Here is a 57,360-nt window from a genome sequence, read left to right on the forward strand (position 1 = left end):
GGTTTCCATCCGCACGATATAAGCGATCTCCCGCTGCAGCCGCGCATTGAGGTCGACGACGAAGTTGACGGTGTTGGTGGCGCTACGGTCGATGTTTGCGAGGAAAGCAGACAGCAGCGGCCCCGCCGGCTCCGGCGTGCGGTAGATGGCGAGATCGTCCCTGATGTCCTCGGGGTACTCGAACGGGAAGGTCTCGGCCGATGGTTCGACGAAGAAATCGAACGGATTGTAGACCGTCATGTCGGCGACGAGGTCGACCTCGATCTTCAATTCCGTCACCGGTTCCGGGAAGACGAAGCGGGCGAGGAAATTGCCGTAGGGGTCCTGCTGCAGATTGACGAAGTGGTTCGCCGGCCCGACCTTCAGTGAATGGCTGAGCACCTTGGTGCGGGAATGCGGTGCCGGCTGCAGCCTGATGACCTGGGGCCCGAGAACCACCGGCCGGTCATATTTGTAATGGGTCAGGTGGTAGACGGCTGCCAGTATTGCCATGGGGCCCCGGAGATCGGCGTTTCTTCAGCCGAACCCTGACACATCTATTGGCCATTCTCCAAGCAGAGATGTTGCGCTGCACCTAAATTAAGCAGCCGAAGCCGGCTACGCTGTGTCGAGATTCAGGTCAGGCCGAGTCGAAAATGGCTGATACCGAAAACCGGAGCAGAGCGTACTTTTCGTACGCGAGCACCGGAAGCGCAGGCATCGGCCATTTGCAGGCCGGCCTCACCTGAACATCGGCACAGCTTTAGAAAAACGCCTGTATCCCCGTCTGAGCCCTGCCAAGGATCAGCGCATGCACGTCATGCGTACCTTCATAGGTGTTGACCGTCTCCAGGTTCTGCGCGTGGCGCATAACGTGGTAGCCGATCTGGATGCCGTTGCCGCCATGCATGTCGCGGGCCTGGCGGGCGATGTCGAGCGCCTTGCCGCAATTGTTGCGCTTGACGATCGAGATCATCTCCGGTGCCATCTTGCCTTCATCCATCAGCCGCCCGACGCGCAGCGAGCCCTGCAAGCCGAGCGCAATCTCGGTCTGCATGTCGGCGAGCTTTTTCTGGAACAGCTGCGTGCCGGCGAGCGGCTTGCCGAACTGCTTGCGGTCGAGTCCATACTGCCGGGCCCGGTGCCAGCAATCCTCGGCGGCGCCCATCGCGCCCCAGGAAATGCCGTAGCGGGCCCGGTTGAGGCAGCCGAATGGGCCGCCGAGGCCCTTGGCGTTGGGCAGCAGCCCGTCTTCGCCAACCTCGACGCCTTCCATCACCACTTCGCCGGTGATCGACGCGCGAAGGCTGAGCTTGCCGCCGATCTTCGGCGACGACAGCCCCTTCATGCCCTTCTCCAGCACGAAACCGCGGATTTCGTCCTTGCCGTTGTCGCCCTTCAGCTTCGCCCAGACCACGAACACGTCGGCGATCGGCGCGTTGGATATCCACATTTTCGAGCCGGAAATCCTGTAGCCGTTCGCGGTCTTCTCGGCCCGCGTCTTCATACCGCCGGGATCGGAACCCGCATCCGGTTCGGTCAGGCCGAAGCAGCCGATCCATTCGCCCGAGGCCAGCTTAGGCAGAAATTTCTTGCGCTGTTCTTCCGAGCCATAGGCATGGATCGGATACATCACCAGCGACGACTGCACGGACATCATCGACCGGTAGCCGGAATCGACCCGCTCGACCTCGCGCGCCACCAACCCGTAGGTGACGTAATTGGCGCCGAGCCCGCCATATTCCTCGGGAATGGTGATGCCGAGCAGGCCGGCCTCGCCCATCTCGCGAAAGATGCCGGCATCGGTCTTTTCCTCGAGATAGGCCTCCTCGATGCGCGGCGCGAGCTTGTCGGCGGCAAAGGCGGCCGCGCCATCGCGCACCATGCGCTCATCCTCGGAAAGCTGGTTCTCGATCAGGAAGGGGTCTTCCCAAACGAACGCGTTCTTGTCGGCGGCCATGGCTTCGCTCTCTCCCAAAATCTTGAAGTGCTCGGGCTTATCCGCCTTCGCTTCGGAAAAATCAAACAAAATTGCATCACCGATCAATGAGGTTTAGTAATGGATCATGAACGTCCAACGCCGGCTTTTGCCCAGCACCAGCGCCCTTGCCGCCTTCGAGTCCGTGGCCCGCCTTGGCTCCTTCACCGCTGCCGCCCAGGAACTCGATTTGACCCAAGGGGCCGTCAGCCGCCAGATAGCCCTTCTGGAGGAACAGTTCGGCCGCCGGCTGTTCGAGCGCGACAGCCGCAATGTTCGGCTGTCCACGGCGGGCGAAATCTATGCCGAAGCCGTGCGGGCGGCACTCGGGCAATTGCGCGACGCCGCGCTCGGATTGATGAGCAATCGGCATAGCGGCATGCTGAACCTCGCCATACTGCCGACCTTCGGCACGCGCTGGCTGATGCCGCTGATCCCGGATTTCGTCGCAGAAAACCCTGACATCACCATCAACTTTGTCACCCGCATCGGCCGCTTCGACTTCGCCCGCGAGCGGCTCGACGCCGCCATCCATCATGGCCAGCCCGACTGGCCGGACGCCGACTCCACGCTTCTGATGCGCGAGACCGTAATGCCGGTGGTCTCGCCAGACTTCCTTGCCAGCCGCGATATCACCACGGCGGCCGACATCAGCCGCCTGCCGCTGCTGCACATGGCGACGCGTCCCGGGGCCTGGGGCGAATGGTTCGAGGAACAGGGCTTGAGCGCACCGATCGGACCCGGCATGCAGTTCGAGCAATTCGGCACCGTTGCCCAAGCCTGCATGGCGGGGCTTGGCGTCGCGCTCCTGCCGCAAGTTCTTATCGCCGGCGAATTGCAGCGCGGTCAGCTCGTGCAGGCGCCGGGACAGCCGATGCAAAGCCGCAGCGCCTACTACCTCGTCGTCCCGAACGACAAGCGCGGCCACCCGCCCGTCGTCAGCTTTCGCGACTGGCTGCTGGGCCAGGTTGAGAAGGAACCGGCCGTTCTGGCCTGGTAGCTACTTCCGCTTCATCGGCTCGGTTTCCGGCTGGAAGCGCAGCGTTTTTGCGACTTGCGTTCGGCAACTTTCGCATCGAGCTTGCTTTTGATCCGGGCGAAAGCCTGGTCTCCATCGACCGAACTGCCACTCGCCATGCCCCCGTCCCAAAGACGCCCCAACTCTTGGACACTCACTTTCTCGAAACTTGCCATATCGCGCGTATCTCCACACAAGGATGGTAGATAACGCTCTAGCGATTGCAAGGAACCATTCGAGGCTACTTCCGCTTCAAGGCATCGGCCAGCGCCGCACCAAACGCGCCTTGCTGTGCCGGTCCTTCCGGCTGACGCTGCGGCATCGGCGAAGGTTGCGCCGGCTTGCCGCCGCCATTGTCGCGCGGCCCCTTCGGCGTCCCGCCCTCGCCGCCGTCCTTGCGCATGGACAGCGCGATGCGCTTGCGCTTGATGTCGACATCGACGACCCGCACCTTCACCACATCGCCCGCCTTCACCACCTCATGCGCGTCCTTGATGAAACGATCGGCCAGTTGCGAGACATGCACCAGCCCGTCCTGGTACACGCCGATATCGACGAAGGCGCCGAAGGCCGCGACATTGGTGACGGTGCCTTCGAGAAGCATGCCGGGCTTCAGATCCTTGATATCGTCGACGCCGTCGGCAAAGGTCGCCGTCTTGAAGCCGGGGCGCGGGTCGCGGCCGGGCTTTTCCAGCTCCGCAATGATGTCGCGCACCGTCGGCAGGCCGAACCGTTCGTCAACGAAGACGCGCGGATCGAGCGCCTTGAGCGCGGCACTGTCTCCCATCAGCGAGCGCACATCGCGACCGCAGGCAGCGACGATCTTCTTGGCCACGCCATAGGCTTCCGGATGGACGGACGAGGCGTCGAGCGGCTCGCTGCCATTGGCAATGCGGAGGAAGCCTGCGGACTGTTCGAACGCGCGCGGGCCGAGCCGCGCTACCTTGAGCAGTTCCTTGCGGCTGGCGAACGGCCCGGTCGCATCGCGATGCGCGACAATGGCATCGGCAAGCGACGCGCCCAGGCCTGACACGCGGGCCAAGAGCGGCGCCGAGGCGGTGTTGAGATCGACGCCGACAGCATTCACCGCGTCCTCCACCACCGCCTCCAGCGAGCGGCCAAGCCGGTACTGGTCGACATCATGCTGGTACTGGCCAACGCCGATCGATTTCGGCTCGATCTTGACCAGTTCGGCGAGCGGGTCCTGCAGGCGCCTGGCGATCGACACCGCACCGCGCAGCGACACGTCGAGCCCGGGAAACTCAGCCGCCGCTGTCGCGGAGGCCGAATAGACCGAGGCGCCGGCTTCGCTGACGATCACCTTGAGCGGCTTTGGCCCACCATCCGAAGGCATGTCGGACAGCATGTCGGCGACCAGCTTTTCAGTCTCGCGGCTGCCGGTGCCGTTGCCAATCGAGATCAGCTCGACCTTGTGCAGGCGGATGAGCTTGGCGAGCTCCGCCTGTGTGCCGCGCACATCGTTCCGCGGCGGAAATGGATAGACCGTCGTCGTCGCCAGCACCTTGCCGGTGCCATCTACCACCGCGACCTTGACGCCGGTGCGGATGCCGGGATCGAGCCCCATGGTCGGACGCGATCCTGCGGGCGCTGCCAGCAGCAAATCCTTGAGGTTGCGTGCAAAGACATGGATCGCCTCTTCCTCCGCCCGCTCGCGCAGGTCACGCATCAAATCGAGCGTCAGGTGCAGCGAAAGCTTGATCCGCCAGGTCCAGCCGGCGACTTCCATCAGCCAGCGGTCGCCCGGCAGGCTGCCGCCGATGGCGTAGGCATTGGCGATCATCCGCTCGACCGGCTTCACCGGCGAGGCATGGTCGGCATCGACCTCGATGTCGAGCGACAACACCTCTTCGTTGCGGCCGCGCAGCATGGCCAGCGCACGGTGGCTCGGAACATTTGCCCAACGCTCGACATGGTCGAAATAGTCGGAGAATTTCGCCCCGGCCTCCTGCTTACCGTCGACGACACGGGCACGCATGAAAGCGCGCTCCTTCATGTAGGTGCGAAGCTTGCCGACCAGATCGGCATTTTCCGCGAACTGTTCCGACAGGATGTCGCGTGCGCCTTCCAGTGCGGCCTTGGCGTCGGTCACATCCTCGGTCACATAAGCCAGCGCCGTCTCGGCGGGCACCAACGACCGGTTGGCCAAAATAGCCTCCGCCAATGGCCCCAGCCCGCGCTCCCGGGCGATCTCGGCCTTGGTGCGCCGCTTGGGCTTGTAGGGCAGGTAGATGTCTTCCAGTTCAGCCTTGGTGGCGGCAGCCACAATTTTGGCCTCAAGTTCGTCGGTCAGCTTGCCCTGCTCGCGAATCGAACCAAGGATCGTATCGCGCCGCGCATCGAGCTCGCGCAGATAGGCCAATCGCTCGGCAAGGTCGCGCAATTGGGTGTCGTCGAGCCCGCCGGTGACCTCCTTGCGGTAGCGCGCCACAAACGGCACCGTCGCGCCCTCATCGAGCAGCCCTATAGCTGCCGATGCCTGCTCCGACCGCGCCCCGATCTCTGCCGCGATGATGGATGCGATGCGTTTGCTGTCTGCTGCCATGCTGGTCCCTGTCGCAAAGAGCGGCGACCATAGGCGCTGATGTCCGTCCCGCCAACCGCAGTGTTCTCAAGCGTCAAAGAGGTCCACAGGAAAGCGCCTTGCTTTGGCTCGTCCTCAGACCATCCCGCTCAGCGCCTCGAAAAAGGCAACGATCTCGCGTTCGAGCGGATAATCTTCAGGCACCGGCTGCGACCCCATTTTTGCAATCACCACTTCCCTCTTCGGGTTGACGTAGAGCCATTGGCCGTGGATGCCGATGCCGCAGAAGGCGCCGTTTGCCGCCCCCGTCTGGTACCACTTGTTACGGTAACGGCCCTTCGGGAACAGATGCACCATTGTGCCGCGCTGCCAGGCCTCCGCGCTGCCGCCGGCAACGGTCGTATCGCGCACCCAGCCTTCCGGCACGATGCCGCGGCCATTGGCCGTGCCGCCCTGCCGCATCATCTCGCCGATACGCGCCAGGTCGCGCGGCGTCACCGAAATGCCGCCGGCGGTGCGCGCCGTACCTTCCATGTCGACGCCGATCGAAGCCTCGCTGACTGCACCCAGCGGTAGCCACAGTTTCTCGCGCATCAGGTCCGGGAAGCGCTGGCCGGAAGCTCGTTCGAGCAGCAGGCCGAGCAGATCGGAATTGGGCGAACGGTAGCGGAAGGTTTTGCCGTGCGGTTCTTCGAGCCGCTGCAAGGTCAGAATGAATTCGCGCAAGCTTTCAGTGCCGCCGCCCGGATTCCACAGCGTCGCGCGGCGGTAACGGGCAAAAGCGCTTTCGGGATCGAGATAGGCCTCCTCAAAATCGAGGCTGACGCTCATGTCGAGCACATGCCGGCAGCTTGCATCGGCATAGGCCGAGCCGGCGGCTTCCGGAATGTACTGGGTCACCGGCGCTTCCGGGTCGAACACGCCCTCGCCTTCCAGTATTCCGGCGATGATCGCGGTGACCGATTTGCTGATCGAAAAGATGATGTGACGGGCGCCGAAATCCATATTGGGCGCGAACCAGTCGCCGATGACCTTGCCAGCCTTCATCACCGTCAGCGCGTCGCTGCTCGAACGTGTGAGGAATTCGGCCACCGTCTCCGGCGCGCCGGCGACGGAGACGTTTTCGCCGAGCAGGCCGCTCAGGTCCCGCACCGGTGCCTCGACGCTTCCCGGCGTCGCCGCCACGGGGGCGGTAGGCACCAGCTCGCCAAGGTTCTGGAACGACCAGCGGTTGAACGGGCTTTCGCGCCAGTTGGAGAGCAGCACCTCATTGCGGGCGAAGCCGTAGCGGGTCTCGAACGCGGTCTTGCCGGTCATGAACGTTTCCTCAGAGGGTGATTTGTTGTGGGTCAACCAAGCGCCATGGCGATGGTGTGCACCGCCTTCAGCGTTGCCACCGAATAGGCGACATTGCTGAAATCCGGATAGGTCGAAAGCTTGACCACGACCATGCCGGTGTCCCAGTCGATATGGATCATCTGCCCGAACACGCCCCGGCACATCAGCGCGCGTGAGCGCGGGTTTTCGATCCAGAACTGGTTGCGATAGCTGCCTTCGGGCAGGCTCGGATTGAAGTCCGGCCCATGCCTGCCGTTGCGCGTCGCCTCGATCCAGTCGGCCGGCACGATGCCGCGGCCCTTGTCGAGGATCAGCTGGCCGAAGCGGGCGTAATCGCGCAGCGTCGCGTTGAAGCCGCCATCGGCCAGCGCATAGCCGGCGCTGTCGACCGTGAAGCAAGCGCTTTCATCGGCGCCGAGCTTTTGCCACAGCTCCTCGGACACCAGCTGCGCCAGCCGTTTACCGGTGACCCGCTCCATGATGAAGGCAAGCACGTCGGTCTCGATCGAGCGGTACTCGAACGCGGCGCCATGCGGCCGCACCTTGTCCTTCAGCTGCAGGATCAACTCGAACAGATGTGGCGGCCATTGGAAATCCGGATCGCTGTCCGGCGGCACCGGCTTCCAGCCGGTGGCGACATCAACCTGGCCGATGTCGGAATAGCGATCGGTGTATTCCTCGGAAAAGCGTACACCGGTGGTCATATCCAGCACATGCTGCACGCTGGCGCCGGCCCAGCCGGTCGCGTCGAGCTCCGGCAGATAGGCGGTCACCGGTTTGGCCGGGTCGATCAAGCCGCGCCCAACCAGAATACCGAATACGGTGCCTGTTACCGACTTCGCCATCGACTGCGACAGATGCAGCGTGCGCTCGGCCATGCCGTTGAAATAGCGCTCATAGGCGACCTTGCCGTCTTTGAGCACCAGGAAGCCGTCCGTGTAGGTCTCGTCGAGCAGGCCAACGAGCATCGTCGGACGGCCCTTGCTGTCTTCCACCGGCAGCGCGTCGAGATCGGTCTCTGCGCGCTCAAGACGATGGCGATGGCCATTACCGCGCCAGACCTCGATGGTCGGCAGGAATTCGCGGATGTGTTGGAAGGCCCAGCGATTCCATGGCGGCCGGTCCCAGTCGAGCTTCGGCAGCACCATTTGAGGCGGCGAGCCCTGCATGATCGACGGCCGCGGATCGCTGTTGCGATAGGAGTCCATGAAAGCCATTCCGGAAAAGAAAAGACCCGGCGGCGCATGCCGCCGGGTCTGTCAGACTGCGGTTATTTCTGCAGTTCGGTCCAGATCTTGGTGTAGATGTCCTGGATCTCAGGCGCGCACATCTTCTGGAATTCGCCTTGTGCCTTCGCAGCCTCCGGTATGACGACTTCCGGGGCATCCTTCATATCGGCCGGCATGTACTTGTCCGAGCCGGTAATGGCGTTTGCGTAGCGATGGAAGGCCGAGAGGCCGGCCGCGTTTTCCGGATCCATGATGAAGTTCTGGAACAGCTTGGCGTTCTCGACATTTTTGGCTTCCTTGAGAACGACGACGTTATCGCTCCACAGGCCGTAGCCTTCCTTGGGATAATTGTAATGGATGGCCGGATTGGCCAGCCGCTGACGCAGCGCCGAACCGTTCCAGTCGCTGGTCGCCTTGAAGTCGCCGGCGCCCATCTTTTCGATGGTGTTGTATTCCATGGCGATCCAGTTCGGCTTGGCCGCGACAAGCGTGTCGCGCACCTTCTTCAGCACCGTCTTGTCGTCGGTGCACTGCTGGCCGCCGACATATTTGATCGCCGCGAAGATAACGTCATTCATCTCGGGAACGACATTGGTCTTGCCCTTCAGCTCGTCCGGCGTGTTGAAGATGATGCCCCAGCTGTCGGCTGGTCCCTTGTAGGCATCGGTGTTGACGACGACACCGACGGTGCCCAGCGCCCACGGCACGGAATATTTGCGGCCGGGGTCGAAGTCTGGATTGGCCCATTCCGGCGCCACGTTCTTGAAGTTCTCCATCTTGCCCGGATCGGTCTCCTGCACGAGGCCCTCCTTGATCCAGATCGGCACGTAGGTTTGCGACGGAACGGCAATGTCGAAGCCGGTGCCGCCCTGGCGTACCTTGGCGAGCGCCGTATCGTTGGAATCGTAATCGGTGATGGTCACCTTGACGTTGTATTTGGCTTCGAACTTTTTGATCACGTCGGGGCTGGTATAGTTGCCCCAATTGTAGATGTTCAGCTCGCCATCGGCGCTGGCCAGGCTCGTCGTTGCGAGCAGCGCCAACCCCATGGCGGCTGTCGTTGTTTTCCAGTTCATGGTTTTAGCTCCCATTTGTCGGTTCAGTTTCTTTTCCTGCTGACGAAGAAAAACAACGTGACGATCGCGACCGAAAGCAGCAGGAAGGCGGTCGATATCGCGTTGATCTCAGGCGTGATGCCGCGGCGGATCTGGCCGAGCATGTAGGTGGGCAGCGTATCCTGGCCGCCCGATTTGACAAACTCGGTGATGACGACGTCATCGAGCGAGATGACGAATGCCAGCATCAGTCCGGCCAGTATGCCGGGCCACAAAAGCGGCAGCGTGATGCGGCGGAAGGTCTTCCAAGGCGTCGCGTACAGATCGGCGGCCGCGCGCTCCAGCGTCAGGTCCATGTTTTCCAGCCGCGCCCGGATCGGCAGATAGGCGAACGGGATGCAGAAGGCCGTGTGGGCGGCGATCAGATAGCCAATGCCGGAATAGCCGGTGAAGATCTTGATGCGCGAGAAGAAGATCAGCAGCGCCACGCCGGTGACGATCTCGGGCACCATCAGCGGCTGGTTGATCGCCGCATATTTGAAGGTGAGGCCCGGATAGGACGCGGTGCGCGTGGTGGCAAGCGCGGCCATGGTGGCAAAGATTGTCGACAGCACCGCAGCGACGGCGCCGATCTGGAACGAGCGTAGCGTCGCGTCGATAACTTGCACGTTCTGCCAAGCCGACTGGAACCAGCGCATCGAAAAGCCGCCCCATTCGGACGTCGAGTTCGCCGCGTTGAAGGCATAGGCGACCAGCACGATGATCGGCAGATAGAGCACGATAAAACAGGTCGCAGCGATCACCGTGAAGCCGGTCTGGTGCTTGATGGAAAAGTTCTTAGCCATGCCGCGCCCCCGACTTGCCGGCATTGCGCACATAGGCAAGCAGCGCCACCATGACGATGATCATCACCGTGATCGACAGCGCCGAGCCGAGCGGCCAGTTGCGGCCTTGGCCGAACTGCAATTCGATCAGGTTGGACAGCATCATATTCTTGCCGCCGCCAAGCACGCTCGGCGTCACATAGGCGCCAAGGGCTGGAATGAAGACCAGGATGGAGCCGGCAATGACGCCGGGTTTGACCAGCGGGAAAATGATCTTCCGCAATACCTTGAAACGGGTCGCGTAGAGGTCGTAGCCCGCCTCGGCGAGGCGAAAATCAAGCTTCTCCATGCTGGCATAGATCGGCAGCACCATCAGCGGCAGGTAGACATAGGCCATGCCGATCAGGATCGCCGTGTCGGTGAAGAGGATCTGCACCGGCGCTGAGACGATACCAAGCTTGATAAGGATGGTGTTGATGATGCCTTCGTTGCGGATGATCTGCAGCACGGCGAAGGTGCGGATCAGAAGGTTGGTCCAGAACGGAATGGTGATCAGGAACAGCCAGAGATCCCTGGTTTTCTCGCTGCGCGTCGCCATGAAATAGGCGGTTGGAAACCCCAATGCCAAAGTGGCGATCGTCGTTATCACTGCCAGCTTGATCGAGCGCCAGAAGATGGTGACATGCGCTGCCGCAAGCGAAAGCGTATCGTCGAAAATGTCGCGTTCCATGAACACCGACAGCCAGGCATCGGGCGAGAACTGCCACTTCACATCTCCATAGGGGCCAGGCGTCAGGAACGAGTAGATCAGCACGATCAGCAAGGGGCCGGTCGCGGCGAGGAAGATCACCAGCAAGGCTGGCGCTGACAGCAGCCACCGGTCGCGCACATCGCGTCGCTGCGCTGCCTTGGCGACTTGTTCCGCGGTCGCCATGATCAGTCCTTCAGCACTTGCGCGGCGTCGTTGCCGATCATGATGCCGATCTGGCCGCCCTGCACGAAGCCGTCACCGGCGCCGCGGCTGTTCTGACGCCGCACGATGAACGGCTCGCCACCGGCAAGGCGCAGATGGAAGTGCGTGTCGGTGCCGAGATAGACGATGTTTTCGACGGTACCGGACAGCGAAGCGCTCGGGCTGGCCGTGCCCAACTGCGCATGCTCTGGACGCACGACGATGGTGACCTTGCCGCTGGGGCTGAAGCCTTCCGGCAGCGAGGCTGGGATTTCCACACCAGACGGCAGCTTCACCGTCGCCCGGCCACCAGTCGCGCTAACCACATCCGCCTTGAGGAAGTTCGACTCGCCGATGAAGTCGGCGACGAAACGCTCGGCCGGCCGGTCGTAGATGTCGCGCGGCGAGCCGACCTGCAGGATTTTGCCCGACGACATCACCGCGATGCGATCCGACATGGTCAGCGCTTCCTCCTGGTCGTGGGTGACGAAGATGAAGGTGATGCCCGTCTCGTGCTGCAGCCGCTTCAATTCGATCTGCATTTCCTTGCGCAGCTTGTAGTCCAGGGCCGAGAGCGGTTCGTCGAGCAGGAGCACCTTGGGCTGCGGCGCCAGCGCCCGGGCGAGCGCCACGCGCTGCTGCTGGCCGCCGGAGATCTGGCTGGTGCGGCGGCCCGCCAGCGCCTCCATCTTCACCAGTTTCAGCATCTCGGCGACGCGCGCCTTGATCTCGGCCTTCGGCTTGCCCAGCATTTCCAGGCCAAAGCCGATATTGTCGGCGACCGTCATATGCGGGAACAGCGCGTAGGATTGGAAGACGGTGTTGACCGGTCGCTTGAAGGGCGGCAACGGCGCGATGTCCTGGCCGTAGAGGAGGATTTCGCCGGCGGTTGGAAAGTCGAAGCCGGCAATCAGCCGCAGCAACGTGGTCTTGCCGCAGCCGGATGGTCCCAGCAGGGTGAAGAACTCATTCTCCCGGATGGATACCGAGACCGTATCGAGGGCAGCGACCTGCCCCTCACCCGATCCGAAAATTTTACTGACGTTTACGACTTCAATTGCATTCCGATCCGGTTTTTCCGGCACGATACGCCTCACTGTTGACCCCGCTCTTGCTGGCGGAGTTTTTCCCCTGTTCGATGTGACCACACGGCCGGTAGGTTGGCAAGTCCGGCATTGAATCACAGTTCAGTCGGTCATTTCGTCTTGCAAGCGGCAAGCTGTGCAAGCCGCATGCCATTGTCAGGCCTGGTAGGTGACCTTGCCACCGCAGACCGTCGTCACCGGTCGCAGCTTGTGCAGATCGGCCGGCGCCGTCTTCTCGATATCGGCCGACAAAACCACCAGATCCGCCATGTAGCCGGGTTTCAGAACGCCTTTGCGATGCTCGGCGAATTCGGCATAGGCGCCCTCGACCGTGTAGGCGGCAATCGCTTCCTGCAGCGAGAAAATCTGGTCAGGATCGCCTTCTGCCCATGGTTTGCGCTGCACTGCCGCCTGAATGCTCAGGATCGGGTCGATCGCTGCCACCGGCCAGTCCGAGGCGAACACGACATGGGCGCCGGCGCTTTTCAGGGTGCGCCAGGCATAGCTCAGCGGCCAGCGGTCCCGCCCGATGCGTGACACCGTCGGCTCCAGCGGAAAATCCATGGCGCCGGGCGGATGCGACGGCTGCATCGAGGCGATGACGCCGAGTTCGGCAAAACGCGGCACGTCGGCTGCTGTGGTGACCTCGATGTGCTCAACCCTGTGCCGGCTGTCGCGCTTGCCATTGACCTTCTGCGCCGCCTCGTAACCGTCGAGCACTGCGCGCACCGCGCCGTCACCGATCGAGTGCACCGCGATCTGCAGCCCGCGTTTGTCGATAGCCACGGCGAGATCGATAAATTGCTGCGGCGTGAACAGCGGCTCGCCGACCCAGTCGGGACGATCCGCATAGGGTTCGACCATAACAGCGGTCCAGGAATCGAGCACGCCGTCATAGAACACCTTGACCATGCCCGATGACAGCCACTCGCTGTCGTAGCGCTCGGCCATGATGGATGCCTTCTCCAGCATGTCGAGCGTCATGAAGTTCTTGTAGTGGAATGGGATCTTGACGCGGCAGGGCAATCCCTCCTCGGCCTCGATCTCGGAAAGCAGTTCGAGCTGATAGAGATTGCCGTCCATGTTCTGGATCGAGGTGATGCCGTGGCGCGCGCACCAGGCAAGTCCGCGCCGCATGATGTCGCGGTCGGCGGCCCGCTCGACGGCCGACGGCATTGGGTCGGGCTCGCCGCCGGTCGACAGTCCCAGCCGCACCCGGCTTTCGCCGGCAAGGTCGAGCACCGGACCGAAGGCCTCGCCCTCGCGCAATTCGCCCGCGGCCAGGCCGTCGTCACCCATCACGATCTCGTTGCCCGGACCGAGCGTGCGTCCCTTCAGGATGCCGGCCATCTCCAGCGCCTTGGTGTTGGCCCACATCGTATGGTGGTCGGGCGCCGCCATGCAGAAGGGGCGGTCGGGCAGGATGGCGTCGAGATGATGGCGTGTCACCCGCTCGTCGCCGAGCACGGTGTAGTCGACGCCCTGTCCCACAAGCATTTTCGCCTCGGGCCGCGTCGTTGCGTAGTCGCGGATGGCGCTTTGAAGCGCCTCGAAGCCATGGATACCGCCGAGTTGAAGATGCGCGAGCTCAGCCCCTCCCGAGAACAGATGCATGTGGGCTTCGATGAAACCGGGCAGGACCGAACCGCCCTTGGCGTCGATCACCTCTGTGGTCGTTCCCTTGAGTTTTTCGATGGCGGCGTGGTTGCCTATGGCGATGATGGCGCCGTCCTTGACGGCAATCGCCTCGGCGGCGGTATTGTCATCGTCCATGGTCCGCACGCGACCATTGATGACGATCAGATCAGCATTTTGACCCGCACCCGTGACAGACATCGCGACTCCGCGCTTTTGACGACTGGCTGAGACCGACAACCCTCTTGTCCGACAAGCTGCCACTCCGCCGGAGCGGCGTTATCGGACGAAAACTGATGCCAGTGCGCTGTTTCGAAATTCCCCTTGTGATCTCTCAAAACAGCGTGGATAAAAGAATGCGACTAATTATTCGCGTTTGTCAACGTGCCGAATTTCGAATGTATTGTGGACAACACACCACGCCAATGTTGAGACCGGGACCTGTGTTGAAACCGGCAGGGAACGAAGGCATCAATCCGTGAAGTGCAGTCTCAGCCGCGAAACCAGGATGGCGCTCGAACCGCGCAAGCAGCCGCGGCAGGAACGGTCGAGCAAGGTGGTCGACAGGATACTCGACGCTGCGCTGATCCTGACGCGGGAGCAAGGAACCAAGACGCCGACGACGCTCGCCATTGCCCGGCGCGCGGGCCTGTCGGTCGGTTCGGTCTACCAGTACTTTCCCAACAAGGAAGCCATTCTCCTCGACCTCGCCCGGCGCTGGCTGTCGTCGTTTCCCGAGGTGATCGCCAGGCGCATCGAGGTCACCCCACCCACCAACCGCGACGAGTTTCGGCAGGAGGTGCGCAAGCTCTTCATCGATACCTCCAGAATATATCTCGAAAACGCCACCCTGATGCCGGTGATCGAGGCGATATCCGGCAATGCCGACCTCAGGCCGATCCAGGACGAATATGACGAGCAGATCATCGCGCTTTACGCCGCGTGGCTGCAGCATGTGAACCCGGCCCTTGAGGATAAGATCGCCAGCCGGCTCGGCGTGCTGATGATGGATGTCGGGCACGCCTGCCGGCTTGTGGGGTTGAAGCGGGATCGCAAGACATACGACCTCATCGAGGACGATGTGGAAAGAATGTGGCTCGCTTTGGTCACCCCCTATCTCAACCTTGACTGATTTCGCTATTTCGAGAGGAAATTCATGAAGACTGTCTATTCGCCGCTTCATGCCGGCCATGCCGGCCAGATGGAACTGGTCACGTCGGCAATCGTGCCGGGTTTCGAAAAGCCATCGCGGGCCGAGTTCATCAAGGCGCGGGTCGAGAGCGAGAAGCTGGGGCCGATCCTCGGACCGGTCGAGCATGATCTCACCGCCGCAAAGCGCATCCACAAAGCCGACTATATCGACTTCCTGCCCACCGTCTGGCCGGCGTGGAAGGCCGCCGGCTTGGAGGGTACGGCGATGCCATTCACCTGGCCGACGCGCGGCCTGCGCGGCGACGTGCCACCCAAGCGCGTCGACGCCTTGCTCGGCTACTATTCCTTCGACGCCGGCGCCACCTTCGTCGAAGGCACATGGACCGCCATCAAATCGTCCTATGACGTGGCGCTTACGGCGGCCGCCTTGGTCAAGGGTGGCGAACGGTCGGCCTTCGCGCTCTGCCGCCCGCCCGGCCATCACGCCGGTGCCGGGTTCATGGGCGGCTACTGCTATATCAACAATGCCGCGGTCGCCGCGCAATGGTTCCTCGACCGGGGCGCAAAACGCGTCTCGATCCTCGACGTCGACTACCACCACGGCAACGGCACGCAGGAGATATTCTATGAACGCGCCGACGTGCAGGTTCTAAACCTGCATGGCGATCCGATGGTCGAGTACCCGTTCTTCCTCGGCCATGCCGACGAACGCGGCGCCGGCGCCGGCGAAGGCTTCAACGTCAATTATCCCATGCCCTTCGGCACCAACTGGGACGGCTGGAATGCCTCGCTGGAGGATGCCTGCGTCAAGCTCGCCGCCTACGCCCCCGATATCGTCATCGTCTCCCTTGGCGTCGACACCTTCGAGAAGGACCCGATCAGCCAGTTCAAGCTGAAAAGCCCGGACTATCCGAAGATCGGCCATCGCATCGCCAAGCTCGGCCTGCCGACGCTGTTCGTGATGGAAGGCGGCTACGCCGTCGAGGAGATCGGCATCAACGCCGTCGGCGTGCTCACCGGCTTCGAGGACAAATAGGAAAGCAATTCCAGGATAAGTGTGAAGCGGTTTCCGGCCGGATTGCGCCAAAGAGATATGGGGCGGCTCCGGCCGCCCCGACCATCTAGGCGGCCGCAGCCGGGTTAGGCGCAACCACCGGAACGGTTGGCCTTCGCGACCGGCCGATGCGGTAGACAATCACCGCCGCAATCACGCCTGCCGCCAGGATGGCCACCGCCAGCAACGGCCGGTACCAGAACCAGGCAATCGCGATCGTCACCGTGCCGACCAGGATCGCCAGGACGAAGGCGATAATGCCGGTACCCATCCGCGCCATGCTGCCGAGGAAGGGTATGACATCGAGGATCACCCCGATCGGGCTGAGGAACAGCGCAAAGCCGATGGTCAGCAACAGCAAGCCGGCGCCGCGCAGCAGCCAGGTGATCAGCGTGTTGGCGCTGACGGCGTCGGCGAACATCTTTTCGGCCGGCACGTTGCCGGTGTCGACCATCAGCAGCGCATCGCCGGCTTGCGTCTGATAAGGCTCGAAGCGGCTGCCGGCCTGGCGCGCGATGATACTGATCACGCCCAGCGGCGCCAGTTCGTAACCGATGCGATAGTCGCCCAGAGCGGGCGTCGTGTTGTCATTGCCGAGAAAAATCTTGCCATCGACGATGCTGAGCGGTTTCGTTCCGGTATAGGCAGCCTTTATCGCCGCCGACTGGTCGGCTGAGAGCGAATAGTCCTTGTCACCCTCGATACGGTCCAGCACTGGCGTATCGAGATCGAAGGCGACAAGCTTGCCCTCAGGAATCTGGAAGGTCCGGCCGTGGATTTCCATCGGCGGATTCTGGTGGCCGTCCGGCTTCTTGAAGTCCGACGAGTCGATCTGGCTGTCGTCCCACACCTTGGAATAGCTGTAGGTGGTCACCGTCTCTTCGCCACCGCCGAGCTTCTTGGTCGTCTCCGACTTGGACTCTTCCTTCCACTGATACATCTCGACACTGCGCGACAGCCGCAGCCCTTGCGTGGCGATGCCGAAATCCGGATCCGCCAGGCCGCTGTCCGCCGTCACCAGTCCGCTGACATGAACCAGCTTGCCGTCATTGGCGGTTTCGACGCTGTCGGCGCCGACCGAAACCACCGCTCCAGAACCTTCGGAGAGCGAGCGCGCCGTCTGCACGGCGCGGCCTTCGTTCCAGAACAGCCCGATCACCATCAGCACGATCAGCATAAGGCCGAAGATGACCCCGCCGACCGCGCGCTTGATCCGCCCGAACCACGAGACGGATGTGACTTCCCGAAATGAATCGCTCATCGTTTCCCCCGAAACAAAGTTGCCCCAAAATTACAACGCGGCCGGCGGCCGCCTCGTATCGATCAGTCGGCGTGGATCTGCGCGCCGCAGTCCCTATCGCCTGTACAGGAATGCACCGCCCGTGTCGTGCCGCCATCGCCGACCCGCCATGGCGATGCGGAGAGCGGCGCCTGGCGATTGCCCCCGAGAAGATCGAGCGCCCGCATCGCCGTCTCTTCGCCGACCTCGTCACGCTTGACGATCTCGACCTCCTTGAAACCGATAGCGGCAAGCTGCGGCATCACCACATCGGGGTCGCCCGCCACCACGATCAGCGACGGATCGAGCGACGCCAGGGCCAGCGCCTGTTTCTGAACCGCATCGAGCGTCAGCTTTGTGCGCGCCGCCATGCGGGTTTGCTGGTCCTCCAGCGTCGATCCGCTGCCGACCGCGCCAATCAGCGAGGAGAACAGACCAGCCGACGTCTCGGCCGATCCAGCCAGCGCCCGGCGATAGACAGTCACCGTGCGGTCGACCTCGTCCTGCGCCACCGGCAAGGTGGTCAGGCCGGCAAAGCCTTTCAGGATTTCGGTAATCGCCGGCCCGGTGTTGGCGCGCTCGACGGTGGTTGCCACGACCAATCCCGAGCCGGCCTTCATCGGGCTCATCAGATAGCTCGACACGCCATAGGAGTAGCCCTTCTCCTCGCGGATCACCGAATTCAGCCGGCTGGAGAAATCGGCGCCAAGCAGGTTGGAGACCGCGGTCGATTCAGCGCGCTCGCTCTCGTCGGTGCCGGGCGCCGGCCGCGCCACGAACAGCGCCGACTGGCTGGCGCCGGGTTCGGGCACCAGCAGCACTTTCTGTCCCCCGTTGAAATGCGCCGCCGGCGACGGCTCGACGGCATAGCCGGCGGTGTCGCTTGTCCACGCGCCGAATGCTTTTTCAAGGCTGGCGGCGACGGTCGCGACCGGCATCGGGCCGACGCTGTAGAAGGTCACCGCCTTCGGCGTGAACTCCGCCTTGAATGCGTCCCTCGCCTCGTCGAGCGAGATCGAGGCCAGCGCCTTTGCCGACCAGTCCACCGCTGCCTTGCCCGGCACCTGCGGGATCAGCGTCGCCTTTGCCATGCGGCCGGCAACGCCGGGCAGATCCGCCTCGCGGCCGTTTAGCCAGTCGACCGTCTGCGCCATCAGCACCGTCCATTCGGTCTTGTCGAAACGAGGCTTCAGCACCGCGTCGGCGAGCAGGCCAATACCCTGGTCGAGCTTTTCCGGCGGCACGCCAAGCGTCATCATCGTGGTCAGCGTTCCGGCCTGGTGGCCGACGCCGGCGCCGATGTCGCTGGCCGCCTTGGCGAAATCAGCCGAGCCGCGATCGGCGGCCCCGCGTGTCGCCATGCTTGCTGCAAGCTCCAGCAATCCCTCCTTGCCTTCCGGCACGCTGTTCCAGCCGCCGGCGGCACTGGCCGCGACATAGACCATCGGCGCTTCCGGCATTGTGTAGTGGACGAGTTTGATGCCATTCGAGAGCGTCGCCGTTTCCATGGCGGGCAGTGTTGCCGAAGGCGCTTGCCCGGCCGCATGCTTCGGAATGTCGATCGCCGCTCGCTCCGGCGCGGTGAACGGCTGCGGTGTGCCGGACGACCCGATCAGTGCATCGGGATAGCCGCCACGCGGGCCGGGCTTCAGCACCAGTATGCTGGCGTCTTCCGGTTTCAACAGCCGCTTCATCGTTGCCTCGACGCCCGCCACGCTGGCGTCCTTCACCCGCGGGTCGTCCACCAGCGCGCTCTGCGCATCGCCGAGCACGTCGGCATTGTAGGAGACGACGCCGGCGCGATCCTTCAGTGCTTCGCTGCCGAGCCGCGCTGCCTGCAAGATGCCGGTGCGCGCACGCTCGACATCGACCGGATCGAGCGGGGTCTTCAGGAAATCCGCGAACGCCGTTTTCATCGCGCTTTCCAGCGCTTCCGGCGCCACACCTTCGGCGGCACCCGCCTCGAAGGTAAAGCGGCCACCGAGCAGACCGCCGGTCCAGCTCGCGCTGGCATAGGTGGCAATGCCCAACTGCGAAACCAGCCGGTTGCGCAAAAACCCATATTCGCCGTTGCCGAGCAGTTCGGCGGCAATGCTGAGCGCACCATTGTCGGGCGACTGCGCCACCGGGCCACTGAAGCCGACCACGACGATGGGGCTTGGCACACGATCCTCGAGCACCAGCTTGAGCCGGGCCTGCGTCGGTGCCGGCACGGCGGGCCGCGCCACATCGGCGCCGCGCGCCACGCGGCCGAACGTGTCGGCAATCAGCGCCTTGGTGTCGTCGATCTCCAAGTCGCCGACCAGCACCAGCACCGCATTGTTGGGCAGATAGTAGCTGTTGAAGAAACCCCTGACATCGTCGAGCGTCGCCGCATCGAGATCGGCGACCGAGCCGATAACCATGCGGCTATAGGGATGCGGCTTCGGGAACAGCCCGGACCAGAAAGCTTCCCAGCCGGATGCGCCGGCCCTGTCGAGCACGTTCTGGCGCATCTCGTTCTTGACCACCGAGCGCTGCAGATCGAGCTTGGCCTGAGTCACCGAGCGGCCGATATTGGCCATGCGGTCGGCCTCCAGCGACAGGATCATCGGCAATGACGACGACAGCCCGTCGACGTAATAGACCGTGCCGTCTTCGGTGGTCCAGGCATTGATCTCGTTGCCGAGCGCGGCATGCGCACCGAACACGTTCGGCCAGGCCGGCGTGCCGGAAAACATCAGATGTTCGAACAGATGCGCAAAGCCCGAGCGTCCCGCGGGTTCATTCATCGACCCGACGCGGTAGCGCAGGTTCATCACCACCTTCGGCACGCGATGGTCGGGCACCAGCACCACCTGCAGCCCGTTGTCGAGCGCATAGGTAACGGTCGGCTCAGCCTTGGCGGGCGCTGCCATGCCGGCAAGAACCGCAAGCACCACCGTGAACGCCAGGAAAACCTGCTTCATCATGACCCCCGATGCTGATGGCCGCGAGCAAGCGCCGCCAAATCCGCCGTATGACCGAAGGGATGCCCACCCCTGCCGGCTGCCGAGACCCTATCGGAATCGATCGGCCCTCGATACGGCAGTATCGCAACACCCTCTGGCTTTTTCGTGTCAGCGTTTCAGGCCTTTTGCGGCGGAAAAGGCCGCGAAAGCCGCCCCTGAGTCGCTTGAGTCCAATAATATTGATTTTGTCAAATCGCGTTTGATGTCGGATTCATCTGCGGGTAGATTAGACCCGAATCAGCCGGTCCTTGGGGGGCGCGGCGACCACCCAAAGTCTCAAGTTCCGGCCAATGACCGGCACCAGACGCGGACGGCTTCGCGTTCCCTGAATGGATTCGGCGATCAGCGCGACCGCCGCGCCGTGTGAGTGCTTCGTAAACGTGATGCGTCTTCAAGTTCGGCCGCTGCCAACCCCAGCGTCCGGGCTCAAGAAAAGACTCCGGCCATGACATACAACCAAAGCATCCAATGAGCAGTTCCGCCGCGCTTCTCCAATCCGATACGTTAGGCTCGCGCCTTGAATCGCGCGGCGATCTCACCTCCTTTTTCATGCAGCTTGCCGCCGAGATCGGCGCCGACAGCTACATGCTCGTCGCCATCGTCCACGACCAAGATCGCAACGACGCCCGCATCGTCTCATCCAACTGGATCTTCGACGCCATTGAACTGATCGGCAAGCGGCTGATCGCCGGCCTTGCCCAGGGACCGCTGACCGTTGCACCTGGCATCCGCCCGAGGCCACTGGTCGCCGCCGCGGCGCCCGACGCCGGCGGACTGCTCACCGGCGAAGAGGCGCGCCTGCTCGACGTGCTTGGCCATGCCGAAGTCTATTCACTGCGGCTCAATGTCGGTCGCCAGCGGCTGTTTGCGCTTTTCTCGGCGGCCGAGGCCGGCAGTATCGACCAGCCGGCGCTGATGAAGGCTCAGTTGAAGTGCTGCTACGCGCTGTCCGCTATCCCGCAATTGATCGCCGCCGTCGCCATGCAGGACCCGCTGTCCGACCGTGAGCGCGAATGCCTGTTCTGGGTGTCTGAAGGCAAGACCACCGATGAGGTCGCGGTGATCCTCGGGGTCTCGTCCAACACCGTCAACAGCTACATCACCCACGCCATCCAGAAATTCGCGGCCTCGAACCGCGCGATGGCCATCGCCACGGCGATCAGGAGCGGCATCATTTGAAACACGCTGACATCAAGGCGGCGGCCGAAGCCCTTTTCAACGAGCAGCGCAATCCGTTCGGCGCCTTCTCCATCGGTTCCGAGACGCACCATGCCGTTACGATCCCGGACGCGGTGCGCCGCTGCCGCTGGATCGCCGTCGACATCAACGCGTCGGCGTTTGGCCTCTATTTCGTCAGCCCCTCGCCGGAACGGGCGCGCCTGGTGCCGAGCTTCGATTCCGACTATCCAGCCACTGCTGTTGCGACCAAATTCATCGCCGGCGCCAATGGCGAGGAGATGGTACGCCACAGCGGCGCCTCGACAGCGCCGCGCTGGTGGGCCGATGACGGCATCGCCGGCTCGGACGCCGTCTTCAAGAACCTCGCCTGGGCGGAGCGGACGGCGCCGCTGGCGCCGGGCACCAACGGCATTGCCTTTCCCGTCCACGCCGATCGCGGCCATTGCGGGCTGGTGGTGTTCCTCGGCTCGACGATCGCTCTGCCGGAGGACACGCTCTACGAAATCCACGCCCGCTGTTTTTCGCTGTTCGCCGCCGTCGCCCGCATTCGTCCGAACGATGCCGGCCGGATGCGGTCAATCTCCAAGCGTGAACTGGAGTGCCTGAAGCTGACCGCCAACGGCAACACCAGCGAAGAGATCGCCAGGCTGTTGAAGCTGTCGGTCCACACCGCCAACCAGTATCTCACCCAGTCGACGCAGAAGCTCAACGCGGTCAACCGCAACCAGGCGGTGGCCAAGGCGCTGCGGCTGGGGCTGATCGAGTGATCGCGTCTGGCAGTTGGGGTAAGACAAAAGATCAGCGATAGGCGAGCGGCTCGGTCCGGCGAATCCGCGCCTCTTCGATCACCGTCTCCAGCAAGGCGGTGTTGTGCTCGGGGTCCTCGCCCGGCTTTTCGAACGACACATAGTTGACCGCGACCGAAGACCTCTCCTCGCTCAGCGTCAGCTGGAAATAGACGGTGACGCCCGGCGGCCGAAGCTCGAGATCGAGCACGATGCGCGGGCTGCCGCTCCAGTCGACATGTGCCTCTCCGCCATGGCCGAGCCTGAGCGTGCCCGGCAGGAAAAAAAGCTCCACAGCCGAATCCACCAGATCCGACAGGCAAGCGAAATGCTCGAGCCGGATGAAGGCGATGTAGTCGGCGACGTCGATCAGCCGCAACTCGTCGACCACCTGCTCGATGGCCTTGGCGACGATGAGTTCGCGGGATTTTGCGTGCGGTTGGCGGTTCATGAAATTTGTCTCCGCTCAGCCTTTTTGGAGTAGACGATCCGCACCAGTTCGGCGACGGCCTGGTAGAATTGCGACGGGATCACGCTATCAACCGAAACTTGCTTGTACATGGAGCGGGCAAGCGCCACGTCCTCGAAGATCGGGATGTTGTGCTCCTTGGCAATCTCGCGAATCTTGAGCGCCACCAAGTCCTGGCCCTTGGCCAGCACCAGGGGTGCTGAATCCTCGTCGCGGACATATCTGAGCGCGATGGAAAAGTGCGTCGGATTGGCGATGATCAGCGTCGCGCGCGGCACGGCCGTCATCATCCGCTTGCGCGCCCGGTCGCGCGCCAGCGAGCGCAGCCGCGACTTGATGATCGGGTCGCCCTCGGACTGCTTGAACTCGTCCTTGACCTCCTGCTTGGTCATCCGCAGATCCTGCTTCCAGTGGAAGCGCGACCAGACGACGTCGACCGCCGCGATCAGCCCCATGACGAAGACGATCGCCACCAATATGTCGACGGTGATGCTTTTGATGACGAGGCCGAAAGCGACGGGGTTGGTGATCATGCCGGCCAGGAGCTGGCGGTAGTCCTGCGATAGCGTGAAGTAGAGCACGATGCTGGCGAAGCCGAGCTTGCCCAGCGACTTCAGGAACTCGACCCAGCCCTGAATGCCGAACATCCTGGTCCAGCCTTTGGCTATCGAGATGCGCGACAGTTGCGGCCGGATCCGCTCGCCGACGACTTGCGGCATGTTCTGCAGCACCGAGGCGCCGATGCCGGCCACCACCAGCAGCGCCAGCAGGCTGACAACGGCATGGCCGATCTCCATCATCACGGTCTTGTAGAGCGCAATGACGTCGGTCTCGGTGTCCATCGGCCACGCCTCGGGCTTCTCCAGGAACATCGACAGGAACATGCCGAGATTGACGACCGCGTCCTTGGCGTAGAAGACGGTGAACACCAGTATAGCGATGAAGGACGCCAGAAGTGCGGCCTCCCTGGAATGGGGCAGCTTGCCCTGTTCGATGGTGTCGCGGATCTTCTTTTCGGTCGCGTCTTCGGTTTTGGAGTCTTTGTCCGCCGCTTCAGCCATTGTGGGGTCTGTTGCTCAGCGTCAGGCCGCTTCGCTCTGCTGCGATGAAGGGAGTTCAAATGCCCCCTCTCGCGACAGCCGGATTGTAGCCACGGCAACGGTCTTGCGCGCCGTCATGATGTCGGCAAGCTGGATACCTTCCGAGCCTTGGCCGAGCTCGGACTCGATCATGCGCCGCGACCGGGCGCCGATCGCCGACAGCACCGACTCCGTCAATGCGGGCGCCGCACCGCGCAGCGCCAGCGTGATTAGTTCGGTCGACAGCCCGTCGAACAGAAGTACCCTCGCCTTCTGCGTCAAAAGCGGCAGATCGTCGAAGGCAAACAACCTGGAGCGGACACCGCCGAGGTCCGGCGTGCCGGCCTCTTCCAGATCCTGCATGACCTCTTCCAACTGAGGCTTGTCCATCTCGTTGAGCATACTGGCGACGCGCGCCTGTCCCGCCGAGATGTCCTTGGTCGCGGTCTGCGCCAGCACGCTGGCGCGCAGCTGGTTCTCGATGATCCTGGTCGCCGCGTCCGGAATGGTCGCCATCGTCACCATGCGCTTGATGATCTGGCTGCGCATCGGCTTTTCCATGGTCAGCAAAATGTTGGCGGCGGCCTGCGGCGCAAGCTTCGACAGCACCATGGCCGCGGTCTGGGGATGCTCGGCGGCAAGGAACGTGCCCAGACGCGTCGGCTCGAGCTTTTCCAGCTCCGGCCAGATCGGCGGTGGTCCTTCCGGCGCAACCTCGAAGCGCTTGTCGCCCATGATGGCGCTCATCTCTTCGGGCGACAGCGATTCATTGAGGATCGTGTCCATCCGGTCGGCGGAATCGAGCAGGCCCGCGCCTTCGGTGAACTCGGCCTCGAATTCGGCGACGATGCGTTCGAGGTCGCTTTGCGGAATGGTGCGCAGCAGCCGCGCCCCTTCGATCAGTGCCTTCAGTTCTTCTTGCTTGAAGAATTTCAGCAGCCGGCTGGCCGAAGGCTTGCCCATCGCCACCAGGATGGCGGCGGCCTTTTGCGGGCGCGTGAGCGTCACCGGCGTCGTCATGGCATAAGCTCCGATCGCTGCTGAGACCGCATGTCGTCTAATCCTCAGGCGCTCTTGGCGGCAGCGATAATTTCGGTCAGCCTGATGCCGAAGCGCGACGGATCGCTTTCCAGCACGGTGATCTCGCCGCGCGCGATCTTGCGGCCGTTGACCACGACATCGACCGGTTCGCCGATGCGCCGGTTGAGCGCCACCGTCGAGCCCTTCTGCAGCGCCATCAGGTCCGACACCGGCATTTCCGTACTGCCGAGGATGATCTGCACATCGACCGGGATGCTCATGATGATGTTCGAATTGGCGCCGGACGTGGCAGCCCGCAAGGCGGCGTCGGGGCGCTTTTCCTCCTCCTGGAGGACACCGCGCAATTCCTCGATGGCGCGGTCGAGCTGTTCGTCCGGCTGGTCGATATTGGCTTCCACCTTGGTCTTGGCCATCAGTCGTCTCCAAATGCTTGGGCTTGCCCGGCGTCAGCCCGGCATGAGCCCATCGATAAAATCCTGACCGGCATCGTAAGGATGCCTGATCCGGACGGTGTAGTTCTGCCCGAGTTTGCCGAACTCGCAGACAAACAGCGTCTTGTCGCGCGCGCTCAGCTTGGCCTGCGACTGCGCGGTTTCCTCGAACTCGATGACCTGGCCTGGCTCGAAACCGGCGAGATCGCCGAGCGTCAGGCGGGCCAGCGGCATGGTCGCTTCGAGCGTCACCGTCGAGCGCATCACTTCTTCGGAAAAACGTGCCCGCCAGTCGGAGGTCGTGCCTTCGCTGTCGTGGACATCGGCGATACCGCGTGTGGCAAGCAGAATGCGCTGCGGGATCATCACCGTGACCGTTCCGCTGTCGGTCGGCGTCGAGATGCCGAAGACGATGCGCACCGCCGCGCCATCGCGCAGCACGCGACGCTTGGCTTCGCTGCCCGAAAGCGCCCGCGGCACCGGCAGCCGCAGCTCGAGCGAGCGCCGGCCCGATCCGTTCAACGCCTGCGCAACTTCCTGGAAGACCGTGGTCGCGACATCGGTCTCGATCTGCGACAGAGCGCGCTCGATCGGCGAAACCGGCTGATCCGGATCGCCGCCGAACAGCGCGCACACCATCACGGCGATGGCCGGCGCATCAGCCACCAGCGTCATCGCATCCGAAGACGTCGGCGATGCTATGATGGCCATGGCAAAGGCATCGCCGGCATTCGTGCGGGCATCGGGAACACGGCTGATCTCGACCGCGCGCAGGTCGACGGTGACCGGTGCGCCGAGCTCGCCGGCCAGGCTCTTCTGCAGCAGCGGCAGCGCGCGCTCCCCCATCGAGCGCCCGGTGCCGATGACATGAGCGGCCTCACCGCTGTCACCGACCAGACGCTCGATGATCAGCGAGCGGGCTTGCGAGGGGCTGCCAGGACTTGTCATGACGGCGTGCGGTCCTGTCTGTCGTCATGCATGGCTCAAGCCGCTTTCTTCTCGGCGGAAGCTGTGTTCATCGTGCTTTGCTCGACGGCATCGATCGTCGGCCGCTCATAGGACGAGATGGTCTTGCGACCGAACTCGATGGCCACCTGCGGCAGAGCGCCGTTCATGTAGGCAAGCAGCGTCTGCTTGACGATAATATAGAGGCGGTTCTTCTTCTCGCGCACGGTCTTGATCTTGGTGGCGACCGGCCCGACCACCGCATAGGACAGGAAGATGCCGAGGAAGGTTCCGACAAGGGCAGCGCCGATCAGGCCGCCGAGGATTTCGGGCGACTGGTCGAGCGCGCCCATCGCCTTGACCACGCCGAGCACGGCGGCGACGATGCCGAGCGCCGGCAGACCATCGCCCACCGCCACCAGCGCATGGTAGGCCTTCATCTTGTCGGACTTGATGGTCTGGATTTCCTCGTCCATCAGCGCCTCGATCTCATGCGAGCGGGCATTGCCGATGATGATGATGCGGCAGTAGTCGCAGATGAAATTCGTCAGGTCGTGGTTCTTGAGCACGGTCGGGAACGCCTGGAAGATCGCCGACTCCTCCGGATTGTCGATATGCGCCTCGACCTCGCTGCGCGACTTCGAGCGCAGTTCGCGCATCAGGCTGTGCAGCACGCCCAGCGTCTCCAGATAGTCGCGCTCTTTCGGCACCGCCTGCTTGAACGCTTCGAGGATACCCCTGCCGGTGTCCTTGACCGTCTTCATCGGGTTGGCGACGAGAAAGGTGCCAAGCGCGGCGCCACAGATGACCACCGCTTCCCAAGGCTGCATCAGCACATGCAGATGGCCGCCCATGGCCATGAAGCCGCCGAGAACACAGCCGAGCGTCACCACAAGTCCGATCAGAATGCCCACGCCAGATCCTTCCGCATCACGTCAGGCCTAACCGATAGCCCCCGTGCCTTGTGTGAGGCTTGAATCATGCAAGGTGAGGCGATTCAGCCTCGCGCAAGCAAGTCCGCATACTCTTGCTTTTGAAGCTGCGACCGGAGGCATGTCGTGTTGAGCACTTTTACCAGCTACCAGCTCATCGCCAGGGACATCCCCAAGGCGATCGACCGCATCGAGGCGGAGCCGATCACCAAGCGCGACACCGACTACTATCTCGCCAACATCGGCAGCGTGAAATCGATCGACGATTTCGTAAAGAACGACCGGCTGTTCAAATATGCCATGAAGGCCTTCGGTCTCGGCGACATGGCTTACGCCAAGGCCTTCATGGTCAAAGCCCTGAAGGAAGGGGTGTCGGATCCTGACAGCTTCGCCAACAAACTGAGCGACAAGCGTTATGCCGAGTTCGTGTCGGCCTTCAATTTCGCCGCCCTAGGCCCTAATGCCACGAGCTACAATTCGGCGCAGCAGGGCGTGACCAACAATTACGGCCTCCAGGTCTCGGTCGGCCCTTCGCAGAACGGCTTCACCTACTACAAGGGCGAAACCTCGTACTACCTGAGCAACATCTCCAACGTAAAATCGATCGACGACCTGATGGGCAACGATCGCCTGCTCACCTATGCCATGGCCGCGTTCGGCCTCGACGCCGACGCCGAGCCGGCTGCGACTGTGCGGGCCATGCTGGAAGGCGGCGTCACCGACCCGAACAGCCCCGCAAACACGTCGACAAACAAGGGCTATGCGGCTTTCGTCGCGGCTTTCGACTTTGCCCAATATGGCGACCAGGCAACGGCGCGCGACGCCGTCCAGCAGGCGGTCCCAAAAGCTGTGATCGGCGGGACCGGGCTGCTGCTCGTCAAGCCGATCGCGCAATACATCAAGGGCGAGGCCGACTACTACGCAGCCAACATCTCCAAGGTGAAGTCCATCGAAGACCTGCTGAAGGACAAGCGCTTGCTGACCTTCGCCATGGCTGCCTATGGGCTTGATGCATCGACCCAGACGACGAAGCAGATCCGCACCATGCTTACCGGCGGCGTTGCCGATCCGTTGAGTCCCGCCAATTTGTTGACCGACAAAAGCTACGCCAACTTCGTCACGGCCTTCAATTTCGCCCAGTATGGTGATCAGACGACCACGCGCGACGCCGTGCTGAAGACGACGCGCAAGCTCTACACGACCGAGTCCAGCCTTGGGTTGATCAAGCCGAACGCGGACGCTGTCCAGGCCGAGACCAGTTACTACCTCGCCAACATCATCAAGGTGAAATCGGTCGACGATCTGATGGCCGACAGCCGACTCTACAACTATGCTCTGTCCGCAAGCGGGCTCGATCCGGCGACCACCAACAAGGATCTCGTCCGTGATGTCCTTGAGGGCGGTGTCCGCGATCCCGCCAGTGTCGCCAACAAGCTCTCCAACAAGGCCTATGCCAGGCTCGCCACCTCGTTGAATTTCGAGGCCTACGGCGAAGCGGCAACGACCCGCAGCCCGTCGCAGCAGCCGGTGGTCGACAAATACATGCGCCAGACCCTGGAAGAAGACGCCGGCAAGACCAATGAGGGCGTGCGGTTGGCGCTCTATTTCGAGCGCAAGGCCTCGACCATCACCAACTGGTACGACGTGCTGGCCGACACGGCCCTGGCCAGCGTGGTACGCACCGCCATCGGCCTGCCCGATTCCTTCGCTGCCGCAGATATCGACAAGCAGGCGCAGGCCTTCGAGGCAAAGCTCGACCTCACCGATTTCACCGACCCGGCCAAGCTCGAGAAATTCCTCACCCGCTTTACCAGCCTTTGGGAAATCAATCATCCGACCTCGACCGCCCAGACATCGATCGGTGTGCTGTTTGCGCAGCCGACCACCGTCGGCATCTCGACCGATCTGATGATGGCCATGCAGAAACTGAGATTCTGAGAACACCATGCAGGACAGCCTTTACGTCGCCCTTTCCTCGCAGATCGCGCTTGAGCGCCGTCTCGACACCATCGCCGATAATGTCGCCAACGCCTCGACCATCGGCTTTCGCGCCACCGGCGTGAAGTTCGAGGATGTCGTCTCCGGCAGCGGCCCCAAATCGGTGTCCTTCGCCTCCTCCGGCAAGACCTATTTGTCCGGCGCGCATGGCGCGATGACGCAGACCGGCAACCCGTTCGACTTCGCCGTCCAGGGCGATGCCTGGTTCGGCATCGACACCCCGGCCGGCACCGTGATGACGCGCGACGGGCGGTTTTCGATGAACGAGAACGGCGAGTTGATGTCGCTCGAGGGCCATCCGGTGCTGGATGCCGGCGGCGCGCCGATCCAGCTCGACCCGCGCGACGGTCCGCCCAAGGCGGGCGCCGACGGCTCGCTGCGCCAAGGCGACAAGCTTGTCGGCGCCATCGGCCTGTTCAATTTCGACCCCGGTCCGAACTTCGTCCGCTACGGCAATTCTGGAATCGTGCCCGCGCGTGCGCCGGAGCCGGTCACCGACCGTTCCGATCTCGGCGTCGCGCAGGGCTATGTCGAGGAATCCAACGTCAATCCGGTGCTGGAGATGACGCGCCTGATCATGGTCCAGCGCGCCTTCGAGAACACGGCGGCGCTGATGCGCCAGACCGATGCCTCGACCGACGACGCCATCAAGACGCTCGGCTCCAAGTCGTAGCAGCATGTCGAGCAGCAAATCATCGATACGCGCGCTTGAACGGCAACCGGAGACAGCACCGGAAAACCGGCTGGCTGCGCTGGAGCGGATCTGGCGCCGCTTCGACGATACCGAAACGCTGCTGCGGCGTGGTGGCCGTGTTTCGGAGGTTTCGCCGACGCATTACAAGGTGCGCGGCCTGTCCGAAGTCGCCAGGCTTGGCGACCTCGTCGAACAGCGCGGCAATGCCGGCACGCGCCGCGGCGAGATCGTCAGGATCGGTCGCGACGAAGTCGTCATCGCCCCCTTCGAACGCAGCGCCGACGCCGGCATCGGCGACGCCGTGTTTCGCCGCGGCCCGCTGACGGTAGCGCCGCTTGCCTCGTGGCGCGGGCGCGCCATCGACGCGCTGACCCGCGTCATCGATGGCGGCCCGCCGCTGATCAGGATCGGCGAGGCTGCGAGCGGCGACGGCACCACGCCCGGCGCGATGGCGCGGCAGCGCGTCGGCACCGCCTTCACGACCGGGGTCAAGGTCATCGACATCTTCACGCCGCTCTGCCTGGGCCAGCGCCTCGGCATTTTTGCCGGTTCCGGCGTCGGCAAGTCGACGCTGCTTGCCATGCTGGCCGGCGCCGACGCCTTCGACACCGTGGTCGTGGCGCTGATCGGCGAGCGCGGCCGCGAGGTACGCGAATTCCTCGAAGACACGATCGGCGCAGAGAGCATGGCCAAGACGGTCGCCGTCGTCGCCACCAGCGACGAGAGCGCCATGATGCGCCGGCGCGCGCCGGATACCGCCATGCGCGTTGCCGAACATTTTCGCGACCAGGGCCATCGCGTGCTGCTGGTGCTGGATTCGATTACCCGCTTTGCCCATGCGCTGCGCGAGGTGGCGACCGGCACCGGCGAGCCGCCGGTCGCCCGGGGCTATCCCGCTTCGGTTTTCACCGACCTGCCGAAGCTGCTCGAACGCGCCGGACCTGGCGCTGAAGGCCCCGGTATCAAAGGACAGGGATCGATCACTGCCATCATCTCGGTGCTGGTCGACGGCGACGACCACAACGACCCGGTCGCCGATTCGGTACGCGGCATCCTCGACGGCCATGTCGTGCTCGACCGCGCCATTGCCGAACAGGGCCGCTACCCCCCGGTCAATCCGCTGTCGTCGATCTCGCGCCTCGCCGACAAGGCATGGAGCCCCGAGCAACGCATGCTGGTGACCAGGCTGAAATCGATGATCTCGCGCTTCGAGGACACCCGCGACATCCGCCTGCTCGGTGCCTATCAGGGCGGCGCCGACGCCGAGCTCGATATTGCCGTGCGCCAGGTGCCGCTGATCTACGAGGCGCTGACGCAGTCGCCCAGGGATCGCGCCTCGAGCGACGCATTCTCCGACCTCGCCCGTCATCTGAAAGGCAAGCAAAGTGTCGATGCAGGAGACTGAGCTTCAGTACACCGAGCGGCTTTTGCGCGAGATGATCGCGGAGGCCAGTGCCGCGGAAGAAGCCCGGGCCAACGAAGCGAGAGCTGTCAGGGCAAAGGCCGATCTCGACAAGGCCGCCAAGGCTGAGGCCATTCTGGCCAGGGCCGCCAGGCCATTCTTGCCCAGGGTAGCCAGCGCAGTCGAGTCCACTGTGCCTCGCTTGGCCGAGCCTGCCTTGCCCAGCGTCGTCAAGCCTGAATTGCCAAGGACCCCTCGCGCCGGCCCCAAAGAAGCGATCGAGACCAGTCGTGACTCGCTTCTCGACGGGCTGTTCCCGGTCACCGAATGGCCGCAGCCGCCAAGGCCGCAATATCCCAGGCTCGACAAGAAATCCGACCGCCGCAGCGATATCGTCTTTGCCGCGCTCGGCATCACGCTTGGCCTGATCTGCGCGCTGTTTCCCTGGTATATCTTCTTCAATCAGGACCAGTTCGGCGTGCAGGCGATCAAGTTCGGCGGCAGCGGCACCAATGCAGGGCGGGTCAGCGGCGGCTCGCAGATGGAGAACAGCGGTCAGCCGCTGACGGCAAACGATGTTCCCGATGTCGACCTGTTCGCCACCGGCACGCTGCAGGACCCCGAGGACAAGACCCAGCCTCCCGGCGTCGACGAGCAGCCCTTCCCGGCGGACGCCAAATTTCGCATGGTTCATGTCGCCAATGGCCGCGCCATGATCGAGGACGATGCCGGCCTGTGGATTGTCCAGCGCGGCTCGAAGCTGCCCGACTCCAGCGTCGTCTCGTCGATCGAGCAACGCGGCGGCAAGTGGGTCATGGTCACCAGCACCGACCAGGTGATCGAACTCTCCAAATAGCGGCACACCGGCTTACGCCTGGCCCGCGCAAGGTCCGCGCAAGACTGGCAGCCTAGTCTTGTACGTACCAGCCTGGAGATCCCCATGGAGCCCGTCAACCTTTTCGATCTCGCCGCCAAGCAGTCGCAATGGCTGTCGGTGCGCCAGTCCGCAATTGCCGGCAACATCGCCAACGTCAACACGCCCGGCTACACCGCCGGCGATGTCGAGCCGTTCGAGAAGGTGCTCGACCGCACGGCAGTGTCGCTGACCGCCACCCAGGCAGGCCACCTCGGCACTGCCGCCACTAATGCCGGCTTCACGGTCAAGCCAGAAGAGACGACCGGCGCCATCATGCCCTCGAAGAACACGGTGGTGGTCGAGAACGAACTGATGAAGGCCGGCGAGGTCCGCCGCTCCTTCGAGCTCAACACCGCGATCGTCAAGGCCTTCCATTCGATGATGATGATGGCGGTGAAGAGCTGACAATGGACGCCTTGACCTCAGCCCTCAAGATCGCCGCGTCCGGCCTCAGCGCCCAGTCTGACCGTTTGCGCGTCGTTTCGGAAAATCTCGCCAACGCGCAGTCGACCGGCAACACCCCGGGCGCTGACCCCTATCGCCGCAAGACCATCAGTTTCGTCTCGGAACTCGACCGTGCCTCGGGTGGCACGACAGTTGAGGTCAACTCCATCGACCGCGACCCCAGCGACTTTCCCGTCGAATTCCAGCCCGGCAACGAGGCCGCCGACGACAAGGGCTACGTCAAGATGCCCAATGTAAACGTGCTGGTCGAGATGGCCGACATGAGCGAGGCCAACCGCTCCTACGAAGCCAACCTTCAGGTCATCAAGCAGGCGCGTGATCTGATCTCCATGACCATCGACCTGATGAGGAACCAGTAATGATCAGCGGCATTGGCGGTATCGGATCGCTTCCCCTCAAGCCGGAGATCGGTGGCGCCGATACCACGACCGACCTGTTCCAGGGCACCAGGGCGCCGATGGCCGGCAGCGAAATCGGCACCACCTTCGCCGAAGCGCTGAGCCAGGCTGCTTCAAAGACCGTCAACACCTTGCAGAATGCCGAGCAGGTGTCGATCCAGGCGCTGAGGGGCGACGCCGACACCCGCCAGGTCGTCGACGCCGTCATGAGCGCCCAGCAGGCCCTGCAGACCACGATCGCCATTCGCGACAAGGTCGTCTCCGCCTATCTCGAAATCAGCCGTATGGGCATCTGAGGAGAACTTGCCGTGAAAGCACTCGCCATCGCAGCGACCGGCATGAATGCCCAGCAGACAAATCTGGAAGTCATCGCCAACAACATCGCCAACATCAACACCACCGGCTACAAGCGCGCGCGCGCCGAATTCTCCGACCTGCTCTACCAGGTCGACCGCACGCAGGGCGTGCCCAACCGCTCCAATTCATCGCTTGTGCCGGAAGGCGTGTCGATCGGCCTCGGCGTCAAGACGACGGCGGTGCGCAACGTCCATACGCAGGGCGAACTGACCTCGACCGGCAACAGTTTCGACATGGCGCTGACGGGCCGCGGCTGGTTCCAGATCGAGGGCGGCGACGGCGGCACGCTCTACAGCCGCGCCGGCGCCTTCAACACCAACGCCACCGGCCAGCTGGTGACCGTCGACGGCGCCAATGTCATCCCGGCCATCACCGTGCCGACCGATGCCATCGAAGTTGTCGTCAACAAGACCGGCCAGGTCTTTGCCCGCATCGACGGCCAGACCGACCTCCAGCTGCTGGGCCAGCTGCAGCTCGCCAACTTTGCCAATGAAGCCGGCCTGGCGCCGCTCGGCGACAATCTGTTCCAGGAGACGCCGGCCTCCGGCCCGGCCAATGTCGGCGTGCCCGGCGATCCCGGCTTCGCCTCAGTCGAGCAGGGTTATCTCGAGGCCTCCAACGTCGATCCGGTCAAGGAAATCACCGAGCTGATCTCGGCGCAGCGCGCCTATGAGATGAACTCCAAGGTCATCCAGGCCGCCGACGACATGGCCTCGGTCGTGTCCAAGAACATCAGGTAAGGTTTGATGGTCTCTCCGGCCTCCCGCTCCGCGCTTTGCCGCACCGCGCTGATGCTCGCGCTGGTAGCCGGCGGTGTCCCGGCGTTTGCGCAGGAAGCGGCAAATCAGGAGACCACCACCCAGGTCGCAAGCAGTCAGGCAACCGGCGAGATCGTGCTGATCCCCAACCGGGTCATCTATCCCGGCGAGATGATCGACACCGGCGCGCTGAAACCGGTGACGCTGTTCCCCGGCAAGCACAGGCCAGATGCGGTCGCCACGCGGGCGATGGAACTCCAGGGCAAGGTCGCCAAGCGCACGCTGCTGCCCGGCCGCTATATCCCGGTCGCCGCCATCCGCGACGCCTGGCTGGTCGAACAGGGTGCCGCCGTGCAGGTCTATTTCATCGCGGGCGACCTCACCATTTCGGCCACGGCGGTGTCGCTGCAGCCGGGTGCCGCCGGCGATTTGATAAAGGTCCGCAACACAGACAGCGGCAAGATCTTTTCCGGCACGGTGATGGCTGACGGCACCATCCGGGTCAGCGCGTCATGAGACGCGGAGCTGCCCTTCTGCTCGCGGCCGTTGTCGGCCTGCAGCCGGCGCTGGCCGACGGTCTTACGCCGAACCAAAAGCGCGATCTTGCCGGCCAGAATGGCGGCGCCTTTGTCGATCCCGAATACGATCCGGCCACCACCAACCGCATGTTCAGGGTCTCCAACGGCCCAAGCTCTCTGCCACCCGGCCAGGTCGCATCGCGCATCAAGGACATTGCGCAGCTGCAGGCTTCGCGCGACAACCAGCTCGTCGGCTACGGCCTCGTCATCGGCCTCGCCGGATCGGGCGACAGCCTGCGCAATTCGCCCTTCACCGAACAGTCGATCCGCGCCATGCTCGAAAATCTCGGCATCGCCACCGAAGGCGGCAGCGCGCGGGCCAAGAACGTCGCCGCCGTCATCGTCACCGCCAACATGCCGCCTTACGTGCAGTCGGGCGCCCGCATCGACATCGACGTCTCCTCCATGGGCGACGCCACATCGCTTGCCGGTGGCACGCTGATAATGACGCCACTGAAGGCGGCCGATGGCGAAATCTATGCTGTCGGGCAAGGCTCGGTCATTGTTTCCGGCTTCACTGCCCAGGGCGATGCCGAAAAGCTGACGCAAGGCGTGCCGACCGCCGGCCGCGTGCCCAACGGCGCCATCGTCGAGCGCACAGTGCGCGCCGAATTCGAAGACCAGGCGCTGCTCACCTTGCAATTGCGCAATCCCGATTTCTCCACTGCCGTCCGCATCGCCGACGCCATCAACGGCTACACCTCGCAACGCTTCGGCACGCGCGTGGCGGCGGAGCGCGATGCACGCACCGTGCAGATCAGGCGGCCGAAGAATGTTTCGGCGGCGCGTTTCTACGCCGAGATCGAGAATTTGGTGGTCGAGACAGACACGCCGGCACGCGTCGTCATAGACGAACGCACCGGCACCATCGTCATCGGCAACGAGGTCAAGATCTCGCGGGTGGCGATCAGCCACGGCACGCTCACCGTGCGCATCACCGAACAGCCGAAGATCGTCCAGCCGGAACCGTTCTCCAAGGGCGTGACAGCGGAGGAACCCTTCACCACCATCGATGCCACGCGGCCTGACGCCCGCGTCAATGTGCTCGACGGACCGAACCTCGAAACGCTGGTGTCGGGCCTCAACCGTCTCGGCGTCAAGCCGGACGGCATCATTGCCATTTTGCAAGGCATCAAGTCGGCCGGCGCTTTGCAGGCCGATCTGGTTCTCCAATAGGCCATGCCGATGATCGATTTCTTTTCCCAAAAGCAGCACCGCCGAAGCGCAGCCTTGGCAGCTTGCGTCATCGCCGCCACCGTCCTTGCCGGCGGCACTGTCCGCGCGGAAGAAGCGGTGCGGCAGGTTCTGCCTGGCGGGCAACAGCCGGCGGCAATGCAGCAGCTGGTCCGCGAGAAGGTGCCCGATGAAAGCGAAATCCAGCGCTTCTGCTCCAACATCGCCGACGCCGCCCGCGACCGCCGTTACGCGCTGCAGGCCGAAGAGTTGAAGCAGTTGCAGGCTGGCATCGACCAGCGCATGAAGGCGCTGGACGACAAGCGCGCCGAATACGAGCAATGGCTGAAGCGGCGTGAAGTTTTCCTGGCCCGCGCCGAGGATGGCGTCGTCAAGATCTATGCCGGCATGAAACCGGATGCCGCGGCCGAGCGCCTGGCCATGGTCAACACCGATCTCGCCGCCGCCATCCTGATGAAACTCGATTCGCGCAAGGCCGGCGTCATTCTCAACGAAATGGACCAGAAGGCGGCAGCCACGCTCACCGGCATTATGGCCAGCGCGGCGCGAAGGGTAGACCCGTCATGAAGTCGCATATACTCGCCCTGGTCGCCACCGCTTCACTTGCCGGCTGCGCCTCCGACCCCAGGGAGATCGGCAGGGAGCCGGCGCTGTCGCCGGTTGGCACCGGCATTACCGGCAGCGTCAATGCGCCCTACTCCTATCCCGAAACGCCACCCGCGCCAGTGAAGAAATTCTCGCTGTGGGATGATCGCCAGAGCCGGTTGTTCACCGACCCACGCGCGCTGCGCGACGGCGACATCCTCACCGTCAGGATCAAGCTCAACGACAAGGCCAACTTCAAGAACCAGAACGACCGCAGCCGCACCGCCGGGCGCAAGCTCGGCTATGACGTCAACCTCGGATGGGAAGGTGCCACCACCAGCGGCAAGGGCGACGCGGGGCTGAGCTCCACCACCGAAACCAATGCGGACGGCGAAATCAAGCGCTCGGAGAACCTCGAGCTCAACGTCGCCGCCGTCGTCACCGAAGTCCTGCCCAACGGCAATCTGATGATCCGGGGCTCACAGGAGGTGCGCGTCAATTACGAGCTCAGAGTGCTGACCATCGCCGGCATGGTGCGTCCATCCGATATCGGCGCTGAAAACACCATCTCTTATGAACGCATCGCCGAGGCGCGCATCTCCTATGGCGGCCGCGGCCGCGTCAGCGAAATCCAGCAGCCCGCTTACGGTCAGCAGATCCTCGACCAAGTCCTCCCCTTTTAGGACTGGAGAACGGCGCCGTGGCAAATGTCGAACAGGTTCAGCAAAAAAAGGGCCCGTCGCTTGTCATCCAGCTTGCGATGCTGCTGGCGGTGACGGGCGCCGCGATCGGCATGGGCTGGATGTCCGGCGGCTATCTGAAGGGCGTCGGGGGACCGGTGCCTGTGCCCGCCGCACCGGAGAACCAGTCCAATGCCGAGCAACCGAGCAAGGCGGCCGAACATGCTCCCGGCACCGGGCCGACGCTTGTCCAGCTGGCGCCGATCACCACCAATCTGGCTTCGCCTGCTGACACCTGGATAAGGCTGGAAGCGTCGGTGGTCTACGATGCGCCGCAGCCGCCGGAACTTACCGAAAGCATTCACCAGGACCTGCTTGCCATGGTCCGCACCCTGAAGATGCATCAGATCGAAGGCGCCAGCGGCTACCAGCATTTGAAAGCCGACCTCGAGGAGCGCGCCGCAATCCGCAGCGGTGGCCATGCCAAACAGGTTCTGATCAGGACATTGCTGCTCGAATGAGAAAACTCGTCCTCGCCGCCGCGATCGTCGTCGCCGCCACCTCTGTCGCCGCCGCCCAGCAGCTCGATCTCGGCGGCATCGGCAAGGCCGACGGCGCCACCGTCGGCTATATCATCCAGATGTTCGGTCTGATCACCGTGCTGTCGGTGGCGCCGGGCCTGTTGATCATGGTGACGAGCTTCACCCGCTTCGTCATCGCCTTCTCGATCCTGCGCGCCGGCATCGGCCTGCAGTCGACGCCGGCCAATCTGATCCTGATCTCGCTGTCGCTGTTCATGACCTTCTACGTCATGGCGCCGACCTTCGACCAGGCCTGGAACACCGGCGTCAAGCCGCTGATGGACAACCAGATCAGCCAGACCGAGGCGTTCGAAAAGATTTCGGACCCGTTCCGCACCTTCATGCTGCACAATGTCCGCGACAAGGACTTCGACCTGTTCGCCGATCTCGCCCGCGAACGCGGCCAGGTCGTTGCCAGGGACACCGTCGACCTGCGCATCCTGGTGCCGGCCTTCATGATCTCCGAAATCCGCCGCGGCTTCGAGATCGGCTTCCTGATCGTGCTGCCGTTCCTCGTCATCGACCTGATCGTCGCCACCATCACCATGGCCATGGGCATGATGATGCTGCCGCCGACCGTCGTTTCGCTGCCCTTCAAGATCCTGTTCTTCGTCCTCATCGACGGCTGGAACCTGCTTGTCGGCAGCCTGGTGCGCTCCTTCACCTGACCGTCCGCGCGCCGTTGGCGCCTTGCTAAAGTTTTATGCAATATATTTCCGGTTAACCGTCCCGTTTAGCCCTTTGGTAGGGACTTGCCCGCATATTGCTCGCAGATGGCGGGTGATCGGGTCTCACGATCATTGGCATGATGCCGCTCCGTCATACCGGAAAAGCCGGTATGTCAAAAACACCCTGTAAAAATCAAGGTACGAGTAGCCATGTCCAGTATCATGACGAACGCCTCGGCGCTGACCGCGCTGCAGAGCCTGAACAACACCAACAAATCCCTCGAGCAGACGCAGGCCCGCATCTCGACCGGCTACCGCGTTGCCACCGCTTCCGACAACGCCGCTTACTGGTCGATCGCGACCTCGATGAAGTCCGACAACAAGGCCAACTCGGCCGTGCAGGACGCCCTCGGCCTCGGCGCCGGCAAGGTTGACACCGCCTACACCGCCATCAACGACGTCAAGGACCAGGTCGACCTGATCAAGACCAAGCTGGTCACTGCCCGCAGCGCCTCGAAGGAAGACCAGCAGAAGATCGCGACCGAAATCAACGCCATCCAGGCGCAGATCAAGTCCTCGGTCGCCAACGCCAACTTCGCCGGCTCGAACCTGCTGCAGAACGACGCTGCCGCTGCGTCCGACCTGAAGATCGTTGCGGCTTACAACCGTACCGGCGCGACCGTCACCATTGACACCATCGACGTCAAGGCTGCCGATACGCAGGTTCTCGATGTCGCCGGCACGGGCGGCATCGTCGGCGGCCTGCTCGCCGCTGCCTTCTTCGACCCGAGCACCACGGCGGTTACCCCCGCCGCCATCGACACCGCGCTCGGCACTGTTGAAACCGCGCTTGCCAAGCTGTCCACAGGCGCTGCCTCGCTCGGCGCCGCCAAGTCGCGCATCGACACCCAGAAGAGCTTCCTGTCGAACCTGTCGGACTCGATCGACAAGGGCGTCGGCGCTCTGGTCGACGCCGACATGAACAAGGAATCGACCCGTCTGCAGGCCCTCCAGGTCCAGCAGCAGCTCGGCATCCAGGCGCTGTCGATCGCCAACGGCAACTCGCAGTCGATCCTGTCGCTCTTCCGCGGCTGATCTCTCGACATTACGACTGACACCATCCGTCGGGCCGTGCCAACAGCGCGGCCCGATTTCTTTTTGCGGCTGTTGATTGTCTTGGTGAATGGCTGCCGATTTTTGCTCTTGGCCAGCGCCCTGAATGGCTTGGTTTAACAGGCCGTTAACCATATCCCGGTAGTCATGGTTAACCATTCCATGGCGGGCAGACCATACGGTCGATGGGCTTATGCCTACCCCCTTGATGAAGTTGATCCGGCGTGTTCGGGACACGCCAGTGTTTGAAAAGGGGTAAATATCTTGGCTAGCATCATGACGAACGCCTCGGCTCTGACCGCGCTGCAGAGCCTGAACAACACCAACAAGCAGCTTGAAACCACCCAGTCACGCATTTCGACCGGCTACCGCGTCGCCACCGCCAGCGACAACGCCGCCTACTGGTCGATCGCCACCACGATGAAGTCCGACAACAAGGCGCTTTCGGCCGTTCAGGACGCGCTTGGCCTCGGCGCCGGCAAGGTCGATACCGCCTACACCGCCATCACCGACATCAAGGACCAGGTCGACCTGATCAAGGCCAAGCTGGTCACTGCACGCAGCGCCAGCAAGGACGACCAGCAGAAGATCGCCACTGAGATCAAGGCTATCCAGGACCAGATCAAGTCGTCGGTCACCAACGCCTCCTATGCCGGCTCGAACCTGCTGCAGAACGACGCTGCCGCGACCTCCGACCTGAAGATCGTCGCGTCCTATAACCGCACCGGCACGACCGTCGCCATCGACACCATCGACGTCAAGGCGGCCGACACGCAGGTTCTCGATCTTCCCGGCACCGGCGGCATCGTCGGCGCTCTGCTGGCGACGACCTTCTTCGATCCCAGCACCACCCAGGTCCTCCCGGCGGCCATCGACACCGCACTCGGCGCCGTTGAAACGGCGCTTGCCAAGCTGTCCACGGGTGCCGCCTATCTCGGCGCCGCCAAGTCGCGCATCGACACCCAGAAGAGCTTCCTGTCGAACCTGTCGGACTCGATCGACAAGGGCGTCGGCGCGCTGGTCGACGCCGACATGAACAAGGAATCCACGCGGCTGCAGGCCCTCCAGGTCCAGCAGCAGCTCGGCATCCAGTCGCTGTCGATCGCCAACGGCAACTCGCAGTCGATCCTGGCGCTGTTCAAGCAGTAAGCCTGACCCGGCTTTCTCTTCCTTGAATAAGGGCCGCGCCGACAGCGCGGCCCTTTCCTGTATGGGTGTGTTTTGACGCATGTCGTTGACCCGGAACCGCTGCACACTTCCGGGCGACATGCTCTATCATCTTCGCACAAGCTTCGCGGTCTAGTGTTCCCACGGAATATCATGCTGGGAGCGCTTGAATCGTGCCGCAACAGATCCAGAGCATCATCTCGAATCTCAGGGCATTTGGCGTCAGGCGCCTTGCCATGCTGGCCGGCATTGCCGCATTGGTGATGGCCGTCATCGGCATCGGCTCGGTCTATCTCAACCGCCCGGCCTATGAGACGCTCTATGTCGGGCTCGATCGCTCCGACGTGAACCAGATCGGCCTGGTGCTCGGCGAAGCCGGCATCGGCTTCGACGTCGGCTCCGACGGCACCTCCGTGCTGGTGCCGGCCGGCACCACCGCGCAGGCGCGCATGCTGCTCGCCGAAAAGGGCCTGCCGACCAGCGCCAATGCCGGCTACGAACTGTTCGACAATGTCGGTTCTCTTGGCCTGACCTCCTTCATGCAGCAGATCACCCGCGTGCGCGCCCTGGAAGGCGAGATCGCCCGCACCATCCAGTCGATATCCGGCATCAAGGCCGCCCGCGTTCACATCGTCATGTCCGAGCGCGCCAATTTCCGCCGCGACGAACAGCAACCCTCCGCCTCGGTGGTCATCCGCTATTCCGGCATCGACGCCGAAAAGAGCGCCATGTCGATCCGCCATCTCGTCGCCGCCGCCGTGCCGGGCCTGTCGGCCGACAAGGTTACCGTGCTCGATTCCAACGGCAACCTTCTCGCCGCCGGCGACGATCCCTCCAACACAAGTGCTGCCCGCACGCTCGGCGTCGAGCAGACCGTCGAGGCGCAGATCGGCGACAACATCCGCCGCGCGCTGACGCCTTATCTCGGCCCCGACAATTTCCGCGCCAGCGTCAAAGCCGACGTCAATACCGACACCCGCCAGACCGAAGAGACAATCTTCGATCCGGAGTCGCGCGTGGAGCGTTCCGTGCAGTCCGTGCGCGCCAACGAAAACAGCAATCAGAGGCAGGCCTCGACCCCGGCCACCGTCGAGCAGAACCTGCCCGAGACCCAGGCGACCAGCACCGATGGTCCGCAGACGTCATCGGAGAATGATCGCAAGGAGGAGATCACCAATTACGAGATCAACTCCAAGAAGATCGCCACAGTCTCCAACGGCTATTCCGTCACCAAGATGTCGATCGCCGTCGTCGTCAACCAGCAGCGGCTGATGACCATCCTCGGCAAGGACGCCACACCCGAACAGATCGCCAAGCGCGTCGCCGACATCCAGAAAATGGTCGCCTCAGCCACCGGCTTCGACGACAAGCGCGGCGACATCATCGATGTCTCGGCGGTCGAGTTCATCGACGGGCTGGACGGCGAGCCGGTCGAACAGCCGGGCATAATGGCGTCGATCGGAACCCATGCCGGTACGATGATCAACGCCGGCGCGTTCATCGTCGTGGTGTTCCTGGTCGCCTTCTTCGGCCTGAGGCCAATGGCCACCGCGCTGAGCGCGCGGCCGACGCCGGCACTTGCCGGTCCGAGCTTCGACGACGTCCAGCGTTCGCTGCCGACACCCGACGCCGCCGGCGCCTAACCGGCGCCGGCTGCCTTGCCCGGCAGCCGCCCCGGCCCGACTCCACTCGATGATCTTCGCCAGAAGATCAGGCCGGCGCCACAGGAGCGGCTTGCCCGCATGGTCGACATCAATGAGGAGCGCACCGCGCAGATCCTGCGCAAATGGGCGGCCCAGGAAGCAGCGGTATAGACCATGGCCTCGGCAGCGCTTTTCGACCTTTTGCCGGATTTCGGCGCACGCAGCCAGCGTGCCGGCCAGCCCTCGCTCGCGGCCATGGCCGAGCCAAGGCCGGAGACGTCGGCGCCGCAGGCCGACATCGGCGCGCTGATCGCCGAAGCGGTCATCGATGCCGAAGCCGCCCTTGAAGCCCGCCTTGCCATCGCCCACCAGGCAGCGCTCGAGGCGCAGAGACAGGCCAACGCCGATGAAGCAAAGGCCTTTCTGGAAAGTTTCGGCGGCGATCTCGGCGCGGTCGTCACTGCCCGTATCGAGATCATGGAGGCCAAGGTCAGCGACCTCGTCGGCGCCACCATTGCGCGCATCATTGGCGGCCTTGTCAGCGACGATCTGCAGAAGCGTTCGCTGGAAGCCCTTGCCGGCACGATCCGCGAAGCCGTCGGCGACAGCGAGGCGGTGCGCATCGCCGTGCGCGGACCGCTGTCATTGTTCGAGGCACTGAAGGCTTCGCTCGGCCCACGCGCGGCCAATCTCGATTTCATCGAGGCGCCCGGCTTCGACCTTACCGTCGCCATTGACGAGGCGGTGTTCGAAACCCGCATTGCCAAATGGTCGGCCGCCTTGTCGGAGGCCCTATCATGAGCGGGGGCCCTATTATGAACGAGTGGACGTCATGAGCGTTGTCGAGGCCGCAGACGCCAGGCACGAGATCATCATCGTGCGGCGCAATCACGACGACCACGACGACGCCCACCACGGCGGCGTCTGGAAGATTGCCTTTGCCGATTTCATGACCGCCATGATGTGCTTCTTCCTCGTCATGTGGCTGATCAACGCCGCCAACGAGCAGACCAAGGCGGCCGTTGCCAGCTACTTCAATCCGGTCAAGCTGGTCGATCGCAACGCCAGCCGCAAGGGCCTCGAAGACCTCGGCGATGGCCCGAGCAAGGTCGGGCTGACGGCCGACGACCCGCGGGACAAGACCAGCAAGGCCGGACAGGACGGCGTCGGCGGCGCCGGCACTTCCGACAAGAAGCAATCGAAGGAATCGGCGCCGAAGACCGATCTTTCCGACGAGCATCTGTTTGCCGATCCCTATGCGGTGCTGTCGGAAATCGCCACCGACACCGGCGTCATGCAAAACGTCAGCGAGAAGGGCGATGGCGGCGCGCAGGCGTCCGGCCCGGCTACCGGCGCATCCGGCGGCCAATCCTACCGCGACCCGTTCGCGCCGGATTTCTGGTCGCAGCAGGTGGCTGCACCAGGCGCCGAAGCCACCGCCGAACGCACCAAGATCGAAGGCGATCCGCTGAAGCCGGGTGACAAGGCGGCACAGACGCAAGTGGCGGAGGTGAAGGCCGTGCCGGCGGCGCCGCCAGTGGCCGCGGCGCCGCTCGAGCCGCTGGCGAAATCCGTTTCCGATAAGCCGCTGACCAAGGCGGAAGCCAAAGCAGAGGCCAAGGCTGAAGCAGCGAAGGCCCAGATTGCAAAGGCCGAAGCCGCCGAAGCACAACCCGCACCCAAACCCGAAGCCACGGAAAAGGCGCCGACGGCCGCCACTGTTAAGGCCGCGGCGCAGGTCAAGCAGGAACTGGCCGAGGCCTTCAAGCCAGGCGACAAATTGCATAACGGCGTTTCCGTCGACGCCACCGACAAGGGTGTCGTCATCTCGATCACCGACCAGTTCGATTTCGGCATGTTCGAAATCGGATCGGCGGTGCCGAGGCGTGAACTGGTGCTGGCAATGGAAAAGATCGGCCGCATCGTCAACGAGCAGAAAGGCACGATCAGCATCAACGGCCACACCGATGCGCGGCCGTTCCGCAGCGACACTTACGACAATTGGCGGCTGTCCACGGCGCGCGCCCATTCCGCCTACTACATGCTGGTGCGCGGCGGCGTCGACGAGCGCCGCATCACCGAGGTCGCCGGCTTCGCCGATCGCGAGCCGAAAATTGCAGCCGACCCGATGGCGGCCGCCAACCGCCGCATCGAGATTCTGATGGCGACCGACGGATGAGGCGCTCCGCCATCATCGGCCGCGCCGTCGGCCTGCTGCTGCTGAGCGCTGTCCATTCGCCGGCAGCTTTTGCCGAGGACGCATTGCAGCCCTATCTGCTGGTGCGCTCGCTGCAGCTTGTGCAGGACCGCATAGCCGCCGGCGATCACGCCGCGCTGCCGATGCAGGCCAAGCTGCTCGAAATGGCCGACACAAGGCTGCGCGCGGCGGACGCAGATGATTTCAGCGACCCGAAGAATTTTCGCGCTTTGCTGGTCTATGGCATGAGTGGCGGCAACCCCGTCACCGTCGAGGCGGCGGTGTCGCGCGCCAAGACCGACCCGCAAAGCCTGGCCATCGCCAAGGGCATCGTCGATTATCTGAACGGCCGGCCGGCGGCTGCGATCGAGGCGCTGAAGCCGATCGATCCGATGACCCTGCCCGCCGATCTCGGTGCCTTTCTGGCGCTGGTCAAGGGCTCGCTTCTCGCCACTGAACAACCGGTCAGCGCGCTTGCGCTGCTCGACGATGCTCGCCTGCTCAGCCCCGGCACGCTGGTCGAGGAAGCAGCGCTGCGCCGCTCGGTCGGCATCGCCGCCGCGCAAGGCGACGGTGCGCGTTTCGCGCTTGCCTCAACCCAATACGTCGAAGACTACCTCTATTCGCCCTATGCCAGCCAGTTCGCCGACGCCTTCGTCTCCGGCGTCATCGCGCTGCACATGGCAATCAGCCAGGACAAGCTCGCCGACATCACCGCAATGATGGATCCCGAGCGCGAGAAGGTGATCTATCTGCGCATCGCCCGCCGCGCCGCGATCGACGGCTTTGCCGATCTCTCCGCCTTTGCCTCGGCCAGGGCTGAACGGGGCCGCGACGGCATCCACAATCAGGACGATCCGCGCGCCCAGCTCTATTCCAGCCTGTCCACGGTGACGTCCGGCACCATCGGCGAGGTCCGCGCCAAGCTGGACAAGATCGATCGCAACCAGCTTTCGCAAAGCGACCGCGACCTGCTCGATGCCGCGCAGGCCGTGGCGGGTGAAGTCATCGCCCCGCCGGCGCCGCTGCCTGCCGAAAAGCCCGCACCTGCCGCGGCCAGGCAGGAGCCGGTCAAGACCGCGGCAGTGGAAAGACCCGACGAGCCAGAGCTGCCGCCGGTCGAAGGCGCGATGCCGGAACAGCCAGCCGCCACAACGTCGAGTGAACAGCCCGCAACCGACCAACCGAAGGCGGCAAGTGAGCCGGCCGCGCAGGCACCGAGCACGCCAGAGGCAAAGGCGGCGGAAACGCCTGCAGTCGCCTCGGCCAGCGATGCGGCTCCGGTCGTGCCGGCATCGGTGCCGGCCCCCGCCGCAGTAGAGCCTACCGATCCCACCGACGCCGCCATGGCGAGGACGCGTCACCAGCTCGATTTGATCGACCAGATGCTTGGAGCAGCCCCGAAATGACCACCAATGTTGGCCAGGCCCTGCCGGCTCCCGCGCACGCCGGATCGAAGCAGTCGGCCTCAAACGCCAAAGGTGGCGACAAAAGCTTCGGCGACATGGTGCGCGGCGACGACGATGCGCCGACACCGATAGGCCAGGGAGCAATTGAGGCCGCGTCGCACGGGCTGCGTTGGGCCAAACGCAGCCCTGCCGGTCCCGGCAAAAGCGAAATCCCACACACCCAGTCTGGCAAAACGGGGACGAAATCCGCTGCCGGCAAGGCCGCAAAAGAACATGCCGATAGTGGCCCGGACAAACCATCCAAGGACGCTGAGGTGGCCGGACGAGACGCAGATGCAGGATCGCTGCAGGATCATTTGCCACTGGTGCTGGCGCTGCACGATATCAGGCATTTCTCAACGGTCCGGACAAGCGGGAACGGCATCGCGACGAATGGACAGACTGGGCAACCGGCGCCCGCTGGCGAGGCCATTTCTGCACAGACGTCGCCTCTGAAGAGACACCGCGCAGCGTCCGGCATTGACGACAGACTCGACACGACGACGCGATCGGAACGGGCCAAGCCCGGTACCAGCGTTTCCGCACAGGATCAGGGGCAAAAGCTGCCCGCGATCGGGCTCCAGTCCGGCAAACTGCCGCACCAGGATGGTCCGACGCCTCCTCTACCGGCGGACCAGACGGCAAGCGACGTTTCGGCACCCGAGGCAAAACGGTCCGCGCCGTCGGCGAAGTCCGTCGATGGAGCCCATTCCGCGGCATCGTCCACACCGGGGAAACAGGCGCCATCCGCTGCGCGCGTCGACATTGTCGCCGAGCAGAGCTTCCCCGCGCCGGCGCATAGTCCGATAAACCAAACGACTTCGGCGCTTATCGACGCGCTGGCTTCGGACAACGGCCTGCGGCAAGCGGTTTCGACGCCGTCGACGACCGCCCAGACGGTCGGTTCTGTTGCCGTTCCGACACATATATTGAAGATCGAGCTTCACCCGGCAGAGCTCGGCATGGTCACCGCCAGTCTGAGGCTTTCCGGAGAACAACTTTCGATAGAATTGAAGCCCGAAACCCATGAGGCTTACCGCCGTCTCGCCACCGATAGTGACGCCATCGTGAAGTCGTTGCGCGGGCTCGGCTTCGATATCGACAAGGTCACCATCCTGCAACCTTCGATAGCAGTCCACGCAGGGGTTCGCAGCGATGCAGCGAACTCGCAGCCAATGCCGCAAGGCCGCGACCAGTCCGCTTTTCAGCCCGGAAACTCGAGCGGCAACAATACGGGTTCGGGCGGCCACCAGTCGGGAAGAAACCGCAATGACGATGCCCAGGAATTCGGCCGCGCTGGCGCGCCTGCTCGCGAGCGCGCTGGCGACGATATGTTTATCTAGCCTCGCCACCAAGCCGGCCACCGCCGCTACCGACCCTTGCGAGCTCGAGATCTTGCGTGCCGCCGACCGCTATGGCGTGCCCGCCGGCATCCTCTATGCGGTCGGGCTGACCGAGACCGGCAAGAAGGGTAGCTTGCAACCTAACGCATTGAATATAGAGGGAAAACCGGTATTTCCAAGGAGCCGCACTGAGGCCCTGGCCGCCTTCGAAGCAGCCCGACGTGAGGGCAAGACGCTGATCGACCTCGGCTGCATGCAGATCAACCATCACTATCACGCCGCGCATTTCCGCAGCGTCGACGACATGCTCGACCCGCGCCAGAATGTCGACTATGCCGCGCGCTTCCTGGCCAGCCTGCATGCTCGTCATGTCAGCTGGTCGATGGCCGTCGCCCGCTACCACGCCGGCCCCGACAATGACCCCGCGCAGAAATTCTATGTCTGCCGCGTCATCGCCAATATGGTCGCCACCGGCTTCGGCAAATGGACCCCGAACGCCCGCAACTTTTGCAACCCTTAGGTGAATCATCTCTTGCGAACGGCTGCAAATCCACGCCCGGCGGGTGATGTGCCACGTCACCCGTTCGGCAACCAACGATACAACCTCCTGATTGCGGTTATTTCGAAACTCGAAATAACTCCCAAGAAAATAGCTACAAGAAATGATGGTTGTTCAGGATTCCCGGCACCGGTTACGGCTCTTCCCACGGGGCAGATGATCTGATTCGGAGGCGGGGCCGATGATTGTAATCGTTGACGAGCGTGAGCTCGTAACTGAAGGCTATAATTCACTTTTCGATCGTGAGGGCGTCGCCTGTGCAGGCTTCGCGTCCGGTGAATTCGGCGAGTGGGTGACATCGGCCGCCGACACGGATTTGCGATCGGTCCGAGCCTTCCTCATCGGCGACTGCCGCGAAGGCGCCATCTCGCCACGCCAGATCCGCGACCGCACCGGCGCTCCGGTTATCGCGCTCAGCGAACAGCACTCGCTTGAAAATACGCTGCGGCTGTTCGAGAGCGGTGTCGACGACGTCATCCGCAAGCCGGTCCATATCCGGGAGATCCTGGCCCGCATCACCGCCATCCGCCGCCGCGCCCATGAGGACGTCAGCTATACCGAGATCGGCGCCATGCGCATCTTCATGGACGGCCGCGATCCCGAGATCGATGGCCAGCCGTTGCCTCTGCCGCGCCGCGAACGCCGCATCCTCGAATATCTGGCGAGCAACCGCGGACGCCGCGTCACCAAGACCCAGGTCTTCAACGCCATCTACGGCATCTTCGACGAAGAGGTCGAGGAGAACGTGGTCGAGAGCCACATCTCCAAATTGCGCAAGAAGCTGCGCGAAAAGCTTGGTCAGGACCCGATAGACTCCAAGCGCTTCCTCGGCTACCGGCTGGTGTTCTGATGCCGGTCTGCGCCAGCCTCGCGCAAGACAAAAATTATATCCTCGCGACCACAGACATGGGCCCAACGATCTTGGGCATTGAGGAGACGTTTCGATGAGCCTTTACGGAATGATGCGGACCGGCGTTTCCGGCATGAACGCCCAGGCCAACCGCCTGTCGGCGACAGCCGACAACATCGCCAATTCCGACACCACCGGCTACAAGCGATCCTCGGCCGAGTTTTCGACGCTGATCATGCCGCAGGTCGGCGGCGCCTATAATTCCGGCGGCGTCAACACCACCATCCGCTCGGCCATCAGCGCCCAGGGCGTGCTGCAGTACACGACCTCGGTTTCCGACCTTGCGGTCAACGGCAACGGTTTCTTCGTCGTCCAGGACCCCAGCGGAACGCCTTTCCTCACCCGCGCCGGCGCATTCGTTCCCGACGCTCAGGGCAGGCTGGTCAACGCCGCCGGCTACCAGCTGATGGCATACAGCTACGCCAACGGCACGCCGGCAGCCACCGCCAACGGTTTCGAAGGGCTGGTTCCGGTCCAGATCTCCGACCAGGAAATGACGGCGACGCCCAGCACCACAGGCAATTTCAACGCCAATCTGCCGGCTGGCTCCACGCCGCCCGCCGGTCCGCTGCCTTCCACCAACAGCCCGACCGCCGAATACACGTCGAAGTCCTCGATGGTCACCTACGACAATCTCGGCAACAAGAAGCTGCTCGACGTCTATTTCACCAACACCGGCACCGGCGCCTGGTCGGTCTCTGTGTTCGACCAGTCCCAGGCGACGCCGGGCACATCCTTCCCCTATACGGGCGGCGCGCTGGCCACGGCCAACCTGACCTTCGACACCACCACCGGCAAGCTAACCGGCGCGGTCGACAGCATAACGATCCCCGTACCGGGCGGTGCGTCGCTCGACCTCGATTTGTCCAAGCTGACTCAGCTCGGCACCGGCTTCACAGTCTCCGAAGCCAAGGTCAACGGCAACGCGCCCAGCACGATCGAAAAGATCCAGATCGGCGAGGACGGAGTCATTTACGCCCAGTATCAGGACGGCTCGACCAAGCCGCTGTTCAAGATCCCACTGGCGGACGTCCAGAGCGCCGACAACCTCACCGCACTGCCTGGCAATGTCTATGCGCAGTCCACCGACTCCGGCACCGTGCGCATCGGCTTCGCCAACGAAGGCAAGCTCGGCAGCATCATCTCCGGCGCGTTGGAAAATTCCAACGTCGATATCGCCGAGGAATTGACCAACATGATCGCGGCGCAGCGCAGCTACACCGCTAACTCGAAAGTGTTCCAGACCGGTTCCGACCTCATGGATGTCCTTGTCAACCTGAAGAGATAAACGACGGGCGCCAGGGGAATGAACCCAAACCAGAGCAGCGCGGTGCGCGGATTTCGAATTCAAGGCAACACCGGCAAACCGCCCGGGTGGTCTGGAATTGCAGGTTTCCGAACGCCGACGCCGCCGACAGGGCAGAGACGTCATCCCCTCCCCACTGGCCTCGTGAAAGACCCGCATGTCGCTGACTTCCGCATTGACCATAGCCCAACAGTCGCTTCAGACCACGTCGAAGCAGACCAGCGTCCTTTCCCGCAATATTGCCGACGCCAGCAACCCCGATTATGCCCGCCGCACGGCGGTCGTCGTCAGCAGCGCGCCCGGCGCCCGCTCGGTCGAGATCCAGCGCGCCACCAACGCCCTGCTGTTTCGCCAGAACCTTAGCGCGCAATCGGCATGGAGCGGCCAGAGCACGCTTTACAGCGGAATTGACCGCCTCGCCGTTGCCGTCAACGGCGTCGACAACGCCTCCTCTGCCTCGACCGCGATCGGCAAGCTGCAGAACGCGCTGCAGCTTTACGCCGCTACGCCATCCAACCAGAACCTCGGCTCCAGCGTCATCGACGCGGCCCAGCAGGTGGTGCGCGCTCTGAACGACGGCACCAACGCGATCCAGGATTTCCGCACCCAGGCTGATGGCGAGATATCGACGGCGGTCGACGATCTCAACTCGCTGCTTAGTCAGTTCCAGGACGCCAACAAGGCGGTCATCTCCGCAACCCGTTCGGGTACCGACGCATCCGACGCGCTCGACCAGCGCGACGCTTTGCTGAAGAAGATCGCGGACTATGTGCCGGTGTCGACCTTCACCCGGGGCGACAACGACATGGTCATCACCACCAGGGACGGCACGACGCTGTTCGAGACCATTCCGCGCTCGGTGAGTTTCACCCCGTCGGCGGGCTACACGGCCGGCACACCAGGCAACACCATCTACATCGACAATGTGCCGGTCAGCGCCGGGGCTGGCGGCAACACCAGCGCCGACGGCAAGCTCGCCGGGCTCATCACCTTGCGAGACGGCGTCGCGGCGACGATGCAGAGCCAGCTCGACGAAGTGGCGCGCGGCCTCATCACCGCCTTTGCCGAAACAGCACCTTCGCAGCCCGACCGAACCGGCCTGTTCACCTGGTCGGGTGCGCCCGCCATTCCGGCCGCCGGCACGCTGATCGACGGGCTTGCCGGCTCGATCAAGGTCAACGCCGCAATGGACCCGAGCGTCGGCGGCAATCCGGTGCTGCTGCGCGACGGCGGCGCCAATGGTGCGGCCTATATCGCCAACACTGCCGGCAACGCCTCCTATTCGCAGCTCTTGATCGGCTATGGCGACAAGCTCGACAAGCCGATGCCTTTCGACGCTGCGGCCGGCATCACCGTCACGTCCAGCCTGTCCGACTACGCCGCCAATGCCATTGGCTGGTTCGAAGGCCAGCGCCAGCAGGCCTCGAGCAACGCCGACGCCAAGGAAGCGCTGGCGTCGCGCACCGCCGAGGCGCTGTCCAACGACACCGGCGTCAATGTCGACCAGGAGATGTCGCTGCTGCTCGACCTCGAACACACCTATCAGGCCTCGGCGCGCATGATGAAAACGGTCGACGACATGCTGTCGGCCCTGCTCGATGCCGTAGGATAAGCCATGAAAGCCACATCCGTCTCATCAGCCGCCCTCTCCAACGCCGCGCGCTATCAGCAGATGCGCATGCAGGCCGAACTGGTCAAAGCCACCAAGGAATCGACGACCGGCACCGTCGCCGATGTCGGTCTGGCGCTCGGCGCGCGCACCTCGCAGGCGGTCACCTTCTCGCGCGACCTCGACCGGTTGAACGTCATCATCGATTCCAATTCGCTGGTCACCGCTCGGCTGTCCTCGACGCAGGCTGCGCTTGGCCAGCTTTCCGACACTGCGCAGAATTTGCTGACCGCACTGACCGCCGCCGGCAATTCCTCGAGCACCATCACGCAGCAAGCCGGCAAGGCCGCCGTGCAGCAGATGACCTCTATCCTCAACGCCAGCGTCAACGGCGAATATCTGTTTGCCGGCACCAACACCGACGTCAAGCCGATCGATGACTTCACTGCCGCCGGCTCGCCGGCCAAGGCGGCGTTCGACGCTTCCTTCTCGTCGTATTTCGGCTTCACGCAGACCGATCCGCTCGCCGCCAACATCACCGCCGCCCAGATGGACGGCTTCATCACCAGCAATGTCGTGCCGCAGTTCATGGGCGCCGGCTGGCAGGCCAACTGGTCGAACGCCACCGACCAGCAGATCGTCAGCCGCATTTCGCTGGGCGAAACCACCCAGACCTCGGCCAGCGCCAATGAAGACAGCATCCGCAAGCTCGCCATGGCTTCCGCCCTGGTCACCGGCCTGCTCTCCGGCAACATCAGCCAGGCGGCGAAGACCACCGTCGTCGGTCGCGCCCAGGCGATGGTCGGCGAGGCGCTGGGCGGACTCGGCCAGTTGCAGGCCGAGACCGGCCTTGCCGAGAAGCGTGTTTCCGACGCGAGCGACCGCATGAAGACGCAGGTCGACCTGTTCGAGCGCCATATCCTCGATCTGGAGGGCGTCGATCCGGCCGAGGCCGCCACCCGCGTCGCGGATCTGACGCAGCATATCGAGACGTCCTTCGCGCTGACCGCGCGCCTGCAGCAGATGAGCCTGCTGAACTACCTGACCTGACAATCTCAACCGCAACGGTAGAGCCAAACGATGTATCAATTCTCCTACGCCGACATCCAGACAGACTCCGTTGCCGATGCGAAAGATCGCGAGCGGCAGCTTTTGACCCGCTCGATCGAAATGCTGGCGGCGGCGGCGGCGGTCGGCCACACCTCGATGGAGGCGGTCGAAGCGCTGCACTTCACCAACCGGGTCTGGACCACCTTCGTCGAGGATCTCGGTTCCAGCGACAATGTCCTGCCCAAGGAACTGCGCGCCAACCTCATCTCCATCGGCCTGTGGCTGCTGCGCGAGGCCGAGGACATCCGCCAGGGCCGCACCGACAATTTCGAAGGGCTGATCGAAGTGTCCCAGATCATCCGGGACGGCATTCAATGACCAACACGCTGAAGATATCGCTGAAGCCGAACGAGAAGATCTACATCAACGGCGCCGTCATCCGCGTCGACCGCAAGGTCACCGTCGAGCTGATGAACGACGTACAGTTCCTGCTCGAGAACCATGTCATCCAGGCCGACGATGCCTTGACGCCGCTCAAGCAGCTCTATTTCATCCTGCAGGTGATGCTGATGAACCCGGCCGGCGCCATCGAGGCGCGCGCCATGTTCCGCCGCTCGCTGCCCTTGCTTTTGGCAAGCTTCGAGGATGAGCAGATCAGTGGCGCGCTGAAGCAGATCGACCGCATGGTCGGCGAAGACCATATCTATGAAGCGCTGAAGGCTATCCGTGCGCTTTATCCGCTCGAACGCCGCGCACTTGGCGGCAATGACGATGTTCAGGGTGCGAAGCGCCCGCTGGCCGTGGGAGCACAATACTGATGAATGTGGACATGACGACGACGATCCCCACGGGCGCCAACCAGGGCACCCAGCAGACGTCGAAGACAGCGGTCGACTACCAGTCGTTCCTGAAGCTGTTGATCGCCGAGATGAAGAACCAGGATCCGACGAAACCGATGGATTCGACGCAGTATGTCGCCCAGCTCGCCACCTTCTCGCAGGTAGAGCAATCGGTGCAGACCAACACCAAGCTCGACCAGATCATGCAGTCCTCGGCGCTGTCGCAGGCCGATGCCTTGATCGGCCGCTCGATCACCTCGGCCGACGGCAAGACGACCGGCGTCGTGGCCTCGGTCAAGCTTGCAAGCAACGGCGTGATCGCCGTGTTGCAGAACGGCACCGAAGTGCCGGTCGGCGCGGGCGTTTCGATAAAGCCGGCCAGCTAGACAGTTCCATAGAGGCGCGCTCACATGAACGAGGCCGACGCACTCGACATCGTCCAGTACGCGGTATGGACGGTGCTTGTTGCTTCCGCGCCGGTGGTGCTGGTCGCCATGGTGGTCGGCATCGGCATTGCCCTGATCCAGGCCCTGACCCAGATCCAGGAAATCACCCTGACCTTCGTGCCCAAGATCGTCGCCATCATGCTGGTCGTGGCGCTGACCGGTCCGTTCATCGGCAGCCAGATCTCGGCCTTCACCAACGTCATTTTCGAGCGCATTGAAAACGGGTTCTAGGCAGCGCTTGCAGGCGGCTGTGTTCCGGCTAGATTGCAGGCCATGACTCAGGCAGAACTCACCGGCAGGCCATGTGTGGAATAGCCGGCGTCTGGCGCAAACGAAACCCGATCGACGCCAACGACCTGTCGGATGTCGCCAGCATGATGCAGGCGTTGGTACATCGCGGCCCCGACGATCATGACAGCTGGCACAACAATCGGCTGGCGCTCGGTCACCGCCGACTTACCATCATCGATCCCTCGCCCGCCGCCCGTGAGCCGATGCTGACTTCTTCCGGCGATGGCGTTCTCGTCTACAATGGCGAGGTCTACAATTACCGCTCGCTGCGCGAAACGCTGCAGGCGCAAGGCGTCGTCTTTCGAACCATCTGCGATGCCGAAGTGGTTCTCGAAGCCTTGCATCACTGGGGCCCCGAAAAAGCCGTGCCGCTGTTCGACGGGATGTTTTCCTTCGCCTATTTCGACGCTCGCAGCAGTGCGCTGTGGCTTGCGCGTGACCGTCTTGGAATCAAGCCGATGTCGGTGGCCGACACGCCGGAGCGAATCCTGTTCGCCTCGGAGGACAAGGCGATCCTCGCCTGCGACGGTTTTCCGCGCGACATCGACAGCCGCGAGATCACCTTGCGGCTTGCCTGGCAGAGCCGCGATTCCAGCTACAGCCTGTTCGACCGCATCGAGCGCCTGCCGCCCGCCGGCCTGTGGAAGATCACCGATGGCGTTATCGAGAAGCGCCGCTTCTGGCATGTGCTGGACGTGCTGGAGACCGCGCGCATTACCGGCGATGCATCCGCTGATGCTGAACACATGGCGACGCTCGAGGCGTTGCTCAAGGACAGCGTCGGACTTCACTGCATCGCCGATACCAGCGTTGCCACCGCCTGCAGCAGCGGTGTCGATTCCGGCCTGATAACGGCGCTGGCAAAGCGGTTCAGGCCGGAAGTCCACGGTTATGTCGTCGACCCGCAGCTCGGCAACAGCGAGGCCGAAGACGCCGAACGCACCGGCCGCCATGTCGGCGTGCCCTTGCGCCGGGTGCCGGTCGACAGGAACCGGTTTTTCGAACTTTGGCCAAGGGTAATCTGGCATCTTGAAAGCGATGGCTGGCACGCCAGCCATGTCGCACTGCTGGCGCTTGCCGAACGATGCCGGGCCGATGGCGTCAAGGTGCTGCTCACCGGCGAAGGCGCAGACGAATTGTTTGGCGGCTACCCCTTGCAGGCCTTGAGCATGAAGAAGTGGCGTTCCTGGTCGTGGCCCCGGCGCCTGGTCCATTCGAAGCGCTCGCTCGACCGGAGATTCGAGCAACAGCGTCATGCCCCCTACAAGGTCTCGGCTGGAAGCCACTCACAAATGGATCGCAGCATGGTCCTGCGTGCTTTGTCGCCGGAGCTGAATTTTCTGCAAACCGAGATCTTCGACCGCCTGGAGCCGGTTATGCCGCCCGCGGATCGCGCCTTTCTCGGTAGTTGCCTCTACGACCTCTATTCGCATCTGCAGGACATCCTGCACCGGCACGACCGGCTGAGCATGGCGGCGTCCGTGGAACTGCGGGTCCCGTTCCTGGAAAACCGCCTGATCGACTTCGCCATCCATTTGCCGAGGCGGCAGAAATACCGCGACAAAACAGGAAAATGGCTTTTGCGAAAGGTCGCTGAAAAGCATATTCCGCGCCAGAACGTCCAGGCGCGCAAGATCGGCTTCGAGATGTCGTCGCAATTTTCGGCCGGCACGGAGACTTTGCTACGCGGCGGTTTCCTGCGCGATGCCTTGAAATGGCCCGCCGCGAATTTGGAGGACATGGTCCAGTTGGCGCGGCGCGAGCAACCGTCCAGGCTGCGGCTTGTCGGCATGGAGCTTTTCCTGCGCCTTCACGCCGGCGGCGAGACGACAGGCACGCTGACCGAAGCCTTGCATACCGCTGCCCGGGACAGAAGCTGACTTCGCGCGCGGCCGACAGCCCCGCGCAGTGGACCAATGAGAACATCGCTCTGGGTAGCGGACCATTCCCGGCTGACGTATTTTCGCCTTGCTATCCTGTTGTTGGACCATGATCTTTTTCGAAGACGCGTTCGCCCTTTTGGATGTCGTGCTCTATTTCAAACGGATGCCATGATTGTCGTCCCCGCGGACGAAACCAGCACGTTAAGGTGGGACAGGTCTGATGATCGATGACGAGCCGGACAGCGAACGCGTTTCGGCGCTGGCGCCGTTCCGGCACGGCATCTTCCGCGCCGTCTGGTCGGCCAGCCTGGTGTCGAATTTCGGTGGCCTGATCCAGGGCGTCGGCGCCGCCTGGATGATGACCACCATCGCCACGTCGCCCTATCAGGTGGCGCTGGTCCAGGCCTCGGCCACTCTGCCGATCATGCTGTTTGCACTCGTCGCCGGCGCCATCGCCGACAGCTTCAACCGGCGCAAGGTGATGCTGATCGCCCAAATCTTCATGCTGGTCGTCTCTGCACTTCTAACGCTGTTCACCTGGAACGGCTGGATGACGCCGTGGACGCTGCTTGCCTTCACCTTCCTAATCGACAGCGGCACGGCGCTCAACAACCCGTCCTGGCAGGCATCGGTCGGCGACATGGTGCCGCGCAACAAGCTGCCGGCCGCGGTTGCACTCAATTCACTGGGCTTCAACCTGACACGCAGCGTCGGCCCGGCGATCGGCGGCATCATCGTTGCCGCCGCTGGTGCGGCTGCTGCGTTCGCCGCCAATGCGCTGAGCTATATAGGTCTCATCATCGTGCTCTTCCGCTGGAAGCCGGAGCTGCCGGTCTCGACGCTGCCGCGCGAGACGCTGGGCGCCGCCATGGGCGCCGGCCTGCGCTATGTCGCCATGTCGCCCAACATCGGCAAGGTGCTGGTCAGGGGCTCCGCCTTCGGCTTCAGCGCCGGCGCGGTTTTGGCGCTGCTGCCGCTGGTGGCGCGCGACGTCGTCAAGGGCGATGCCTTGACCTACGGCATCATGCTCGGCGCCTTCGGCATCGGCGCCGTCGGCGGCGCGCTGATAAGCGTGCGTCTCAGACAATTGCTGTCCAGCGAGACGATGGTGCGGATGGCCTTCGCCGGCTTTGCCGTCTGCGCCTTCAATGCCGCCATCAGCCTCAATGCCTGGCAGACTGCGGCGGGTTTGCTCATCGGCGGCGCCTGCTGGGTGATCGCGCTGTCGCATTTCAACGTCACGGTGCAGATGTCGACGCCGCGCTGGGTCGTCGGCCGGGTGCTGTCGGTCTACCAGACGGCGACCTTCGG

Annotated in this window: 55 protein-coding genes and 1 pseudogene (2 of these 56 cut by a window edge); 37 read left to right on the forward strand and 19 right to left on the reverse strand. The window is 63.5% G+C overall.

Features of this window, described 5'->3' with window-relative positions; genetic code table 11:
• Together NKI35_RS07290 and NKI35_RS07295 are read right to left on the reverse strand one after the other, a co-directional pair.
• Nucleotides 1–492 carry the start of a transglutaminase family protein gene (locus NKI35_RS07290; protein WP_352739287.1) on the reverse strand. Its footprint begins 2,868 nt before the window's first position, so 492 of the gene's 3,360 nt are visible here — the first part of the coding sequence; its start codon is at nt 490–492; the stop codon falls past the left edge of the window.
• Between the two features lie 250 nt (nt 493–742).
• Nucleotides 743–1,939 carry an acyl-CoA dehydrogenase gene (locus NKI35_RS07295; protein WP_352739289.1) on the reverse strand — a complete coding sequence of 399 codons (1,197 nt, stop codon included), beginning with the start codon at nt 1,937–1,939 and terminating at the stop codon, nt 743–745.
• Nucleotides 1,940–2,045: 106 nt separating this feature from the next.
• On the opposite strand from NKI35_RS07295, the gene NKI35_RS07300 reads away from it, so the two are divergent.
• Nucleotides 2,046–2,957: a LysR family transcriptional regulator gene (locus NKI35_RS07300; RefSeq protein WP_352608705.1), complete on the forward strand. Its 912-nt coding sequence runs from the start codon at nt 2,046–2,048 to the stop codon at nt 2,955–2,957.
• A gap of 11 nt (nt 2,958–2,968) precedes the next feature.
• On the opposite strand, the gene NKI35_RS07305 is transcribed toward NKI35_RS07300, so the two are convergent.
• From NKI35_RS07305 to NKI35_RS07345, 9 genes are all read right to left on the reverse strand, one after another.
• Nucleotides 2,969–3,151: a hypothetical protein gene (locus tag NKI35_RS07305; RefSeq protein WP_023714001.1), complete on the reverse strand. Its 183-nt coding sequence runs from the start codon at nt 3,149–3,151 to the stop codon at nt 2,969–2,971.
• 65 nt (nt 3,152–3,216) lie between these two features.
• The gene (locus NKI35_RS07310; protein WP_352739292.1) at nt 3,217–5,538 is read right to left on the reverse strand and encodes a Tex family protein; all 2,322 of its coding nucleotides are present in this window, start codon (nt 5,536–5,538) and stop codon (nt 3,217–3,219) included.
• Nucleotides 5,539–5,652: 114 nt separating this feature from the next.
• Nucleotides 5,653–6,834 (reverse strand): serine hydrolase domain-containing protein, encoded by a 1,182-nt coding sequence (locus NKI35_RS07315; RefSeq protein ID WP_352739294.1) that lies wholly within the window; start codon nt 6,832–6,834, stop codon nt 5,653–5,655.
• Between the two features lie 32 nt (nt 6,835–6,866).
• The gene (locus tag NKI35_RS07320; protein ID WP_352739296.1) at nt 6,867–8,063 is read right to left on the reverse strand and encodes a serine hydrolase domain-containing protein; all 1,197 of its coding nucleotides are present in this window, start codon (nt 8,061–8,063) and stop codon (nt 6,867–6,869) included.
• 62 nt (nt 8,064–8,125) lie between these two features.
• A complete protein-coding gene (locus NKI35_RS07325; RefSeq protein WP_023683465.1) occupies nt 8,126–9,160 on the reverse strand; it encodes an ABC transporter substrate-binding protein in 1,035 nt (344 codons plus the stop codon).
• Nucleotides 9,161–9,183: 23 nt separating this feature from the next.
• A complete protein-coding gene (locus tag NKI35_RS07330) occupies nt 9,184–9,984 on the reverse strand; it encodes an ABC transporter permease (protein WP_352739298.1) in 801 nt (266 codons plus the stop codon).
• Nucleotides 9,977–10,897 carry an ABC transporter permease gene (locus tag NKI35_RS07335; RefSeq protein WP_352739301.1) on the reverse strand — a complete coding sequence of 307 codons (921 nt, stop codon included), beginning with the start codon at nt 10,895–10,897 and terminating at the stop codon, nt 9,977–9,979. The genes NKI35_RS07330 and NKI35_RS07335 overlap by 8 nt, the downstream gene beginning before the upstream one ends.
• Nucleotides 10,898–10,899: 2 nt before the next feature.
• On the reverse strand, nt 10,900–12,000 hold the full coding sequence (locus tag NKI35_RS07340; RefSeq protein ID WP_023691713.1) for an ABC transporter ATP-binding protein: 1,101 nt from the start codon (nt 11,998–12,000) through the stop codon (nt 10,900–10,902).
• 156 nt (nt 12,001–12,156) lie between these two features.
• Nucleotides 12,157–13,836 carry an amidohydrolase gene (locus NKI35_RS07345; RefSeq protein ID WP_352739303.1) on the reverse strand — a complete coding sequence of 560 codons (1,680 nt, stop codon included), beginning with the start codon at nt 13,834–13,836 and terminating at the stop codon, nt 12,157–12,159.
• Between the two features lie 307 nt (nt 13,837–14,143).
• On the opposite strand from NKI35_RS07345, the gene NKI35_RS07350 reads away from it, so the two are divergent.
• Together NKI35_RS07350 and NKI35_RS07355 are read left to right on the forward strand one after the other, a co-directional pair.
• Nucleotides 14,144–14,767: a TetR/AcrR family transcriptional regulator gene (locus tag NKI35_RS07350; RefSeq protein WP_023671762.1), complete on the forward strand. Its 624-nt coding sequence runs from the start codon at nt 14,144–14,146 to the stop codon at nt 14,765–14,767.
• Between the two features lie 24 nt (nt 14,768–14,791).
• Nucleotides 14,792–15,823 carry a histone deacetylase family protein gene (locus NKI35_RS07355; RefSeq protein ID WP_352739305.1) on the forward strand — a complete coding sequence of 344 codons (1,032 nt, stop codon included), beginning with the start codon at nt 14,792–14,794 and terminating at the stop codon, nt 15,821–15,823.
• Nucleotides 15,824–15,908: 85 nt separating this feature from the next.
• Here the strand turns inward: NKI35_RS07355 and NKI35_RS07360 are convergent, their stop codons facing one another.
• Together NKI35_RS07360 and NKI35_RS07365 are read right to left on the reverse strand one after the other, a co-directional pair.
• Nucleotides 15,909–17,102 (reverse strand): TMEM43 family protein, encoded by a 1,194-nt coding sequence (locus NKI35_RS07360; RefSeq protein WP_352739307.1) that lies wholly within the window; start codon nt 17,100–17,102, stop codon nt 15,909–15,911.
• Nucleotides 17,103–17,164: 62 nt separating this feature from the next.
• Entirely contained in the window at nt 17,165–20,071 is a 2,907-nt protein-coding gene (locus tag NKI35_RS07365) for a M16 family metallopeptidase (protein ID WP_352739309.1), read from the reverse strand.
• Nucleotides 20,072–20,578: 507 nt separating this feature from the next.
• On the opposite strand from NKI35_RS07365, the gene NKI35_RS07370 reads away from it, so the two are divergent.
• Both NKI35_RS07370 and NKI35_RS07375 read left to right on the forward strand, forming a co-directional pair.
• The gene (locus NKI35_RS07370; protein WP_023683473.1) at nt 20,579–21,289 is read left to right on the forward strand and encodes a helix-turn-helix transcriptional regulator; all 711 of its coding nucleotides are present in this window, start codon (nt 20,579–20,581) and stop codon (nt 21,287–21,289) included.
• Nucleotides 21,286–22,056 (forward strand): helix-turn-helix transcriptional regulator, encoded by a 771-nt coding sequence (locus tag NKI35_RS07375; protein WP_023740997.1) that lies wholly within the window; start codon nt 21,286–21,288, stop codon nt 22,054–22,056. Before NKI35_RS07370 ends, NKI35_RS07375 begins: the two co-directional genes overlap by 4 nt.
• A 31-nt stretch (nt 22,057–22,087) precedes the next feature.
• On the opposite strand, the gene NKI35_RS07380 is transcribed toward NKI35_RS07375, so the two are convergent.
• The 6 genes from NKI35_RS07380 to motA are packed head-to-tail and all read right to left on the reverse strand — an operon-like array spanning nt 22,088 to nt 26,953.
• A complete protein-coding gene (locus NKI35_RS07380) occupies nt 22,088–22,525 on the reverse strand; it encodes a BspJ family T4SS effector nucleomodulin (protein ID WP_023671756.1) in 438 nt (145 codons plus the stop codon).
• Complete coding sequence (flhB, locus tag NKI35_RS07385; protein WP_352739312.1) at nt 22,522–23,604, reverse strand: flagellar biosynthesis protein FlhB; 1,083 nt, start codon at nt 23,602–23,604, stop codon at nt 22,522–22,524. Before flhB ends, NKI35_RS07380 begins: the two co-directional genes overlap by 4 nt.
• Before the next feature lie 21 nt (nt 23,605–23,625).
• Complete coding sequence (locus tag NKI35_RS07390; protein WP_023740996.1) at nt 23,626–24,642, reverse strand: flagellar motor switch protein FliG; 1,017 nt, start codon at nt 24,640–24,642, stop codon at nt 23,626–23,628.
• A gap of 44 nt (nt 24,643–24,686) precedes the next feature.
• A complete protein-coding gene (gene fliN, locus NKI35_RS07395; RefSeq protein ID WP_023671753.1) occupies nt 24,687–25,076 on the reverse strand; it encodes a flagellar motor switch protein FliN in 390 nt (129 codons plus the stop codon).
• A 33-nt stretch (nt 25,077–25,109) separates the two neighbouring features.
• On the reverse strand, nt 25,110–26,042 hold the full coding sequence (locus NKI35_RS07400) for a FliM/FliN family flagellar motor switch protein (protein ID WP_023683478.1): 933 nt from the start codon (nt 26,040–26,042) through the stop codon (nt 25,110–25,112).
• Between the two features lie 35 nt (nt 26,043–26,077).
• A complete protein-coding gene (motA, locus tag NKI35_RS07405) occupies nt 26,078–26,953 on the reverse strand; it encodes a flagellar motor stator protein MotA (protein ID WP_023671751.1) in 876 nt (291 codons plus the stop codon).
• A 144-nt stretch (nt 26,954–27,097) separates the two neighbouring features.
• Between motA and NKI35_RS07410 the strand changes: the two genes are divergently transcribed.
• The 32 genes and pseudogenes from NKI35_RS07410 to NKI35_RS07565 all read left to right on the forward strand — a co-directional run.
• Nucleotides 27,098–28,909 (forward strand): DUF1217 domain-containing protein, encoded by a 1,812-nt coding sequence (locus tag NKI35_RS07410; RefSeq protein WP_352739314.1) that lies wholly within the window; start codon nt 27,098–27,100, stop codon nt 28,907–28,909.
• Nucleotides 28,910–28,916: 7 nt separating this feature from the next.
• Nucleotides 28,917–29,642 (forward strand): flagellar basal-body rod protein FlgF, encoded by a 726-nt coding sequence (gene flgF / locus NKI35_RS07415; protein WP_023671749.1) that lies wholly within the window; start codon nt 28,917–28,919, stop codon nt 29,640–29,642.
• Nucleotides 29,643–29,646: 4 nt separating this feature from the next.
• Entirely contained in the window at nt 29,647–31,068 is a 1,422-nt protein-coding gene (gene fliI / locus NKI35_RS07420; protein WP_352739316.1) for a flagellar protein export ATPase FliI, read from the forward strand.
• Entirely contained in the window at nt 31,049–31,921 is an 873-nt protein-coding gene (locus NKI35_RS07425) for a hypothetical protein (protein ID WP_502897127.1), read from the forward strand. Before fliI ends, NKI35_RS07425 begins: the two co-directional genes overlap by 20 nt.
• A gap of 84 nt (nt 31,922–32,005) precedes the next feature.
• The gene (gene flgB, locus NKI35_RS07430; RefSeq protein ID WP_023683310.1) at nt 32,006–32,386 is read left to right on the forward strand and encodes a flagellar basal body rod protein FlgB; all 381 of its coding nucleotides are present in this window, start codon (nt 32,006–32,008) and stop codon (nt 32,384–32,386) included.
• Nucleotides 32,387–32,388: 2 nt separating this feature from the next.
• Entirely contained in the window at nt 32,389–32,805 is a 417-nt protein-coding gene (flgC, locus tag NKI35_RS07435; protein WP_023686341.1) for a flagellar basal body rod protein FlgC, read from the forward strand.
• A complete protein-coding gene (fliE, locus tag NKI35_RS07440) occupies nt 32,805–33,140 on the forward strand; it encodes a flagellar hook-basal body complex protein FliE (protein WP_023673649.1) in 336 nt (111 codons plus the stop codon). Before flgC ends, fliE begins: the two co-directional genes overlap by 1 nt.
• Nucleotides 33,141–33,152: 12 nt before the next feature.
• On the forward strand, nt 33,153–33,941 hold the full coding sequence (gene flgG / locus NKI35_RS07445; protein ID WP_023673650.1) for a flagellar basal-body rod protein FlgG: 789 nt from the start codon (nt 33,153–33,155) through the stop codon (nt 33,939–33,941).
• Nucleotides 33,942–33,947: 6 nt separating this feature from the next.
• Complete coding sequence (gene flgA / locus NKI35_RS07450) at nt 33,948–34,475, forward strand: flagellar basal body P-ring formation chaperone FlgA (RefSeq protein ID WP_352739320.1); 528 nt, start codon at nt 33,948–33,950, stop codon at nt 34,473–34,475.
• Complete coding sequence (locus NKI35_RS07455) at nt 34,472–35,713, forward strand: flagellar basal body P-ring protein FlgI (RefSeq protein WP_023755004.1); 1,242 nt, start codon at nt 34,472–34,474, stop codon at nt 35,711–35,713. The genes flgA and NKI35_RS07455 overlap by 4 nt, the downstream gene beginning before the upstream one ends.
• 3 nt (nt 35,714–35,716) lie before the next feature.
• Entirely contained in the window at nt 35,717–36,298 is a 582-nt protein-coding gene (locus NKI35_RS07460) for a MotE family protein (protein ID WP_031195437.1), read from the forward strand.
• Complete coding sequence (gene flgH, locus NKI35_RS07465) at nt 36,295–36,999, forward strand: flagellar basal body L-ring protein FlgH (protein ID WP_023673654.1); 705 nt, start codon at nt 36,295–36,297, stop codon at nt 36,997–36,999. The genes NKI35_RS07460 and flgH overlap by 4 nt, the downstream gene beginning before the upstream one ends.
• 17 nt (nt 37,000–37,016) lie before the next feature.
• The gene (locus NKI35_RS07470; protein ID WP_023673655.1) at nt 37,017–37,517 is read left to right on the forward strand and encodes a flagellar basal body-associated FliL family protein; all 501 of its coding nucleotides are present in this window, start codon (nt 37,017–37,019) and stop codon (nt 37,515–37,517) included.
• Nucleotides 37,514–38,245 (forward strand): flagellar type III secretion system pore protein FliP, encoded by a 732-nt coding sequence (gene fliP, locus NKI35_RS07475; protein WP_023686348.1) that lies wholly within the window; start codon nt 37,514–37,516, stop codon nt 38,243–38,245. The genes NKI35_RS07470 and fliP overlap by 4 nt, the downstream gene beginning before the upstream one ends.
• Nucleotides 38,246–38,455: 210 nt before the next feature.
• Nucleotides 38,456–39,340, forward strand: a complete 885-nt coding sequence (locus tag NKI35_RS07480) for a flagellin N-terminal helical domain-containing protein (RefSeq protein WP_023683303.1) — start codon at nt 38,456–38,458, stop codon at nt 39,338–39,340.
• Between the two features lie 282 nt (nt 39,341–39,622).
• Nucleotides 39,623–40,507 (forward strand): flagellin N-terminal helical domain-containing protein, encoded by an 885-nt coding sequence (locus NKI35_RS07485; RefSeq protein ID WP_023683302.1) that lies wholly within the window; start codon nt 39,623–39,625, stop codon nt 40,505–40,507.
• A 191-nt stretch (nt 40,508–40,698) separates the two neighbouring features.
• Nucleotides 40,699–42,339, forward strand: a pseudogene (gene fliF, locus NKI35_RS07490) (flagellar basal-body MS-ring/collar protein FliF).
• Between the two features lie 3 nt (nt 42,340–42,342).
• A complete protein-coding gene (locus NKI35_RS07495; RefSeq protein WP_352739323.1) occupies nt 42,343–42,969 on the forward strand; it encodes a hypothetical protein in 627 nt (208 codons plus the stop codon).
• Nucleotides 42,970–43,000: 31 nt separating this feature from the next.
• Nucleotides 43,001–44,347 carry a MotB family protein gene (locus tag NKI35_RS07500; RefSeq protein ID WP_352739325.1) on the forward strand — a complete coding sequence of 449 codons (1,347 nt, stop codon included), beginning with the start codon at nt 43,001–43,003 and terminating at the stop codon, nt 44,345–44,347.
• Nucleotides 44,344–45,774, forward strand: a complete 1,431-nt coding sequence (locus tag NKI35_RS07505) for a MotC family chemotaxis protein (RefSeq protein ID WP_352739327.1) — start codon at nt 44,344–44,346, stop codon at nt 45,772–45,774. The genes NKI35_RS07500 and NKI35_RS07505 overlap by 4 nt, the downstream gene beginning before the upstream one ends.
• 95 nt (nt 45,775–45,869) lie before the next feature.
• Complete coding sequence (gene fliK, locus NKI35_RS07510; RefSeq protein ID WP_352739329.1) at nt 45,870–47,156, forward strand: flagellar hook-length control protein FliK; 1,287 nt, start codon at nt 45,870–45,872, stop codon at nt 47,154–47,156.
• Nucleotides 47,089–47,676 (forward strand): transglycosylase SLT domain-containing protein, encoded by a 588-nt coding sequence (locus NKI35_RS07515; RefSeq protein WP_502897130.1) that lies wholly within the window; start codon nt 47,089–47,091, stop codon nt 47,674–47,676. The genes fliK and NKI35_RS07515 overlap by 68 nt, the downstream gene beginning before the upstream one ends.
• Before the next feature lie 220 nt (nt 47,677–47,896).
• On the forward strand, nt 47,897–48,565 hold the full coding sequence (locus NKI35_RS07520; protein ID WP_023683295.1) for a response regulator transcription factor: 669 nt from the start codon (nt 47,897–47,899) through the stop codon (nt 48,563–48,565).
• 94 nt (nt 48,566–48,659) lie between these two features.
• Nucleotides 48,660–49,913: a flagellar hook protein FlgE gene (locus NKI35_RS07525; RefSeq protein WP_352739333.1), complete on the forward strand. Its 1,254-nt coding sequence runs from the start codon at nt 48,660–48,662 to the stop codon at nt 49,911–49,913.
• A 175-nt stretch (nt 49,914–50,088) separates the two neighbouring features.
• Nucleotides 50,089–51,543: a flagellar hook-associated protein FlgK gene (flgK, locus tag NKI35_RS07530; protein ID WP_352739335.1), complete on the forward strand. Its 1,455-nt coding sequence runs from the start codon at nt 50,089–50,091 to the stop codon at nt 51,541–51,543.
• Nucleotides 51,544–51,546: 3 nt separating this feature from the next.
• Nucleotides 51,547–52,590: a flagellar hook-associated family protein gene (locus tag NKI35_RS07535; RefSeq protein ID WP_352653932.1), complete on the forward strand. Its 1,044-nt coding sequence runs from the start codon at nt 51,547–51,549 to the stop codon at nt 52,588–52,590.
• Between the two features lie 30 nt (nt 52,591–52,620).
• Nucleotides 52,621–52,968: a flagellar biosynthesis regulator FlaF gene (gene flaF / locus NKI35_RS07540; RefSeq protein WP_023671893.1), complete on the forward strand. Its 348-nt coding sequence runs from the start codon at nt 52,621–52,623 to the stop codon at nt 52,966–52,968.
• Nucleotides 52,965–53,408: a flagellar biosynthesis repressor FlbT gene (gene flbT / locus NKI35_RS07545; protein ID WP_023671894.1), complete on the forward strand. Its 444-nt coding sequence runs from the start codon at nt 52,965–52,967 to the stop codon at nt 53,406–53,408. Before flaF ends, flbT begins: the two co-directional genes overlap by 4 nt.
• A complete protein-coding gene (gene flgD, locus NKI35_RS07550; protein ID WP_023671895.1) occupies nt 53,408–53,815 on the forward strand; it encodes a flagellar hook assembly protein FlgD in 408 nt (135 codons plus the stop codon). The genes flbT and flgD overlap by 1 nt, the downstream gene beginning before the upstream one ends.
• A gap of 24 nt (nt 53,816–53,839) precedes the next feature.
• The gene (fliQ, locus tag NKI35_RS07555) at nt 53,840–54,106 is read left to right on the forward strand and encodes a flagellar biosynthesis protein FliQ (protein WP_023671896.1); all 267 of its coding nucleotides are present in this window, start codon (nt 53,840–53,842) and stop codon (nt 54,104–54,106) included.
• Nucleotides 54,107–54,177: 71 nt separating this feature from the next.
• A complete protein-coding gene (gene asnB, locus NKI35_RS07560; protein WP_023691732.1) occupies nt 54,178–56,046 on the forward strand; it encodes an asparagine synthase (glutamine-hydrolyzing) in 1,869 nt (622 codons plus the stop codon).
• A 223-nt stretch (nt 56,047–56,269) separates the two neighbouring features.
• A protein-coding gene (locus NKI35_RS07565) for an MFS transporter (protein ID WP_023671898.1) crosses the window boundary here: on the forward strand, nt 56,270–57,360 show its 5' portion. 553 nt of this gene lie beyond the right edge of the window; only the first 1,091 of its 1,644 coding nucleotides appear in the window; its start codon is at nt 56,270–56,272; its stop codon lies beyond the right edge, outside the window.

The sequence above is a fragment of the Mesorhizobium sp. M0676 genome, assembly GCF_040320535.1.
GTDB lineage: Bacteria > Pseudomonadota > Alphaproteobacteria > Rhizobiales > Rhizobiaceae > Mesorhizobium.

Excerpts from the sequence above, each read along its gene's own strand:
- flaF (WP_023671893.1), top strand. The coding sequence starts at position 52,621 with ATGTATCAATTCTCCTACGCCGACATCCAGACAGACTCCGTTGCCGAT.
- NKI35_RS07480 (WP_023683303.1), top strand. The coding sequence starts at position 38,456 with ATGTCCAGTATCATGACGAACGCCTCGGCGCTGACCGCGCTGCAGAGC.
- flgD (WP_023671895.1), top strand. The coding sequence starts at position 53,408 with ATGAATGTGGACATGACGACGACGATCCCCACGGGCGCCAACCAGGGC.
- fliP (WP_023686348.1), top strand. The coding sequence starts at position 37,514 with ATGAGAAAACTCGTCCTCGCCGCCGCGATCGTCGTCGCCGCCACCTCT.
- NKI35_RS07400 (WP_023683478.1), bottom strand. The coding sequence starts at position 26,042 with ATGACAAGTCCTGGCAGCCCCTCGCAAGCCCGCTCGCTGATCATCGAG.
- fliI (WP_352739316.1), top strand. The coding sequence starts at position 29,647 with ATGTCGAGCAGCAAATCATCGATACGCGCGCTTGAACGGCAACCGGAG.
- NKI35_RS07495 (WP_352739323.1), top strand. The coding sequence starts at position 42,343 with ATGGCCTCGGCAGCGCTTTTCGACCTTTTGCCGGATTTCGGCGCACGC.
- flgB (WP_023683310.1), top strand. The coding sequence starts at position 32,006 with ATGGAGCCCGTCAACCTTTTCGATCTCGCCGCCAAGCAGTCGCAATGG.
- flhB (WP_352739312.1), bottom strand. The coding sequence starts at position 23,604 with ATGGCTGAAGCGGCGGACAAAGACTCCAAAACCGAAGACGCGACCGAA.
- NKI35_RS07500 (WP_352739325.1), top strand. The coding sequence starts at position 43,001 with ATGAGCGTTGTCGAGGCCGCAGACGCCAGGCACGAGATCATCATCGTG.
- NKI35_RS07310 (WP_352739292.1), bottom strand. The coding sequence starts at position 5,538 with ATGGCAGCAGACAGCAAACGCATCGCATCCATCATCGCGGCAGAGATC.
- flgA (WP_352739320.1), top strand. The coding sequence starts at position 33,948 with ATGGTCTCTCCGGCCTCCCGCTCCGCGCTTTGCCGCACCGCGCTGATG.
- NKI35_RS07525 (WP_352739333.1), top strand. The coding sequence starts at position 48,660 with ATGAGCCTTTACGGAATGATGCGGACCGGCGTTTCCGGCATGAACGCC.
- fliN (WP_023671753.1), bottom strand. The coding sequence starts at position 25,076 with ATGGCCAAGACCAAGGTGGAAGCCAATATCGACCAGCCGGACGAACAG.
- NKI35_RS07520 (WP_023683295.1), top strand. The coding sequence starts at position 47,897 with ATGATTGTAATCGTTGACGAGCGTGAGCTCGTAACTGAAGGCTATAAT.
- NKI35_RS07300 (WP_352608705.1), top strand. The coding sequence starts at position 2,046 with ATGAACGTCCAACGCCGGCTTTTGCCCAGCACCAGCGCCCTTGCCGCC.
- NKI35_RS07305 (WP_023714001.1), bottom strand. The coding sequence starts at position 3,151 with ATGGCAAGTTTCGAGAAAGTGAGTGTCCAAGAGTTGGGGCGTCTTTGG.
- NKI35_RS07325 (WP_023683465.1), bottom strand. The coding sequence starts at position 9,160 with ATGAACTGGAAAACAACGACAGCCGCCATGGGGTTGGCGCTGCTCGCA.
- NKI35_RS07315 (WP_352739294.1), bottom strand. The coding sequence starts at position 6,834 with ATGACCGGCAAGACCGCGTTCGAGACCCGCTACGGCTTCGCCCGCAAT.
- NKI35_RS07515 (WP_502897130.1), top strand. The coding sequence starts at position 47,089 with ATGCCCAGGAATTCGGCCGCGCTGGCGCGCCTGCTCGCGAGCGCGCTG.
- NKI35_RS07335 (WP_352739301.1), bottom strand. The coding sequence starts at position 10,897 with ATGGCGACCGCGGAACAAGTCGCCAAGGCAGCGCAGCGACGCGATGTG.
- fliK (WP_352739329.1), top strand. The coding sequence starts at position 45,870 with ATGGTGCGCGGCGACGACGATGCGCCGACACCGATAGGCCAGGGAGCA.
- NKI35_RS07370 (WP_023683473.1), top strand. The coding sequence starts at position 20,579 with ATGAGCAGTTCCGCCGCGCTTCTCCAATCCGATACGTTAGGCTCGCGC.
- NKI35_RS07505 (WP_352739327.1), top strand. The coding sequence starts at position 44,344 with ATGAGGCGCTCCGCCATCATCGGCCGCGCCGTCGGCCTGCTGCTGCTG.
- flgC (WP_023686341.1), top strand. The coding sequence starts at position 32,389 with ATGGACGCCTTGACCTCAGCCCTCAAGATCGCCGCGTCCGGCCTCAGC.
- NKI35_RS07455 (WP_023755004.1), top strand. The coding sequence starts at position 34,472 with ATGAGACGCGGAGCTGCCCTTCTGCTCGCGGCCGTTGTCGGCCTGCAG.
- NKI35_RS07330 (WP_352739298.1), bottom strand. The coding sequence starts at position 9,984 with ATGGCTAAGAACTTTTCCATCAAGCACCAGACCGGCTTCACGGTGATC.
- NKI35_RS07295 (WP_352739289.1), bottom strand. The coding sequence starts at position 1,939 with ATGGCCGCCGACAAGAACGCGTTCGTTTGGGAAGACCCCTTCCTGATC.
- flgF (WP_023671749.1), top strand. The coding sequence starts at position 28,917 with ATGCAGGACAGCCTTTACGTCGCCCTTTCCTCGCAGATCGCGCTTGAG.
- NKI35_RS07360 (WP_352739307.1), bottom strand. The coding sequence starts at position 17,102 with ATGAGCGATTCATTTCGGGAAGTCACATCCGTCTCGTGGTTCGGGCGG.
- fliQ (WP_023671896.1), top strand. The coding sequence starts at position 53,840 with ATGAACGAGGCCGACGCACTCGACATCGTCCAGTACGCGGTATGGACG.
- flgH (WP_023673654.1), top strand. The coding sequence starts at position 36,295 with ATGAAGTCGCATATACTCGCCCTGGTCGCCACCGCTTCACTTGCCGGC.
- NKI35_RS07365 (WP_352739309.1), bottom strand. The coding sequence starts at position 20,071 with ATGATGAAGCAGGTTTTCCTGGCGTTCACGGTGGTGCTTGCGGTTCTT.
- flgK (WP_352739335.1), top strand. The coding sequence starts at position 50,089 with ATGTCGCTGACTTCCGCATTGACCATAGCCCAACAGTCGCTTCAGACC.
- fliE (WP_023673649.1), top strand. The coding sequence starts at position 32,805 with ATGATCAGCGGCATTGGCGGTATCGGATCGCTTCCCCTCAAGCCGGAG.
- NKI35_RS07345 (WP_352739303.1), bottom strand. The coding sequence starts at position 13,836 with ATGTCTGTCACGGGTGCGGGTCAAAATGCTGATCTGATCGTCATCAAT.
- NKI35_RS07535 (WP_352653932.1), top strand. The coding sequence starts at position 51,547 with ATGAAAGCCACATCCGTCTCATCAGCCGCCCTCTCCAACGCCGCGCGC.
- NKI35_RS07380 (WP_023671756.1), bottom strand. The coding sequence starts at position 22,525 with ATGAACCGCCAACCGCACGCAAAATCCCGCGAACTCATCGTCGCCAAG.
- flbT (WP_023671894.1), top strand. The coding sequence starts at position 52,965 with ATGACCAACACGCTGAAGATATCGCTGAAGCCGAACGAGAAGATCTAC.
- NKI35_RS07350 (WP_023671762.1), top strand. The coding sequence starts at position 14,144 with ATGGCGCTCGAACCGCGCAAGCAGCCGCGGCAGGAACGGTCGAGCAAG.
- NKI35_RS07460 (WP_031195437.1), top strand. The coding sequence starts at position 35,717 with ATGCCGATGATCGATTTCTTTTCCCAAAAGCAGCACCGCCGAAGCGCA.
- asnB (WP_023691732.1), top strand. The coding sequence starts at position 54,178 with ATGTGTGGAATAGCCGGCGTCTGGCGCAAACGAAACCCGATCGACGCC.
- NKI35_RS07320 (WP_352739296.1), bottom strand. The coding sequence starts at position 8,063 with ATGGACTCCTATCGCAACAGCGATCCGCGGCCGTCGATCATGCAGGGC.
- NKI35_RS07390 (WP_023740996.1), bottom strand. The coding sequence starts at position 24,642 with ATGACGACGCCGGTGACGCTCACGCGCCCGCAAAAGGCCGCCGCCATC.
- NKI35_RS07355 (WP_352739305.1), top strand. The coding sequence starts at position 14,792 with ATGAAGACTGTCTATTCGCCGCTTCATGCCGGCCATGCCGGCCAGATG.